This window comes from Streptomyces sp. NPDC002838, from assembly GCF_040295365.1.
GTDB lineage: Bacteria > Actinomycetota > Actinomycetes > Streptomycetales > Streptomycetaceae > Streptomyces.
Window position 1 is genome coordinate 170,718 of record NZ_JBEOVF010000012.1, and the last position, 51,626, is coordinate 222,343.

Consider the following 51,626-nt stretch of genomic DNA (forward strand, 5'->3'; position numbering starts at 1 on the left):
GGTGGGGCGTTCCATCCGTATTCTCTGATCATGGCCGCACCCATCGCATATTCACTCATCGCCACCGACCTGGACGGAAGTCTGCTCCGAGGCGACGACACGCTCTCCGACCGGTCGCTCGCCGCGCTCATGCGGGTGGCGGCGGCCGGTGCCCGGCACCTGGTGGTGACGGGCCGCCCGGCGCCCAGAGTGCGGCCGCTCCTCGACGACCTGGGCAGCGAGGGGCTCGCGGTGTGCGGGCAGGGCGCGCAGGTGTACGACGCCGGCGCGGACCGTCTGCTGTGGTCGGTCACCCTGGACCGGGAGTTGGCCGAGACCGCGCTCGGCAAGATCGAGGCCGAGGTGGGGCAGGTGTACGCGGCCGTCGACCAGGACGGCGTCGACGGCCTCACGCTCATCGAACCGGGCTATCTGATGCCCCACCCGACCCTGCCCGCAGTACGGGTCGGCCGGCGCGACGAGCTGTGGTCCGCGCCCATCAGCAAGGTGCTGCTGCGCCATCCCGACCTGTCCGACGACGAGTTGGCGGCGACGGCGCGCGGAGTGGTCGGTTCCCTCGCCACGGTCACCATGTCGGGCCCCGGAACCGTCGAACTCCAGCCATGCGGCATCACCAAGGCGACGGGGCTGGCCCTGGCCGCGGAACACCTCGGGCTGGGGCCACGGCAGACCATCGCCTTCGGGGACATGCCCAACGACATCCCCATGTTCGACTGGGCCGCCCACGGCGTGGCCATGGCCAACGCCCATCCCGAACTCAAGGCCGTGGCCGACGAGATCACGCTGTCGAACGAGGAGGACGGCATCGCGGTCGTCCTGGAGAGGCTCTTCCGCCGGTAGGCCGGCGGTGCTGTTCGGTCAGGTGAACAGCACCGCCGACCGGACGACGTCCTAGTACGCGCCGAAGACGTTGTCGATCGAGCCGTACCGCGCGGCCGCGTAGTTGCAGGCGGCGACGATGTTCGCGACCGGGTCGAACGGGTCGAAGGACGTGCCGGCCACGTGGTACGCGGCGAACGTCGGGTCGATCGTCTGGAGGAGCCCCTTGGAGGGGGTGCCCGCCGCGGCGTTGGAATCCCAGTTGTTGATGGCCAGAGGGTTGCCGGACGACTCGCGCATGATGTTGCGGTGAATGCTCTCGTACGAGCCGGGAATTCCCTTCTGCGCCATGATGTCCATCGCCTGGCGGATCCAGCCGTCGAGGTTGTTCGGGTACGTCTTGGCGGAGGCCTGAGTGGCACGGGTGACGGACTGGGCGGACTTCTTGGTGGGCGTGGAGGCCTTGTCGGCCTTCTTCGCCGTCCTGACCTTCAGCTCGAGGCCCTCGTGGATCAGCCTGGGGTTGTCGCCGACGGCCTTGCGGTTGTCCTTGTAGAGCTGTCGCCAGCCGCCGGGTGTGTCGTACTTGTCCGCGATGCCGTAGAGCGTGTCGCCCTTGACCGTGGTGTACGTGACGGACTTGACCTGCGCCGCGGCCTGCGCGGCGGCGGGGGCCTTGGCCGGCTGTGCGGCGCTCGCGGTGGTCGCGCCCAGGAGCGGGAGGGCGAGTGCGGCGGTCCCGGTCCCGGCGGCGACGACGCCTCGGGTGAGCGGGCTGGTTCGGGGGCGGCGGTGCTTACCTCGTGCGGCCATGGCGCTGTTCCTCTCCGGCGCCTACGAGGTGAGCTGTCGGGTTCGGGCGGGAGTTGCCCGGCCGCGCCGCCTTGCGGCGACACGACTTCACCCCTAGCCGTTCCGGTGCGACATGTGTCGTCCGGCCCGGCGACTTACCTGGGTCCCCCGCTCCTGCCGTGCGAGTGTCTTCGTCGATGAGTCTCGGTCCGGGCGGCGGCAGGATTCGGCGTCCGCCCGACAGGCCGGGAACGTATGCGAGAGCACACGCCCGGAACAAGTGGCGGACTCACGCACCGCCCCTCTTGACCTTGGAAGGAGGCGCAAGGGGTGCTTGATCCTTTGCTGCTGCCAAGCCTCAACTTGGGTGTGGTGCAAGGGGAAGCGCGGGTGCGACGAGGTGGGGGTGTCCGCGGGTGCGAGTGACCCAACTCACGGGCATCCACAAGAGTGGTAAATCGGGCAATGGGCCCAACTCATTGCCAACCGGCCGTCCGTGGGATCCGCTTCTCCCGGGCCCGGTGGAAGACCACCTCGCCGCCGTCGGTGCAGATCACCTCGTTGGAGGTGAGGAAGTCCGTCCCGTCACAGCTGATCGCGCCGTCGCGTCCCAGGCGCGCTCCGGCCGGTGTGGCCGGATCGACCGGTCCGAGCGGGTACGGGCGGACGCGCCACAGGAAGCCAGGGAGATCTCCGTGTCCGAATGCGGAGGAGTTGGAGGCCGGATGGCGTCGCGGATATGAAGCTGGTGGCGCAGGCAAAGCTCTGCCGACATCCGTGCAGGCGACGGCATTTGAGGCAACGCTGCGCGCCTGCAACGAGGCAGCGACTTGGGTCAGCCGGGTCGCCTTCGAAAAGGAGGTGAAGAAGAACTTCGCGCTGCGCAGGCTCACCTGCGACGAAGTGAAGGCGCGATGGGAGCTGGGGGCCCAGGCCGCCCAGCATGTGATCAAGAAGACATGCGACGCGTATGCCACTCTCAGGGCGAACCTGGGGGCCGGGAACCTCGGCAAGCCTGGATCCAAGCGATACCGCAGGGCGGCTGAGCAGCCCATTGCCTTCCGCCCAGAGGGTGCGCAGCCGTACGACGACCGGATGCTGTCCTGGCAAATCGCTGAGCGACGGGTCTCCATCTGGACCGTTTCCAGGCGGCTCAAGGATGTGGCGTTCGTTGCCTCTCCCGAGCGGCTGGCCACGCTGGCGCTGCACCGCAAGGGCGAGTCCGATCTCGTCTGCCGGGACGGTATGTGGTTCCTGCTGGCCACCTGTGAGGTACCCGAGGCCGAGCCGAAGGCGGACCCGGTGGACTTCCTCGGTATCGACCTCGGCATCGCGAACAGCGCCACCACGTCCGGTGGCGAGATCTTGGCCGGGCGGGCGCTCAATCGCACGCGCGTTCTAGAGCGGGAGCTTCGTGCCAAGCTGCAAGGCAAGAACACTCCGCATCGCGAAGCATGTGGGGCATCCGCGAGCGGGTACGGTTTCGCAAGCCCCAACGGGCCACCCACGCCGGCTGGTCGTTTGCCCAGCTGGGGGCGTTCATCGCGTACAAGGCCCGCCGGGCGGGGGTGCCGGTGGTGTACGTCGATCCGGCGTACACCTCGCGCACCTGCGCCGAGTGAGGGCACCTCGACCGGGCGAACCGGGTCTCGCAGGCCTGGTTCGCGTGCCGGAACTGCGGATTCGTTGATCACGCAGACCGATGGGGGCACCTCCCGATCGAGTGAAGTCGAGGGTGGGGGAGGCTCCCGCAACGTCCGCGCTCGTGCGTGGGAGTTGTGGTGACGCGGGGCCGGGTCAACGGCCCCTGTCGCTCCACGTGGCGGTGCCGTTGCAGCCCAGCCGCGACCCCGGCATGATCCGCCGGAGAGTGCCGTAGGCGACGGAGACGGAGGTGGCGATTCCGGCCGACATGCCCAAGCCGCCGTGGGCCGATGTGTCGGCGACGTAGAGGGCGAGGATGGCCTGCCATGCCGAGGAACGAGAAGCGTTCCCAGGCCTCGAGACCGGAGAGGGTGAGCAGGCCTTTTGGGCCGGCCGAAGAAGGCGTGGTCCTCGGGGGGCGGCGGGTGTGGCGTCGCGATCGATTCATGACACGCTCCGCTATTTCTGCATAAGTCAGTACATATCATTTGGTATCAAGTGATCAAAAATAAACCGGGAGTGATCCGATACCGCCCGAGCTGGACGGGCGGGCGCTATCGGTGATCGAAACTTGACCGGATACGCTGACTTGAGTGATGGCAGCGACCTATCGACAAACCGTGTAATCGCCAGTAGACACCAGCAGACAGGAGACCCCTCGTGACCGTCGTCGGGCCGTTCGGGCTGAGCGTGCGGGACCAGGCTCTGGAAGCCGATGTCCAGGCCGGGTTGGCGGCTGTCGAGGAGGGATTGCTCGAAGCCACCAAGAGTGAGGTCCCTTTCATCACGGAGGCCGCCCAGCATCTGGTGCGGGCGGGTGGAAAGCGGTTCCGGCCGCTGCTCGTGATGCTCTCTGCCCAGTTCGGGGATCCGTATGCGCCCGGGATCGTGCCGTCGGCGGTGGTGGTGGAGCTGACCCACCTGGCGACGCTGTATCACGACGACGTGATGGACGAGGCGGAGGTGCGGCGCGGGGTGTCCAGCGCGAACGCCCGCTGGGGCAACTCGGTCGCCGTCCTCACGGGTGACTTCCTGTTCGCCCGGGCCTCGTACATCCTGGCGGACCTGGGGCCGGAGGCGGTGCGGGTCCAGGCGGAGGCGTTCGAACGGCTGGTCACCGGTCAGATCCTGGAGACGGCGGGGCCGACGGACGGGCGCGACCCGGTCGAGCACTACCTGGATGTGCTGGGCGGCAAGACGGGGTCGCTGGTGGCGGTGTCGTGCCGGTTCGGGGCGATGATGTCCGGGGCCGACGAGACGGTCGTCGATGTTCTGACGCAGTACGGCGAGCGGCTCGGCGTCGCCTTCCAGCTGGCGGACGACGTGCTGGACATCGCCTCCGACTCCCACGAGTCCGGGAAGACACCGGGGACGGATCTGCGCGAGGGCATCCCGACCCTTCCCGTGCTGCGGCTGCGGGAGCGGGCGACGCGGCTGGGGCTGGCCGAGGACATCGCGCTGTGCGAGCTGCTGGACTCCGACCTGAGCGACGACGCACGGCATGCCGAGGCGTTGGCCGCGCTGCGGGCGCATCCCGCGCTGGAGCAGGCGCGGCGGGACACGGTGCGGTACGCGGAGGACGCGCGGGCGGCGTTGGCTCCGCTGCGGGAGTGCGGCGCGAAGGTGGCGCTGATGGAGCTGTGCGACGCGGTGGTGCATCGGGCGGGCTGACCCACCCGAGCACTCACGCGTGGCGCACACCACAGGCCTGGATTGAATTCAAGCCAAGATCATCTCGTATGCATGCCCAGAAGCTGACGCAGGGGCTGTCAGCTGTCCTACGGGAAGAAAACATCATCATGGGCATGAACGCGACGTTCTCGACACGCCGTAAGACCCTGATCATCGCCGCCGTCGTCCTGACCACCGTCGGCGGTGTCGCCGCCACCACGATTCCCGCCACCGCCGCCGAAGACACCGGCACCCTCCTCGCCACCAGCCTCCGGGGCGCCAACGAGGTGCCCGCCGGGGACCGGGACGGTGTCGCACTCCAGTTCGTGAAGGTCGACGGCGACAAGGTGTCCGTCGCCGTCAAGTGGCGCGGCACCGACAAGCCGACCGCCCTGCACATCCACCAGGGCGCCAAGGGCACCAACGGCGCCGTCAAGGTCGACTTCACCAAGCTGCTCGGCAGCAAGGGCAAGGGGCACAGCGTCACCGGGACCGTCACGGTCCAGGACGCGGCGCTGCTCAACGCGCTCAAGACCGACCCCAACTCCTTCTACGCCAACCTCCACACCGCCGAGTTCCCGGGCGGAGCCGTCCGCGGGCAGCTCCACAAGGTCACCGTCGCCTCCTTCGACTTCCGCGACGCGCTCGACAACTTCCAGGCCTCCGTCGTCAAGGGCAAGCAGATCTACGAGTGCAAGCCCGCCGAGGGCGGCGGCCACGCCTTCGCCCAGCGGGATGTGAGCGCCGTACTCGGCGGCCGTATCGCGCACTCCTTCGTCGAGCCCAACTCCGGTACCCCGCAGTGGATCGCCCGCGACGGCAGCGCGGTCACCGGGGCGGTCATCTCCAGGACCCCGAACGGGGACGGGAACATCCCCGAGCTGGACCTCAAGGCCACCCAGTCCGGCAAGCACCACGGCCTGCTCGCCGACACCGCGGAGATCCTGCGGCTGAACACCGTCGGCGGCGTCGCCCCGGCCGGCTCCTGCTCGCCCGGCACCGTCGTCGGCGTGCCCTACCAGGCGGACTACGTGTTCGTAGGCCGTTGAGCGACCCTGACAACAGGCGGCGCCCTCCCGAACCCCTACGGGTCGGGGGAGGCGCCGCCGCCCTGTGTCATACCGCAGGTGTACACGGAGTTGATCCCGGGGTCTGACGATTCCTCCCGGCGGATTTGGTCAGATGGACATCACGGAAAACACCACTCCTCACCGATTCGGGTGAGAATGGCGGCTACGGGGTGGACGCACGGGAGTTGACAGGCCGCCGCCGACGACGGAGGTAAGGCACACATGGCACCGTTCGAAACCGAAGACAGCACGACCGCCGCGGAGGAGGTCGACGACCGGTACACGGGTCGGCGCAAGGCCGCGCGGTACGTCGTCCCGGTCGCGGTGGTGGGGGTGGCCGCGGCGACCATCGGGCTCGTCCCCGCGCTCGCCGACTCCGGCGACCCGGATCTGCCGAAGATCAGCGCACAGGAACTCATCGAGAAGATCGCCGCGTCGGACGTACAGCAGCTGTCCGGCACGGTGAAGATCAGCACGGATCTGGGGCTGCCCGACCTCGGCGGACTGGCGAGCGGTTTCGCCTCCGGCGCCATGGAGTCGGGCAAGGGATCGGACGGCTCCTCCGCCGACCCGTCCTCGAAGCTCACCGAGCTCGCGTCCGGCACGCACACCGTGCGTGTCGCGGCCGACGGCCCCGACAAGCAGAAGCTCTCGCTGCTGGAGAACGCCTCCGAGTACAGCCTGATACACAACGGCAAGGACGTCTGGGGCTACGACAGCAAGTCGAACGAGGTCTACCACGCGACCTCGTCCGAGAGCGCCGGCAAGGAAGCGAAGGAGCGGGAAGACGTCCCGGCCACGCCCAAGGACATGGCCGAGGAGGCCCTGAAGGCCGTCGACGACACCACCTCCGTGACCGTCGACGGCACCGCGCAGGTCGCGGGCCGGGACGCCTACCGGCTCGTGATCAAGCCGAAGGACTCGGGCTCCACGGTCGGTCAGATCACCGTGGCCGTGGACTCCAAGACCGGAATGCCGCTGAAGTTCACGCTGACCCCGTCGAGCGGCGGCGCCGCCGTCGTGGACGCGGGCTTCACCCAGGTCAGCTTCGCCAAGCCGGCCGCCTCCACCTTCGACTTCACCCCGCCCAAGGGCGCGAAGATCACCGAGGGTGAGGACGTCGAACACGGCGAGCACGGCCAGACGCACGAGAAGTCCGAGGAGGACCTCGGCAAGGGCCTCGACGGCCTGAAGGTCATCGGCGAGGGCTGGAACTCCGTCGCCACCTTCGACACCGGCGGCCAGGGCATGCCCTCCGGCGCCGAGGTCGGCGGCGACATGGGCGGCTTCCTCGACTCGCTCGGCGACAAGGTGACCGGCAAGTTCGGCTCGGGCACGGTCTTCAAGACCCGTCTGATCAACGCCCTGATGACGGACGACGGCAAGGTCTACGTCGGCGCGGTCGACAAGGACGCCCTCGTGAAGGCGGCGAACGCGGGGCAGTAAGTACCGTACGCGCATACGGTGAATGCCGTACGCGTACGACGCATCGAGGAAGCCAGAGGAAGCCGATGGGCGAACCGTCCGCCACGGAGCCGGATCCGCCGGGCGCGGGAGGGGCCGACGACAGCGTCATCGGGACGGATGACGACAGCGTCATCGCCACCCGCGCGCTCACCAAGCGCTACCGCGGCGGGCAGCTCGCCGTCGACGGTCTCGACCTGACCGTCCCGGCGGGCAGCGTCTTCGGCTTCCTCGGTCCGAACGGCTCCGGCAAGACCACCACCATCCGCATGCTGATGGGCCTCATCGATCCCACCTCCGGCTCGGCCCGCGTGCTGGGCCGGCCCATGCCCCGCTCGGCGCGCGCCGTGCTGCCCCACGTGGGCGCGCTGATCGAGGGACCCGCCCTGTACGGCTTCCTCTCCGGCCGCGACAACCTGATCCGGTACGACGCCGCCGACCCGACCGCCGACCCGCGCACCCGGCGCACCCGCGTCGCGGCGGCGCTGGACCGGGTGGGCCTCGCGGCCGCCGCCGGCAAGAAGGCGAAGGCCTACTCGCTGGGCATGAAGCAGCGCCTGGGGTTGGCCGCCGCACTGCTCCAGCCGCGCAAGCTGCTCGTCCTCGACGAGCCGACCAACGGCCTCGACCCGCAGGGCATGCGCGAAATCCGCGCGCTCATCAGGGAGCTGGCCTCCGACGGCACCACCGTCTTCCTCTCCTCCCACCTCCTCGACGAGATCGAGCAGGTGTGCACGCACGCGGCCGTGATGGCCCAGGGCCGGCTGATCACGCAGGGTGCGGTGGCGGACCTGGCGGCGGGCGCCCGTGGCCGGCTCGTCGTGACGACCCCGGACGCGGCGGACGCGGCCCGGGTGCTGAAGGAGCAGGGGGCGTCGGACGTCGTGATCACCGAGGACCGGGTGAGTGCCGAACCTCCGGACCGCGATCTCGCCGACGTGAACGCCGCGTTGGTGACGGCGGGCGTCCGCGTCCGCGGCTTCGGGGTCGAACGGGCCTCCCTGGAGGACGCGTTCGTGGCGCTGACGGGGGAGGGCTTCGATGTCGCAGGCTAAGACGGCCGTACCGGACGAGAGGGCCGTACAGACTGAAACCGCCCGCGATCCACGGCTGGTGTGGACCCTCGGACTCCTCCGCAACGAACTGCTGACCACCTTCCGCCGCTGGCGCACCCTCGCGCTGCTGGGCGTGCTGGCCGCCGTACCGATCCTGGTCGGGATCGCCGTGAAGATCGAGACCAGCGACGGTTCCTCGCCCGGCGGCGGGGGCGGCGAGGGCCCGGCGTTCATCTCGCAGATCACCAACAACGGCCTGTTCCTGGTCTTCACCGCGCTCGCCGCGACGCTCCCCTTCTTCCTGCCGATGGCGATCGGCGTCATCGCGGGCGACGCGATCGCCGGCGAGGCGAACACGGGCACCCTGCGCTACCTCCTGGTCGCCCCCGCCGGCCGCAGCCGCCTGCTGCTCACCAAGTACGCGACCGTGCTGGCCTTCTGCCTGCTGGCCACCCTCGTGGTCGCGGTCTCCGCGCTGACGGTCGGCGCGCTGCTCTTCCCACTCGGCGACCTGACGACGATCTCCGGCACGCAGATCAGCTTCACCGAGGGCCTGGGCCGCGCCTTCCTGATCGCCCTGGTCGTCGCCGCGTCACTGATCGGCGTCGCGGCCCTCGGCCTGTTCGTCTCGACCCTGACCAACAGCGGTATCGCGGCGATGGCGACCACGGTCGGCCTGCTGATCACGATCCAGATCCTCGACCAGATTCCCCAGCTCCACGCGATCCAGCCGTACTTCTTCTCCCACTACTGGCTGTCCTTCGCCGACCTCATGCGCGAACCGGTGTACTGGGACGACCTGGTGAAGAACCTCGGCCTCCAGGCCCTGTACGCGGCGGTGTTCGGCTCGGCGGCCTGGGCACGCTTCACGGCGAAGGACGTCTCCTCCTGAGCCACGCTCACTCGGCCTCGTACGCGGTTCCGTCGATCGTCCGGAGCAGCAGGTCCTCCCGCCCGTGCGGCGCCACCAGCTGGAGCCCGACCGGGCAGCCGTCCGGCCCGAATCCCGCCGGGACGCTGATCGCCGGGTGCCCGCTCAGGTTGAAGGCCCAGGTCAGAGCCGTGGAGTAGCGGTCGCCCGGGCCCTCGTGGCCGTGCGGGACGTTGGGAGTCGTCGGCGTCAGGAGCAGCTGGGCGTCGGCGAAGAGGGCGGCCAGTCGCCGGTCGTTCGCGGCCCGGACGCGGTGGGCGGTCGTGAGATCCGCGCCGGGCGTGCGCAGAGCGAGCCAGGCGGGGGCCGGGTCTTCGAGCCGGAGGGCGGTGCGTGGCCGTACGAGCCGTACGACACCGGCGTCCGCGAGCCGCACGGCCGCCGCACGAGCGACCGCCACCACCTCCGGGTCGGGGTCGGCGAAGCCGAGGTCGGGGGACCAGAAGGCGGTCGGGGGCAGCGGGTCGCCGCCCCCCGCCGTGTCCCCGGAACCCGACGCGTGCGCCGACACCACCCGCCAATACGCCGCCGCGTCCGAGGCATGGCGGGTGAGGACACCGGAGGCCGTGAGGCCCGTACGGTCGGCTGTCGGCAGCCGTCCGTTCGTGACCTTCAGCCCGACCACACCGCACCACGCCGCCGGAATCCGCACCGACCCCGCCCCGTCGCTCCCGGTCGCGAGCGGCACCAGCCCCGCCGCCACGGCCGCCGCGGACCCGGCCGAGGAGCCGCCGGGCGTACGGTCTGCCCGCCACGGATTGACGGTACGGCCGTGCGCGCCGAGTCCCCAGGTCTGCCAGGGCGTTCCCGGCCCGGGGACGGACGTCGCGCCCACCGCCACACACCCGGCGGCCAGCAGCGGAGCCGTCGAACGCAGCCCGTGCCGCCCCTTCACCCCGATCGGAACCCCGGCCAGCGGGAGCGACTCGCCCGCGGTGATCCGCGCGTCCACGACAGCCGCCCGCCGCAGCGCCGCCTCGCCCCACACCTCGACGAACGCGCACAGGGTCGGCTCGGCCCGCTCGATCCGCTCCAGCGCCGCCGCGACCACGTCGACGGCACGCAGCGCGCGCGACCGTACGGCGGCGGCGGTCTCCTCGACGGAGAGGGCCGCGATGCCCGTGAGCCGCGTAGGACTTGGCCGGTCGCTCAGCGGGACCGTCCGGGTGATGCGGTGAGGCGGGCCAGCGCCTGCGTCTCGCGCGGCGGGGTCCCGCTCAGGTCGCCCAGCCGCCAGGCCTGCACCCAGGGCACGCGGTACACGTCGATCGCCGACTCGATCACCTTGATCTGCTGGGCGAGCGGACGCGGCAGCCGGCCGGGCGCGTCCGCGACCAGCACGACCGCGTCGAGATCGAGGCCGGGCGGAGTCTCGCCGTGCCGGAAGACCTCCAGCGCGTGCAGAGCGGCCCGCAGCCCGGTCGCGTGGGTACGGGCGATGAGCAGGACCGACCTCGGGGCGGCGGGGCCGGGCCAGTCGCGTCCGCAGTCGTGGCCGCCGTAGACCGTGGCGAGAGTGGAAGTGCCGGCGCCGCCGTGTGTGCCGACGAAGGAGTAGCGCCGGGGTGTGGCGGAGGCGTGGGCGGGCTCGGGCGGTACCGGCTCCGACACGGCCACCGGTCCGCGGATCCAGATCTCGGGTCCTCGGGTCACGTTCGTCCGCATGCCCGCGCTCCTTCCTGTCATGTGCCTCTGATGATCACGGAAGCCCGGACGGCCCGTGACGAGGGGTGAATTCCTGGCACAAGCCTGTGACGTCACAGTGACGTGAGAACCGTGGGCGAGCGGAGAGACTCGACAGTACGTGTGTACGTGTACGACCGGATGTCGACGCTGCGGGACGTGAGCCCGACGGCGGGAGGGAGCACCATGGATCCCGAACGCGTTGTCCGGCTACTCCCCGACGCATCCGAGTGAGGGAACCGATGTCTCGACTCAGCCGCGACAAGAAGCGGGACCACCAGCGCGCGGCCGCCCCCGCGATGGCGCCGATCGACGTTCTGGTGCCGGTGGCCGGTCCGGGGGTGGGCGGCGCGTCCGTCGGCGGTGTACCGGTCGTCGCCGCCCCCGGCGAGGAACTCCAGCAGACCGTCCTGAACCACCTGCACCACATCGCCCTCGCCACCGGCCACGCCGTCCACGCCACGATCCACGACGAGCGCATCGGCTGGGTGGTCCCCCTCCGGATCAACCCGGACGGCTCGAGCCACTTCACGGCGGATCCGGTAAGGATGGCTCCGCCGGGGGAGGCGGGGGAGGCCGCCGGGCGTGCTTCGGGGATGCCGGATGTGCAGGCACCGACACCGGCATCGTCCGCGCCGGAGGAGCCCTACTGGCCCGCGCCCCCCGATTCCCCCGACGCCGCATCCGTGGAACCGCCGGACGCACACGCACAGGCACAGGCCCCCGCCCGCGACCGGCCCACGCACCTTCTGCGGCCCGTGTCGGAACCCGTGCGGGACGCCGTCCCCACCTTCCCCCTGCGGGCCGTGTCCGAGTCCGGGCCGGGTGGCGACTCCGTGCCGTCGACCTTCGTCCTGCGGTCCTTGCCCGAGCCGTCTCAGGGACAGGCGCCCGGTACGGTCGCCGCTCCGACGGGGGAGTTCGGGCCGCCGCCGGTGATGGACGCGAAGCCCGAGCCCGCCGCCGTTGTGGAGGAGCTCGACCCCGACCCGAAGCCGACCCCTCCCCGGGGCTTCGACGCCGTCGCCGAAGCCGTACTCGGGGACGAACCGCCGGTGGACGGCACCGCGCTCCTCGCGGAGCCGATGACGCGGATCAACGAGGCCGTCCGGGCCGGGCGGACGGACACCGCGGCGGAGCTGGCGGAGCAGACCGTGACCGAGGCCTCGGTCACGCTGGGGCCGGAGCACCCCGAGGTGCTCCGGCTGCGCGAACTCACCGCCTACATCGCCTACTTGGCGGGCGACCCGGTTCGTGCCTTCCACCTCTCCCTCGACCTCGCCCGTGCCCGCCGCCGCGCCCGGGACGCGGAGGCGGCGTACGGCAACATCCAGAGCGCCGCTACCGCCTGGCGTGCCGTACGCGACCCCGCGCACGGCCTGGAACTCGGCCACGCCCTGATCGGCCTGTGGACCGAGCTCACGGGCGAGGACGGCCCGGCCGCCGACGACATCGAGGAACTGGAGTCGGCCCGCGCCCGCATGGACCGGCTCACCGAACGCGCCCGCACCAGCGGCTGACGGCTGTTACTCCGACAGCTCCCACACCGCGTGGGCGATCGCGTCACTGTTCCGGTCCAGCGCGGTGTCGTTGATGTTGGCGGTCGTGTCGCAGGACGAGTGGTAGCAGCGATCGAAGGCCTGCCCCGCCGTACCGCCCCACTTGGCCGCCTGCGCCGCGGACTTCGTACGGCTCGCCCCGGTGAACAGCCCGCCCACCGGCACGCCCGCGCTCTTGAAGGGCGCGTGGTCGGAGCGGCCGTCGCCCTCCGTCTCGATCTCCGTCGGGACGCCGAGGCCGGTGAAGTAGTCCTTGAAGGTCTTCTCGATGGCCGGGTCGTCGTCGTAGACGAAGTAGCCGGGGTTCGGTGAGCCGATCATGTCGAAGTTGAGATAGCCGGTGATCCGCGAACGGTTCGCTGAGGACAGGTTGTTGACGTAGTACCGGGAGCCCACCAGGCCCAGCTCCTCCGCGCCCCACCAGGCGAACCGCAGGTGCTTGGTGGGCTTCAGGTTCGCGCGCGCCACGGCCAGCGCGGTCTCCAGGACCGCCGCCGAGCCGGACCCGTTGTCGTTGATGCCGGCGCCGGAGGAGACGCTGTCGAGGTGGGAGCCCGCCATGACGACCTGGTTGGCGTCCCCGCCGGGCCAGTCGGCGATCAGGTTGTAGCCGGTGCGGCCGGAGGCCGTGAACTGCTGGACCGTGGTGGTGAATCCGGCGGCGTCCAGCTTGGCCTTCACATGGTCGAGCGAGGCCCGGTAACCGGCACGGCCGTGCGCGCGATTGCCGCCGTTGGCGGTGGCGATGGACTGCAACTGCGTCAGATGCGCCTTGACGTTGGCTACGGGGATGTCGGGCGCGGCAGCCACTGCGGGCTTCGACGCGGGGGCCACGGCGGGCTCGGCGGCCGGGGCCGCGCCGGCTATGGATCCGCCGGCCAGGAGCGAGACGGCCGCGACGACGGCGGTGGCCGTGGCGCGTCCGGGAACCGAGAGCTTCATGTGGGGGGCTCCGAATTCCTTGGGAATCCCTGAACCCACAGGGATTCCACAGCGAATGAGGTGCCCGATGGTGAAGCTGAGGCTGACGTTCCGTCAAGAGCGTAATCCGGTCAGCGCTGTTCGCATAGCGGAGCGCCCGGTGCTCAGTGCACGCAGAACTCGTTCCCCTCCGGATCCGTCATCACCACCCACTCGCCCCCGGCCTCCTTCACCTCCCGCAGCACGCTCGCACCGAGCTTCGACAGCCGCTCCACCTCCGCCGCGCGTCGCCCCTCGCCCGGATGCAGGTCGAGATGGAGCCGGTTCTTCACCGCCTTCGCCTCCGGTACGCGCTGGAACAGCAGCCGCCGCCCCAGCCCGGTCCCGCTCTCCTTGTCGTACGGGTCCTCCGGATGCCGTACGGCGACCAGGTCCCGCCAGGCGCGGCGGCCGTGCGACTCGACGGTGAGCTCGGCCGGTACCGCGCCGAAGCCCAGCAGTTTCTCGATGAGCGCGCTGTTGTCCTCGACCTCGTAATGCAGCGCGGCGGCCCAGAAGCCGGCCTGCGCGTGCGGGTCACCGGCGTCGATGACGAGCTTCCAGTGGACGGGAGTGGGTGCGGTCTCTGTCATGTAACCACTTATACTGGTTACGTGAGTGAGCATGCAATGGAATCGCCGGGACGTCAGCCCGGCCTCACCCTGACTTCGTACGGCGGCCATTCCTTCCGCTTCGACCCGGGCGCGCTCTGTCTGGAGCTGGTGACGACGGGCGGGCCGGGTGCCTTCGCGCGGTGGGAGGTACTGCACGAGCCCGCGGACCTGGTGGCCTGGGCCAATCGCAGCAGACTGCCGGACGGGCTTGGACTTGCCGTAACACAAGACGAGTTGGCGGAGGCGCGGGGACTGCGCAACGCCCTCTTGTTGCTCGCCGCGGACCGCGCCCACGGCCGCCCACTTCAGCCGGGCCACCTCGACATCGTCAACGCGGCCGCCGCCGAACCCCCGTTGGTCGCCCGCCTCACCCCCGACGGCACCCGCGCCTGGGCCCCGGGCGCCACGGGCACGCAACTGCTGTCGACGGTCGCCCGCGACGCGATCGACCTCTTCACCGGCCCGTACGCCGACCGCATCCGCGAGTGCGGTGGCCACAACTGCGCTCTGCTCTTCGTCGACACCTCCCGCCCGGGCCGCCGCCGCTGGTGCTCGATGGAGCACTGCGGGAACCGGGCGAAGGCGCGGGCCTTCCGGTCGCGGCAGGCCGCTGACGAACAGGCCACTTGAGAACAGGCCACTTGAGAACAGGCCGCTGAAGAACAGGTCACCGAAGAGCGCCGGCCTCCGCGCTCGCCTCCGCCTCCCGCGCGTCGTACGCCGACCGCGCCGCCGCGATCTCCTCCTGGTGCGCCTCGGTCCACGTCACCAGGGACCGGATCGTGGCGTGCAGGGTGCCGCCCAGCGGCGTCAGTTCGTACTCCACCCGCGGCGGCACCACCGGATGGACCGTCCGCTTCACCAGCCCGTCCCGCTCCAGCGAGCGCAGCGTCACGGTCAGCATCCGCTGGCTGATGCCGTCGATCTCGCGGCGCAGTTCCGTGAACCTCAGCCGCCGGTTCTCCAGCAGCGCGATGACGAGCAGCGACCACTTGTCGGCCACCCGGTCGAGGATCTGCCGCACCTGGCAGTCCTCCCGGCTGTCCCACTGGAAGGGGTCGGTGTCGCCGTAGTCCACGGTGCCGGTGCCCGCGCAGTTACTCGGTGACTTCAAAGTGCCTTCTTCCATAGTCTGTTGATGCTGCCGCAGGGTGGAGGCGGTTACAAGAGGGAACCGACCCTCAGTCCCGTAACCGCCCGATGTCTACATGTGGAGTGCTGCCATGGGCACGCGCGCTTGGGCGCTGTTACTCGTCCTCTGCGGAACGATCTTCCTGGAGGGCATCGACGTCGCGATGATGGCGGTCGCGATCCCGTCGATCAGGTCCGATCTCGGGCTGACGACCGGCACCGCGGCCTGGGTGATGAGCGCCTACGTCCTCGGTTACGCCGGCTTCACCCTGCTCGGCGGCCGGGCCGCGGACCTGCTCGGCCGCCGCCGGATGTTCCTGCTCTGGCTGACGGTGTTCCTGCTCTTCTCGGGGCTCGGCGGCTTCGCGACCGAGGGCTGGATGCTGGTCGTCGCCCGCTTCGTGACCGGGGTGTCCTCCGCGTTCATGACGCCGGCCGCGCTGTCCCTGATCACCACCTCGTACGAGGAGGGCCGGCAGCGTGAGAAGGCCCTGCTGGTGTTCGCCGGCACGGCGGCCGGCGGCTTCTCGCTCGGGCTCGTCGTCGGCGGCCTGCTCACCGAGCTCGGCTGGCGCTGGGTGTTCTTCGCGCCGGTACTGATGGCGGGCGCGCTGCTCCTGGCGGCCGTACGGCTGATTCCGCGACAGCAGGGGGTACCGGACCCTGCCCACCGCACGTTCGACCTCCCCGGCGCGCTCACCGCCGCCGGCGCCATGCTGCTGGCCGCCTACGCCGTCGTACGCCTGGAACACGGGCTGGACGGGTGGCGGTTGACCGCCGTGGCGGCCCTCACGGCGCTGCTGCTGGCCGCCGTCTTCGTCGCCGTCGAGCGGCGCACGGCCGCCCCGCTGGTCCGGCTCGGCATCCTGCGCAAGGGCCCGGTCGTGCGCGCCGATCTGGGGGCGCTGCTGTTCGTCGGGGCCTTCATGGGGTTCCAGTTCGTGGTGACCCTGTACCTGCAGGAGCTGCGCGGCTGGTCGTCCCTTCAGACGGCGATCGCCCTGGTGATCATGGGCTGTGACGTGGTGCTGGCCCCGACCCTCACCCCGAAGCTGGTCACCCGCTACGGCAACACCCGCGTGATCGTCGGCGGCTTCGCGCTGGCGGTCGTCGCGTACGGGCTGTTCCTGCCGGTCGGCATGGACTGGCCGTACCTGGCGATGCTCCCGACGCTGTTCATCTCGGGCACGGCCTTCGCGCTGGCGTACGGCCCGTTGACGATCGCCGCGACGGACGGGGTGGAGGAGTCCGAGCAGGGGCTGGCGAGCGGGCTGCTGACCACGGCCACGCAGTTCGGCTCGGCGATCGGGATCTCGGCGGTGACGGCCGTCTACGGCTTGGCAGCCGCGGGGTCGGAACCGGACGCGAGGCTCTCCGCCTTCCGTGCGGCGCTCACCGTGCCCGTCGTCATGGTGGTGCTGGGCCTGTTGATCTCGGCCCTGAGCGTGCGGGCGGCCCGGCGTGCGGTGCGCAGCGCGTCCCAGGTGAGCAGGGTCAGCGCCAGCCAGACCAACGCGAACCCGGCCCAGCGCTCGGGCGGCATGGCCTCGTCGAAGTAGAAGATGCCGAGCAGGAACTGGAACACCGGGGCCAGGTACTGCAGCAGCCCCAGCGTGGACAGGGGCACGCGGATCGCGGCCGCGCCGAAGCAGACGAGGGGCAGCGCGGTGACGATGCCGGTCGCGGCGAGCAGGGCCGCGTGCCCCGGGCCGTCGGTGGTGAAGGTGGACTCGCCCTGCGCGCTCAGCCACAGCAGATAGCCGAGCGCGGGCAGGAACTGGATCGCGGTCTCGGCGGTCAGCGACTCGACGCCGCCCAGGTTGACCTTCTTCTTCACCAGCCCGTAGGTGGCGAAGGAGAAGGCGAGGGTGAGGGAGATCCACGGCGGGCGGCCGTAGCCGATGGTGAGGACGACGACGGCGGCGAAGCCGACGCCGACCGCCGTCCACTGCGCGGGCCGCAGCCGCTCCTTCAGGAGCAGGACGCCTATCGCGATGGTGACCAGGGGGTTGATGAAGTAGCCGAGCGAGGCCTCGACGACGTGGCCGGTGTTCACGGACCAGATGTACAGGCCCCAGTTCACGGTGATGACGGCCGCGGCCACGGCGACGAGGCCGAGCTTGCGCGGCTGCCGCAGCAGCTCGCCGGCCCATGCCCAGCGCCGGATGACGACGAGCGCGACGGCGACGAAGACGAGGGACCAGACCATCCGGTGGGCGAGGATCTCGGCCGCTCCGGCGGGCTTCAGCAGGGGCCAGAAGAGAGGGACCAGGCCCCACATCCCGTACGCCGCGAAGCCGTTCAGCAGACCTATGTGCCGCTCGCCCTTCGACGTCCCGGTCACGGGCCCCTCCTTCTCACGTCGAGCTCGCCTGCAAGAAGGTAACGCCGAGCGCCCCCGCCTGTCATGTCCGTATCGACATACGGTCATGACAGGCGGGGGTGGTGCGTCCGAGGCCCTGAGGGGGGAGTGCGGCCCCGGGCGCGGGTCCGGCTGTTCGTGCCCGTCGCGCGCGGGCGTTTCCGCCCTTGAGCGCGGGGGTCTCAGTTCTTGAGCGCGGCCGCTATCGCGTCGGCGAGCGGGGTGGTCGGGCGGCCGGTCAGGCGGGACAGGTCGCCGGTGGAGACGACCAGCTCGCCCTTCTCGACGGAGGCGTCCACGCCCGCGATGATCGCGGCGAGCGGCTCGGGCAGGCCGGCGCCGGCCAGGATGCCGGTGAAGGCCTCGACGGAGACCGGGTTGTAGGCGATCTCCTTCCCGGTCTGCTTGCTCAGCTCGGCCGCGTACTCGGCGAAGCTCCAGGCCTCGTCGCCGCCCAGCTCGTACGTCTTGTTCTCGTGCCCCTCGCCGGTCAGTACGGCGACGGCGGCCGCGGCGTAGTCGGCGCGCGAGGCGGAGGAGACCCGGCCCTCGCCCGCGGCCTGGGTGACGGCGTTGTACTGCAGCACCGGGGCCAGGTTCTCGGTGTAGTTCTCGTGGTACCAGCCGTTGCGCAGCAACACGTACGGCAGGCCCGAGGCGAGCAGTGCCTCCTCGGTGCCCCGGTGGTCGTCGGCCAGCGCGGCGGTCAGGCTGCCGGGGGCGCTGGTGTAGGCGAGGAGCGCCACGTCGGCCGCCTTGGCGGCGTTGATGACGATCTTGTGCTGGCCGACGCGGTCGTTGCCGACCTCGCTGCCGGAGATGAGCAGCACCTTGTCGCCGGCCGAGAACAGGCCGTCGAAGGAGGCGGGGGCGTTGTAGTCGGCGAGGGCGATCTTCACGCCGCGGTCCGCGAGGTCGGCGGCCTTCTCCGCGTTGCGGACGACCGCGGTGATCTGGTCGGCCGGAACCTTCTCCAGCAACTGCTCCACGACGTGACGGCCGAGCTGGCCGGTGGCTCCGGTGACGACGATGCTCATGATCAGAACTCCTAGTGGGGTGCGTCTGACCACTAACCGTAGGGGATGCGCTAACTCTACGAAAGTACCCACTTTGAGGTAAGGTACTGGTATGGCAGTAAGTGACTGGGTCAGTGACAGCGAAGAGATGTGCCCGCACCGCTTGGTTCTGGAGCACGTCACCAGCCGCTGGGGCGTCCTCGTGCAGATCCAGCTCCTGGAGCGTCCGCACCGCTTCAGCGAGCTGCGCCGGGCGATCGGCAGGGTCAGCGAGAAGATGCTCACACAGACGCTCCAGACCCTGGAGCGGGACGGTCTGGTCCACCGCGACGCCAAGCCCGTGATCCCGCCGCGCGTGGACTACTCCCTCACCGAGCTGGGGCGCGAGTCCGCCGAGCAGGTGCGCGCGCTGGCGATGTGGACGCAGAAGCGGATGGACGACGTGGAGAGCGCGCGCCGGGCATACGACGAGGCCCGGGCGTCGCAGGCCCGGGCCTCGTAATCACCGGAGCTTTGTCAGCCCACGACCGTCCAGGTGTCGCCGCCCGCCAGCAGCGCCGCCAGGTCACCCTTGCCGTTCTGCTCGATGGCCGTGTCGAGCTGGTCGGCCATCTGGGTGTCGTAGACAGGGCGCTCCACGGACCGCAGGACACCGATCGGGGTGTGGTGCAGCGTGTCCGGGTCGGCCAGCCGGGAGAGGGCGAAGGCGGTGGTCGGGGATGTCGCGTGGGCGTCGTGGACCAGGATCCGGTCCTCGTTCTCCGGGGTCACCGTGACGACTGCCAGGTCGCCGGTCTGCTGGTCCCGTACGACACCGCGCGTGCCGTCCGCCCCGAAGCGGATCGGCTTCCCGTGCTCCAGCCGGATCACCGCCTCCTCGGCCTGCTGCTTGTCCTTGAGGGCCTCGAAGGCGCCGTCGTTGAAGATGTTGCAGTTCTGGTAGATCTCGATCAGGGCGGTGCCGGGGTGCGCGACGGCCTGCCGCAGTACCTCGGTGAGGTGCTTGCGGTCGGAGTCGATGGTCCGTGCCACGAACGACGCCTCCGCGCCGATCGCCAGCGACACCGGGTTGAAGGGCGCGTCCAGCGAGCCCATCGGCGTCGACTTGGTGATCTTGCCGACCTCGGAGGTCGGGGAGTACTGGCCCTTCGTGAGGCCGTAGATCCGGTTGTTGAACAGCAGGATCTTCAGGTTCACATTGCGCCGCAGGGCATGGATGAGGTGGTTGCCGCCGATGGAGAGGGCGTCGCCGTCACCCGTCACCACCCACACGCTCAGATCCCGTCTGCTGGAGGCCAGGCCGGTCGCGATCGCGGGCGCACGGCCGTGGATGGAGTGCATGCCGTACGTGTTCATGTAGTACGGAAAGCGGGAGGAGCAGCCGATGCCGGAGACGAAGACGATGTTCTCCTTGGCCAGGCCGAGCTCGGGCATGAAGCCCTGGACCGCGGCGAGGATCGCGTAGTCACCGCAGCCGGGGCACCAGCGCACTTCCTGGTCGGACTTGAAGTCCTTCATGGACTGCCTGGCCTCGGCCTTGGGAACGAGCGAAAGCGCCTCGATCGTGCCCGTGCCTTCCGTGGACGTCTCAGCCATCGATGGCCTCCTTCAGAGCCGTGGCGAGCTGCTGGGCCTTGAACGGCATTCCGTTGACCTGGTTGTACGAGTGGGCGTCCACCAAGTACTTCGCTCTGACGAGCGTGGCGAGCTGACCGAGGTTCATCTCGGGGATCACCACTTTGTCGTAACGCTCCAGGACCGCGCCGAGATTCCGCGGGAAGGGGTTGAGGTGGCGCAGATGGGCCTGCGCGATGGACTCGCCGGCCGTGCGCAGCCGCCGTACCGCCGCCGTGATGGGTCCGTAGGTCGAGCCCCAGCCCAAGACCAGGGTCCGCGCCTCGTGCGGGTCGTCGACCTCCACGTCGGGGACGTCGATGCCGTCGATCTTGGCCTGGCGGGTACGGACCATGAAGTCGTGGTTGGCGGGGTCGTAGGAGATGTTGCCGGTGCCGTCCTGCTTCTCGATGCCGCCGATGCGGTGCTCCAGGCCCGGCGTGCCCGGGACAGCCCAGGGACGGGCGAGGGTCTGCGGGTCGCGCTTGTACGGCCAGAAGACTGCCGTGCCGTCGTCCAAGGTGTGGTTGGGCCCCTGGGCGAACTGGATGGTGAGGTCCGGCAGCTCGTCCAGCTCCGGGATGCGCCACGGCTCCGAGCCGTTGGCAAGGTATCCGTCGCTCAGCAGCATCACCGGCGTGCGGTAGGTCAGGGCGATGCGGACGGCCTCCAGAGCGGCGTCGAAGCAGTCGGCCGGAGTGCGGGGGGCCACGATGGGGACCGGCGCCTCGCCATTGCGGCCGAACATCGCCTGAAGCAGGTCCGCCTGCTCGGTCTTGGTCGGCAGGCCGGTGGACGGACCGCCGCGCTGGATGTCGATCACCAGCAGCGGCAGCTCCAGCGACACGGCGAGACCGATCGTCTCGCTCTTGAGCGCCACGCCGGGGCCACTCGTCGTGGTCACGGCGAGGGAACCACCGAAGGCCGCGCCCAGCGCGGCGCCGATGCCGGCGATCTCGTCCTCGGCCTGGAAGGTCCGCACGCCGAAGTTCTTGTGCTTGCTCAGCTCGTGCAGGATGTCCGAGGCCGGGGTGATCGGGTACGAGCCGAGGAACAGCGGCAGGTCCGCCTGACGGGAGGCGGCCACCAGGCCGTACGACAGGGCCAGGTTCCCGGAGATGTTTCTGTACGTGCCGACCGGGAACGCCTTCGCGGCCGGCGCCACCTCGTAGGAGACCGCGAAGTCCTCGGTGGTCTCGCCGAAGTTCCAGCCCGCGCGGAAGGCGGCGATATTGGCCGCCGCGATGTCGGGCTTCTTCGCGAACTTCGACGTCAGGAACTTCTCCGTGCCCTCCGTGGGCCGGTGGTACATCCATGACAGAAGGCCGAGCGCGAACATGTTCTTGCTGCGCTCGGCCTCTTTACGGGTGAGGTCGAATTCCTTGAGGGCCTCGACGGTCAGGGTGGTCAGCGGGACCGGGTGGAGGTGGTAACCGTCGAGGGAGCCGTCTTCCAGCGGTGAGGTGTCGTACCCCACTTTCTGCATCGCCCGCTTGGTGAACTCGTCCGTGTTGACGATGATCTCCGCGCCGCGTGGCAGGTCGGCGACGTTGGCCTTGAGCGCCGCCGGGTTCATCGCGACCAGGACGTTGGGCGCGTCGCCGGGGGTGAGGATGTCGTGGTCGGCGAAGTGCAGCTGGAAGGAGGAGACGCCCGGCAGGGTGCCGGCGGGGGCACGGATCTCGGCCGGGAAGTTCGGCAACGTCGACAGGTCGTTCCCGAAGGACGCCGTCTCCGAGGTGAAGCGGTCACCGGTGAGCTGCATACCGTCACCCGAGTCACCCGCGAAACGAATGATTACCCGGTCGAGGCGACGGACGTCCTTCGCCCCTGCCGCTTTGCGCTGCTCTCCCACGACGGTTCCGTCGGCCTGCTCCGCTGGGCTACTGACCTGGCTGGTCACTGAACTGGACCTCCCTCGAGGCGGCTGTCTGGGAGCGGCCTTACCGCGGCCCCTCCCAGGATCAACCCTACGACCGTAAGGGCCGCCTTCCCGTGGCCATTCGCATGATGGACACGGTTTTGAGAAGCCTCGACGCCCTGACTTGTCACGATTTACTCGCCCCCCGGCGCTTCCCTTGAAGACGCTCCCCTTGCTTCCGCGGTTCTTGCCCTGTGCGACTCTCTCCTCTCCGACTTATCTGACAGATTGTCAGATGATCAAGAGTTCAGATAGGTGAGGACGGCTAGGACGCGCCGGTGGTCTCCGTCGCTCGGGGACAGCCCGAGCTTGAGGAAGATGTTGCTGACGTGCTTCTCGACGGCGCCGTCACTGACCACCAGTTGCCGCGCGATCGCGGAATTGGTCCGCCCTTCGGCCATCAGCCCAAGAACCTCGCGCTCCCTGGGGGTGAGTCCCGCGAGCACGTCCTGCTTGCGGCTGCGCCCCAGCAACTGCGCGACGACCTCCGGGTCGAGGGCCGTACCCCCCTCGGCCACCCGCACCACCGCGTCCACGAACTCACGGACCTCGGCCACCCGGTCCTTGAGCAGATAGCCGACTCCGTGACTGGAACCGGCCAGCAGCTCGGTGGCATACCGCTCCTCCACGTACTGCGACAGCACGAGCACACCCAGCCCCGGATGCGCCTTACGCAGCTGTACGGCCGCCCGGACCCCCTCGTCGGTGTGCGTCGGCGGCATCCGCACGTCCGCGACGACGACATCGGGCAGCTCCCCCTGCGCGTCCAGCTCGGTGATGGTCTTGATCAACGCCTCCCCGTCACCGACCCCGGCGACGACCTCGTGCCCACGGTCGGTCAGCAGCCGGGTCAGGCCCTCCCTCAGCAGCACCGAATCCTCGGCGATGACCACCCGCACCTTGTCCTCCACGATCTATGGCCCCCCACAACCCCGACTCCACGCCCACCCGGACGACAGGTCCAGCATCCCAGCATTGGGGCACGGGCGCGGGTGGCGGCGGGAATCGGCGGGAAGTCGAGGGGGTGGGGTGGGGGGTTGGCGGGGTGGGTGTTTGTGGGGATGGGGTGCTTGGGGGATCCGGTTGTTTGATGGGTCTTGTTTGATGGGTCTTGTTTGATGGGTGGGGGAGGCTTGCCAGGGGGAGCGGTACCTCTCGGCCGACCGAATCGGCCGGGGGTGTGGTCCACCTCTCGAGGTACCGAGTCGGGCGGTGGGTGGGCATAGACCGGGGGTCCAGAGGGCGGAGCCCCCTGGCGGGGTCGAAGGGGCAGCGCCCCTGGTGATGGGACGGGTAGGGGCGGCGGGGGCGGGAAACCGCTCAGCCCAGCCCCCCTCGGCCCACCCCCCGATCCCCCCGCCACGGCAACTCCGCAGTCACCCGAGTAGGCCCACCCACCGGCGAATCCACCACCAGAATCCCGTCCACCGCGTCCAGCCGCTCCGCCAGCCCCGCCAACCCGGACCCCGCGGAGACATCCGCGCCCCCCACCCCGTCGTCCACGACCTGAAGCATCAGCCGGTCGTCCACCCGCCACACGTCCACCGCCGCCCGCGTCGCCCGCGCGTGCTTACTGATGTTCTGCAGCAGCTCCGACACCGTGAAGTACGCGATCCCCTCGATCGCCGGCACCGGCCGCGCCGACAGGTCCACGTCCACCTGCACCGGCACCGTGCACCGCGACGCCACCGCCGACAGAGCCGCATCCAGCCCCCGGTCCGTCAGTACCGCCGGATGTATCCCGCGCGCCAGATCCCGCAGCTCCTGCAACGCCGTCTTCACCTCGCCGTGCGCCTCGTCCACCATCCGCGCGGCCGCCCGCGGATCCTCCGTCAGCTTCTCCTTCGCCAGCCCCAGGTCCATGGCCAGCGCCACGAGCCGCGCCTGCGCCCCGTCGTGCAGATCCCGCTCGATCCGCCGCAGGTCGGCCGCCGCGGTGTCGACGACGACCCCCCGGTCCGACTCGAGCTCCACCACCCGCGCCGACAGCCGCGACGGCCCGAGCAGCCCGTGCACCATCAGCCGGTCCACCATCGTCAGCGCCCGCACGATCCACGGCGTGGCCAGCGTGAACAGCACCCCCACCAGCGCCGTCACGGTGATCTCGAAGGGGTTGTCGAGGTAGATGTGGTGGCCCTCGTCGCCGTACAGCTGGATCCCGTCCTGCCCGCCGTACATCGGGAAGAGCCAGAACCACAGCGGATACGTCATCAGCGTCCACCCGAACGCCCAGAAGTTCACGGCGACGGCGAAGGAGAACACCGACCACGGCAGATACAGCAGCGCGTACAGCAGCGACCGCCACGACGTGCCGCTCTTGAGGACGGCCCCCATCCAGGCCATGGCGCCCTGCTTCTTCATCCGCAGCGGCTCCGGGGCGCCCACCTCCAGCCCCAGCAGCCCGCGTGCCCGGGCCCGCTCCAGCGCCCCGAAGCCCCGGCAGCCCGCCAGCCCCGCCGCCAGCACCGGAATCCCGAGGAACGTCACGAGCAGACCCGCGCCGAGCGAGACCATCGTGACGGCGTACGTGAACAGCAGGACGCTGATCGGCAGCCCCAGCAGCACATACGCCAGCTCGCGCCAGCTACGCGCCTCGAACGGCGCCCGCAGCCCAGCCGGCAGACGATGCCACCGCCCGTCGTCACCCGCGCCCGCCTCGCGGGAACCCGGGCCGCCGTAGGACCCCAGGTCCCGCCCGTACTCCGTTTCGTACGCCGTTTCGTACTCCGTGGCCATCGCCGTCGTCCTTCTCCTCGTCCTACGGCTGTGCTGTGCCCTGCGGCTGTGCTCGCCCTGCGACTGCGCTGTGTGCCGTACGGCTGTGCGGCGCGCCGCGACCGTGCTTGCCGTGTGCCGCGCCGTACGGCTGTGCTGTCGTACCTCCACCCTGCTCGGTCGCAGGTCCGCGGACCATGGAGTCCGTCGGCGTCTTGGACGGGGGGTTTTCCCTACCTCTTGCCCGGCTCGTCGGTCCGGTCCCGCCACGGCAGCTCCGCCGTGACCACGGTCGGGCCGCCCGGCGGCGAGTCGATGACGAACAGGCCGTCGACGGCGCCCAGCCGGTCGGCGAGGCCCCGCATGCCCGTACCGGCGTCCAGACGCGCGCCACCGCGGCCGTCGTCCCGCACCTGGATGAGCAGCCGGTCGTCCGACCGCCACACGTCGACCGCCGCCGACCTCGCCCCGCTGTGCTTGCTGACGTTCTGCAGCAGCTCGGAGACGGTGAAGTAGGCGATGCCCTCGATGGCCGCCACCGGTCTGGAGTCCAGGTCGGCCGTCACCTTCACCGGCACCGTGCAGCGCGAGGCGACCGAGGAGAGGGCGGCGTCCAGGCCGCGGTCGGTGAGGACCGCGGGATGGATGCCCCGGGCGAGGTCACGCAGCTCCTGGAGCGCGAGCTTCACCTCGCCGTGCGCTTCCTCGACCATGGCCGCCGCGACCTTCTCGTCGACCTGGCCCTCCAGCAGCTTCTCCTTGGCCAGGCCCAGCCCCATGGCCAGGTTGACCAGCCGGGCCTGCGCGCCGTCGTGCAGATCGCGCTCGATCCGCCGCAGGTCGGCGGCGGCCGTGTCGACCACCACCCCCCGGTCCGACTCCAGCTCGGCGATGCGCCGCTCCAACTCGTCGGAGGGCGACAACAGCCCGCGCACCATCGCCCGGTCGGCGTTGGTCAGGCCCCGCGCTATGAACGGCAGCACCGGCCACAGCACGAACAACGAGGTCAGCGTGATGGCGAACGTGAGGACGCCCCACGGCAGCCGGATGAACTCGTACAGCATCGTGCGCCAGCCCACCGGGTCCTTCAGGCCCATCCACAGCTGTGGGAAGAACCCGCCCCTGCCGCGCAGCGGCAGCGGACTCGGCTCGTCCACCCGCACCCCCAGCAGTTTTCTGGCTCGCGCCCGCTCCAGCTTCCCCAGCTGTCGTGCGCCCACCAGCCCCGCCGCGAGCAGCGGGAACCCGATCACCGTCACGGTCAGGAGGGCGCCGGTGAACAGCACCGTCACGACGTAGGTGAATCCGAGCAGCGACACCGGAAGGTTCGCCAGAAGGTGCGCGATCTCCTTCCAGGTGTGCCGGTCGTAGGCGAAACGGGCCGGTGGCAGGCGGTCGCTGTCCGCTCTGCCGGTATCTCCGGCGCGGCCCGTGGGCACGAGGCGTTCGGTCATACGGCTTAGCGTGCCGCGCGGTGCGCCGCCGCGCCATGAGGTCGACCGCCAGGATCCACTGGGGAAAACCCCACCCTCACAACCTGCGGTCCACCTCAAGGCGTGACGGGCTGCTTACCGTTTCTTTAGCAGGGCCTAGACTCCCGTGCGTAACAGATCGTCGTACGACACCGTTCGCGAGACTCACGAGTTCATGGGGCTCGCGAGTTCATGAGGCTCGCGGATTCGCGAGTTCACGAGGCCGAGGTCAGGGAGCGAGGGACGGACGTGCGGGAACCGACCGTCGTCGATTCGACCGTCGTCAAGTCGACCGTTGTCGATTCGACCGTCGTTGCGGCGGACTATTTTCAGTCGTATTCGGTCGTCGGGCTGCTCGCCGTCGTCGGCGTCCTGTTCGTCGCCGTCGCCTTCGGGGCCGGACGCCTGCTGCGGCCCGTGGTCCCCACCCCCGAGAAGCTTCTGACGTACGAGTGCGGTGTCGACCCCGTCGGCGAGGGCTGGGCGCACACCCAGGTCCGCTACTACGTCTACGCGTTCCTGTACGTGATCTTCGCCGTCGACTCGATCTTCCTGTTCCCCTGGGCGACGGTCTTCGCCGCCCCCGGCTACGGCGCGACCACCCTCGTGGAGATGTTCATCTTCCTCGGCTTCCTGGCCGTAGGATTGCTGTACGCGTACAAGAAGGGCGTCCTGGCATGGACGTGACTCCCGATGCTGTGATCCGCGACCCCGCGAACCACGAGCCCGCGACGCATGAGCCTGTGTACCTGCCGGAGCCGAAGCGGCTGGGCGCGCTCGCCCGCCTCGCCCCCGAGCCGATGAAGGTCGTCCTGAACTGGGGCCGCCGCTACTCACTCTGGGTCTTCAACTTCGGCCTCGCCTGCTGCGCGATCGAGTTCATCGCCGCGTCGATGGCCCGGCACGACTTCATCCGCCTCGGCGTCATCCCGTTCGCGCCCGGGCCGCGCCAGGCCGACCTGATGGTGGTCTCCGGCACGGTCACGGACAAGATGGCGCCGGCCGTGAAGCGCCTGTACGAGCAGATGCCCGAGCCGAAGTACGTGATCTCGTTCGGGGCCTGCTCCAACTGCGGCGGCCCCTACTGGGACTCGTACTCCGTGACCAAGGGCGTCGACCAGATCATCCCGGTGGACGTGTACGTCCCCGGCTGCCCGCCGCGGCCCGAGGCACTGCTCCAGGGAATCCTGAAACTCCAGGAGAAGATCGCGCGGGAGTCGCTGGGGGAGCGGTACGGATCCGTCGCCCGGCCGTCGGCCGCCGCGCTGCAGAGCGGCTTGGTGCAGCCACCGACCGCCGGCGCGGGGGAGGACCGATGACCGGCGTCGGCTGGCTGCCCGCCCCCGCCGAAGACCTGTTCGGCACGGAGGCCACGGCCGAGGAGTCGTACGAGGTCCTGACGGTGGACGTGCCGCCGGACTCCTGGATCGCGGCGCTGGAGACCGCCCGCGACCGGCTGGGCTGTACGTACTTCGACTGGCTGAGCGCGGTCGACGAACCGGGCACGGGCTTCCGCGTCACCGCACACGTCGCTGCGCTTTCCCCGGTACGCCGCCTGCTCCTTCGTACGACGGTCCCGCACGAGGCCCCGGCCCTGCCCAGCGCGGTCGGCGTGTTCGCGGGCGCTGCCTGGCACGAACGCGAGACCCACGAAATGTTCGGCGTCGTCTTCGAGGGCCACCCGGCCCTGGAGCACCTCCTCCTGCCGGAGGGCTTCGAAGGCCACCCTCTCCGCAAGGACTTCGTCCTCGCGGCCCGCGTCGCCAAGGCCTGGCCCGGCGCCAAGGAACCGGGCGAATCCGAACACGGCGGCCCCAAGCGCCGCCAGATGCTCCCCCCAGGCGTCCCCGACCCGAACGAGTGGGGCCCGCTGAAGGGCCAGCTCCCCCCGGCCCCTGCCCGCCCGGCCCGCGGCACGGCCCGAGCGGCAGGCGAACGCCCGGCCCGCGCCGCGGGCGAACGTCCAGTACGCCGCACCCGTACGGCTTCCGAGGGCTCGGCGAGCCAGCCACCGGCGTCCCCGACCGCTGACACCCCGGCTGCCGCACCGCGCCGCGCGCGCACCGCGGCGGAGGGCACGGCGAGCCAGGCGGAGACGTCACGGGCCCCCGGCACCCCGGCGGGCCCGCGCCGCGCGCGTACCACGGCGGAGGGCTCGGCGAGCCAGGCGGAGACGTCACAGGCCCCCGGCACCCCGGCGGGCCCGCGCCGCACGCGTACCGCGGCGGAGGGCTCGGCGAGCCAGGGGGCGGGGTCTGAGACTTTGGCCGGTACGTCGGGCGGGGCGGGCGACGGCCCGCGCAGCCCGGACGCCCCGTGGCACCATGCCCGCCCGGCCTTCGACGAGTCCGAAGCCGAGCAGCGTCCGACAGCCGAGTCGGCACCCGAGGCTGGGTCGGCGTCCGAGGCCGAGCACGCGCCCGAGGCCGAGCCCGCACCCGAGGCCGAGCCCGCACCCGAAGCCGGGCCGGCGTCCGAGGCCGAGCCGGCAGCTGAAGCCGAAGCCGAGCAGCGTCCGACAGCCGAGTCGGCACCCGAGGCTGGGTCGGCGTCCGAGGCCAAGCCCGCACCCGAGGCCAAGCCCGCACCCGAGGCCGGGCCGGCGTCCGAGGCCGAGCCGGCAGCTGAAGCCGAAGCCGAGCAGCCCCCCGCCCCCACCCCGACCTCGACCCCGAACCCCGAAAACCCCGCAGGAGGCCCGCAGTGAACGACGCGCTCGACGTCGCCCTGCGACTCCTGATCGTCTTCGTCGTCTTCCTCACCTTCCCCCTGATCGTCGGCCAGACCGAGCACAAGGTCATGGCCCACATGCAGGGCCGCCTCGGCCCGATGTACGCCGGCGGCTTCCACGGCTGGGCCCAACTCATCGCCGACGGCGTGAAGTTCGCGCAGAAGGAGGACGTCGTCCCGGCCGGCGCGGACCGCCGTATCTTCCAGCTCGCCCCCGCCGTGGCCCTCCTCCCGTACCTCCTGGTCCTCCTGGCCATCCCCATCGGCCCCGGCGAGGGCGCCGTCGGCGTGGTCATCGACGCGGGCGTCTTCTTCGTCCTGGCCGTCATGGGGGTAGGCATCCTCGGCTCCCTCATGGCCGGCTGGGCCTCCGCCAACAAGTACTCCCTCCTCGGTGGCCTGCGCACCGCCGCCCAACTCCTCGCCTACGAACTCCCCATGCTCCTCACCGCCGCCTCGGTGGCGATGGCGGCCGGAACCGTGTCGATCCCCGGCATCCTGGACGCCTTCCAGTGGTGGTGGCTGCCCTGGCAGATCGTCGGCGCGATCGTCTTCTTCGTGGCGGGCCTGGCCGAGCTCCAGCGGCCCCCCTTCGACATGCCCGTCGCCGACTCGGAGATCATCTTCGGCGCCTACACCGAGTACACCGGCCTCCGTTTCGCTCTGTTCCTCCTCGCCGAGTACGCCGGGATCATCATCCTGTGCGGCCTGACCACCGTCCTCTTCCTGGGCGGCTGGCACGGCCCCTGGGGCGCCGACGGCCTCGGCTGGGTCTGGACCCTGCTGAAGGCGGCTGTCCTGGCCTTCATCGTGATCTGGCTCCGCGTCACCTACCCCCGCTTGCGCGAGGACCAGCTCCAGAAGCTCGCCTGGACCCTCCTCGTCCCCCTTTCCCTCGCCCAGATCGCCCTCACCGGCATCGTCAAGGTGGTGATCCAGTAACCATGGCCCCCATCCCCGGCTCCGGCCTCGCCAAGGGCCTGGCCGTCACCCTGCGCACGATGACGAAGAAGACCGTCACCGACCAGTACCCGGACGCCCAGCCCGACCTCCCGCCCCGCACCCGCGGCGTGATCGGCCTCTTCGAGGAGAACTGCACGGTCTGCATGCTGTGCGCCCGTGAGTGCCCGGACTGGTGCATCTACATCGACTCCCACAAGGAGACGGTCCCGGCGGCGACCCCCGGCGGCCGCGAACGCAGCCGCAACGTCCTCGACCGCTTCGCCATCGACTTCGCCCTGTGCATGTACTGCGGTATCTGCATCGAGGTCTGTCCTTTCGACGCCCTGTTCTGGTCCCCGGAGTTCGAGTACGCCGAGACCGACATCCGCGACCTCACCCACGAACGCGACAAGCTCCGCGAGTGGATGTGGACGGTCCCGGCCCCGCCGGCCCTCGACCCCGGCGCTGAGGAACCGAAGGAGATCGCCGCAGCCCGCAAGACCGCCGAGAAGCTGGCGGCCGCACGGGCCGAACCGAACGAACCCCAGGGAGGAGAGTCGTGACCCTCGCTCAGGCACAGCACGGCTTCCTCTCCCCGACCGGCGTCGAGATCGCCTTCCTCCTCGTCGGCCTGGTCACCTTCGGCGCCGCGATCGTCACCGTCACCACCAAGCAGCTGGTGCACGCCGCCCTGTGGCTGGTGGTGACCCTCGGCGGCCTCGCCGTCGAGTACCTCCTGCTCACCGCCGAGTTCATCGCCTGGGTCCAGGTCCTCATCTACGTCGGTTCCGTCGTCGTCCTCCTCCTGTTCGGTCTGATGCTCACCAAGGCCCCCATCGGCCGCTCCCCGGACGCCGACTCCGGCAACCGCTGGGCCGCCCTCACCGTGGCCGTCGCCGCCGCGGCCGCCCTGGTCTGGGTCGTCGTCGACGCCTTCCGCACCACCTGGATCGACCTGGACGGTCCGGCCGCCGGCTCCACCGAGGCCACCGGAGCCAGCCTCTTCCAGAACTGGGTCCTCCCCTTCGAGGCCCTCTCCGTCCTCCTCCTCGCCGCCCTCGTCGGCGCGATCGTGCTGTCCCGCAAGGCGAAGGCCGACAAGCCGGGCCAGGCCGACAAGGGTGGTGTCCGCTGATGCACCTCGCCTATCCCGCCGTACTCTCCGCCCTCCTCTTCTGCACGGGCCTGTACGGCGTCCTCGCCCGCCGCAACGCGATCCTGGTCCTGATGTCGGTCGAGCTGATGCTCAACGCCGTCAACCTCAACCTCGTCGCCTTCGACGTCTGGCTCAGCAAGACCGCCGAGGAGACCCTGCACTCAGGCCAGGCGCTCACGCTGTTCACCATCGCCATCGCCGCCGCCGAGATCGGCATCGGCCTGGCGATCGTCCTCGCCGTCCACCGCAACCGTGGCACCGCGGACATCGACAAACTCCGCGACACCGCCGAGGGCCACGAGAGCCACCCGGCCGACGGCTCCGACCGCGACGCCCTCACGGCCGAGCAGGCCGATCAGGCCGGGAAGGCTGAGGCCACCGCGTGACCACGACCACCCTCGCCGTCCTCGTCCCCCTCCTTCCGTTCCTGGGCGCTGCCGCAGGTCTGCTCCTGGGCCGCACGGCCCCCGGCTTCGTCCGCCCGCTCGCCGTCCTGCCGACGCTCGCCTCCCTCGTGCTCGCCGCGCTGGTCGCCGTGCGCCAGGGCGGCGACCAGGCGGTGAACGCCGCCACCGAGCTCACGCCCACCGGCTCGATCCCGATCGAACTCGCCCTGCACATCGACGGCTTCGCCGCCCTCACCGCCGTCCTGGTCGGTGTCGTCGCCACCTGCGTGCAGATCTACTCCACGGGCTACCTGCGCGACGACCCGCGCTACCCCTCGTACGCCGCCCTCGTCTCCCTCTTCACCTCCGCGATGCTCCTCGTCGTCTACTCCGGCGACCTGATGGTGCTGCTGGTCGGCTGGGAAATCATGGGCATCTGCTCCTACTTCCTGGTCGGCCATTACTGGGAGACCCCGGAGGCCCGCGCCGCCTCCCTCAAGGCCTTCCTGGTGACCAAGCTCGGTGACGTCCCCTTCCTGATCGGCCTGTTCGCGCTGGCCACCGACGCCGGGTCCTTCCGCATCACGAAGGTTCTCGGTGCCGTCGCGAGCGGCGGACTCGACCACCCGACACTGATCGCCCTGCTGCTCCTGGCCGGCGTGGCGGGCAAGTCGGCGCAGTTCCCGCTGCACACCTGGCTTCCCGACGCGATGGCGGGCCCCACCCCCGTCTCCGCGCTGATCCACGCCGCGACGATGGTCGCCGCCGGTGTCTACTTCATCGCCCGTCTCCTCCCGGTCTTCGAGGCCTCCCAGGCCGCGATGATCGTCCTCGCCGTCATGGCCGCCGTCACGATGGCCGGCTCGGCGCTCGCCGCGCTCGCCCAGGACGACATCAAGCGCGTCCTCGCCTACTCGACGATCGGCCAGCTCGGCTACATGACCGGTGCCCTCGCCGTCGGCGACCGAGGTGCCGCCGTCTTCCACCTCCTCTCGCACGGCGCCTTCAAGGCCCTGCTGTTCCTCGCCGCGGGCGTGATCATCCACGCCTCCGGCACCAACTCGCTGGCCGCCATGTCCCGCATGAAGGACCTGCGCCGCCGTGTCCCCGACGCCTACTGGACGATGACCGTGGCGCTCCTCGCGCTCGCCGCGATCCCGCCCTTCAGCGGCTTCTTCTCCAAGGAGTCCGTCCTCGGCGCCGCCGAGCACGTCGCCACCGGCCACACCGAGCACGCTCCCGGCGCCGCGGGCTGGACGGTCCTCGTCGCCGGCCTCCTCACCGCCCTGCTCACCGCCGCTTACGCGACGCGCCTGTGGCTCCTGGCCTTCCGCGGCCGGGGTGCCGAGGCCCCGGACCACGGCAGGCAGCCGCGGACGATGACCCTCGTGCTGTGGGTGCTCGCCGTCCCCTCCCTGGCCGTCGGCGGGCTCGCCTACCGTGTGCTGCCCGACTGGTTCGACGGCCGTGACCTGACCCCGACTTTCGCCACTTCCGTCCTCGGCACGGGCGTGGCGCTGGTCGGCGGCATCGTCACCTACGCGGCCTGGCGCCACACCACCGCGCTCGCGGCCCGCGTCCCGCTGGGTGCGGTCGCGGCCCACCCCGAGGGGGACGCCGGTCAGGTGGAGGCCGAGGCGATCGCCAGCCACGCACCCGCCTACGGAGGCGTCGCCTACGCACCCGACCCCGCCGACCCAGGCAGGCTTCTGCTCGGCCCGCTGCACCGTCACGCGGCCGTCGGCTTCCACCTCGACGCCGTGTACGCGGCCCTCTTCGTCCGCCCGGTCCAGGCCGGAGCCACCCTCGTCCGGTTCCTCGACCGCGAGGTCGTCGAGACCTACGTACGCGGCGCGGGCGCCCTCCCCCGGCTGCTCGGTGCCGCCGTACGAGGCGCCCAGACCGGCAATCTGCAGACCTATGTGAGCGCGCTGCTCGCCGGCACCGTCGTCCTGGTGGTCGCCGCCGTCCTCGTCGCCACGGGAGCGTGAGCAGGCGTGATCGATATCAACGAGTCCGTGATGCAGTTCCTTCTGGCATTCGTCGTCGTCGGCCCGCTCCTCGGCGCCGCCGCCGCTCTCCTGCCGGCCCCGCCCGGACTGAAGGGGAAGTCGCCCGAGCAGGCCGTGCTGCGGCACGGCGTCACGGTCACCGGCGCGATTCTCATCGCCGCGATCGTCCTCGCGCTCGGCTTCGACCACGACCACCCGTCGAAGATGCAGGCCACGACCGACATCAGCTGGATCCCCGCACTCGACGTGCGGATCCACCTCGGCATCGACGGCATCTCCCTCCCCCTTCTGGTCCTGACCGCGCTGCTGACCTTCCTCTGCGCGCTCTACTCGTACTTCAAAATGCCCGCGGGCCCGACCCCGAAGGCCTTCGTCGCCCTGCTCCTCGTCCTCGAGTCCGGCACCCTCACGACCTTCGCCGTCCTCGACCTGCTTCTGTTCTTCCTCGCCTTCGAGATGGTCCTCATCCCGATGTACTTCCTCATCGCCCGCTGGGGCGGTGAGCAACGGACCCAGGCAGCTTGGCGGTTCATCCTCTACACGCTGCTCGGCTCCGTGGTCATGCTGCTCGGCCTGCTCCTGATCGGAATCAAGGCGGGCACATTCGACATGGTGGCACTCGCCACTGACAACGGCCGGTCGCTGACCACATCCGTGCAGGTCATCGCCGTTTTGGCGATCGGAATCGGGCTCGCGGTCAAGACGCCGATGTGGCCGTTGCACAGCTGGCTGCCCGACGCCCACACCGCCGCGCCGACCGTCGGCTCGGTCCTGCTGGCCGGCGTACTACTGAAGATGGGTACGTACGGTTTCGTCCGGATTCTGCTGCCGGTCGCGCCCGACGGCTTCCGGACCTTCGCGCCCTACCTCGCCGCCTTCGCCGTCGTCGGGATCATCTACGGATCCCTGGCCTGCCTGGCCCTCGCCAAGCAGGGCGCGAAGGGCGATCTCAAGCGCCTCATCGCCTACTCCTCCGTCGGCCACATGGGCTTCGTCCTGCTCGGCATCGCGACCATGACCCCGACCGGCGTGAACGGCGCCCTGTTCGCCAACATCGCCCACGGCCTCATCACCGGCCTCCTGTTCTTCCTGGTCGGCGCGCTGAAGGACCGTACGGGCAGCACCGATCTCGACACCCTCGCCCAGGAGACCGGCGCCGCGCTCTACGGCAAGGCCCCACGCCTCGGCGGCCTGCTCGCCTTCGGCGCGGTCGCCTCGCTCGGACTGCCCGGCCTCGCCGGATTCTGGGGCGAGATGCTGGCGTTGTTCGGCGCGTTCAGGCCCGCCGACGACCTCAGCCGCCCCGCCTTCCTCACGTTCATGGCGATCGCCGCGTTCGGCACCCTGCTGACGGCCGCGTACATGCTCATCGTGGTCCGCCGCGTCTGCATGGGCGCCGTACCGGACAAGGGTCCGAAGCTCGCCGACGTCCACACGTACGAGTTCGCGGCCTGGACCCCGCTCGTCGTCCTCACCGTCGCCGCCGGCCTCTGGCCGAAGGCCCTCCTCGGCCTGACCGACCCGGCCGTGCAGCAGCTCCTCGCAGGAGGCACCCGATGAGCTCCCTGGCCCAGCCGCTGGCCGCGAACCTCGTCCAGTCCGTCGACTGGCTCGCCATCGCGCCGCCCACCATCGCGGCGGTCGTCGGACTCGTCGTCCTCGTAGCCGACCTGTTCGTCGGCGAGAACAGGAAGGCGCTGCTGGGCTGGCTCTCCGTCGCGGGCCTGGCCGCCTCCACACTCATGCTGCTGCCCCTCCTGGACGGCGACCGCAGCACCTTCTGTCTGACCGGCGCCCCCGATGTGTGCAGCTACACCGCCGACCGCTTCACCCTCGTCCTCCAACTCCTGGTCCTCGGCGGGGCCCTCCTCGCGGCCCTCCTGTCGGTCACCGCCCTGAAGGACGCCAACAAGGGAATCCCCGAAGGGGAGTTCTGGTTCCTGCTGCTCTCCTCCGCGGCCGGCGCCGCCCTCCTGCCCGCCTCCCGCGACCTCGCGACCCTGATCGTCGCCCTGGAAGTGGCCTCCCTGCCCGCCTTCGCACTCGTCGGCCTGAGGCACGGCGACCGCAAGTCCTCCGAAGCCGCCCTGAAGTTCTTCCTGTCCTCGGTCACCGCGACCGCGGTCAGCCTCATGGGCATCAGCTTCGTGTACGCCTCCACCGGTACCCTCTACCTCACCCAGGTCGCCGACCGGATCCAGAACGTCGACGGCCAGCTCCACACCCTCGCCCAGACCGGTGTGGTCCTCACCCTTGTGGGATTCGCCTTCAAGACGGCCGCCGTCCCCTTCCACTTCTGGGTCCCGGACACCTACGTAGGGGCGCCCCTCCCGATCGCCGCCTACCTGTCGGTCGTCGGCAAGGCGGTCGGCTTCTCCGGCCTGATCCTCGTCACGGCCGTCGCCCTCCCCTCGTACGCCGACGTCTGGGGCCCGGCCCTCGCCGCGCTGGCCGCCCTCACCATGACCGTCGGCAACGTCGGCGCCCTGCGCCAGCAGGCCACGCGCGCGTACAGTGCCGTACGGCTGCTCGCCTGGTCGTCCGTCGGGCAGGCCGGCTATCTCCTCGTCCCGATCGCCGCCGCCGCGTACTCCGACGACGCCGAGCGGTCCATCGGCTCCACGGTCGCCTACGCCCTCATGTACGCCGCCGTGAACCTCGGCGCCTTCGCGGTGGCCGCACTGGTGGGCCGTACGAAGTCCCTCAACCGGGTCTCCGACTACCGCGGCCTGTACGCGTCGAACCCCCTCGCAGCTCTCCTCCTGGGCTTCTTCCTGCTGTGCCTGGCCGGACTGCCCCCCGGCATCATCGGCCTCTTCGCCAAGGTCACCGTCTTCTCCGCGGCCGTCGACGCGGGCCTCGGCTGGCTCGCCGTGGTCATGGCCGTCAACGTCGTGATCGCGCTGTTCTACTACCTCCAGTGGACGACCCTGCTGTTCCGCGCCCCCGAGGGCGCGCCCGTGAGGCACCTCGTCCCCGCCCCCGTGACCGCCACGATGGCCCTGACCGGCGTCGTCGGCATCGCCCTGTCCGGAGCACCCCAGCTGATCCTGCGCTTCACCGACACCGGGCTCTTCTGAGCGGCGTACCGCCACTGTCACTCGTACGGCCCACGCCCGGCACCGCACGCACAAGGGAACTAGTGGCCCTCGCCTGGCGTTGACCAGTACGGGAGGGTCCACTGGACGTGACACCACGGCCCCAGTGGCATCGGAGATCAGCAAGCAAAGGGTTCCCCTGCTGCACGACTTGGAGGGCGTACCGTGCACCGCCGGCACAACGGGCTCAGGACCGCAGTACTCCTCGGGGGACTGTCCGCACTCATCATCGTCATCGGCAGCTTCTTCGGCCGTATGGGGCTCGTCGTCGCGGTCCTGATCGCCCTGGGCACGAACGCGTACGCGTACTGGAACAGCGACAAGCTGGCTCTACGCGCGATGCGCGCACGCCCGGTCAGCGAGTTCGAGGCCCCGGCCCTCTACCGCATGGTCCGCGAGCTCTCCACCCAGGCCCGCCAGCCCATGCCGCGCCTGTACATCTCCCCGACCGAAGCGCCCAACGCCTTCGCGACCGGCCGCAACCCGCGCAACGCCGCCGTGTGCTGCACCGACGGCATCCTGCGCCTCCTGAACGAGCGCGAACTGCGCGGCGTCATCGGCCACGAGCTCAGCCACGTCTACAACCGCGACATCCTGATCTCCTCTGTCGCCGGCGCCCTCGCCTCCGTGATCATGTTCCTGGTCAACTTCGCCTGGCTGATCCCGATCGGCCGCTCGGACGACGATGACGGCCCCGGCCTTCTCGGCATGCTGCTGATCATGATCCTGGGCCCACTCGCGGCCACCCTCATCCAACTGGCCATCAGCCGCTCCAGGGAATACGAGGCCGACGCGTCCGGATCCCAGCTCACCGGCGACCCCCTCGCCCTCGCCAGCGCGCTGCGCAAGCTCGAACTCGGCACCAAGCAGCTTCCCTTGCCACCGGAGCCCCGCATCGAGACCGCGAGCCACATGATGATCGCGAACCCCTTCCGCCCTGGCCAGGGACTCTCCAAGATGTTCTCGACACACCCGCCGATGGCGGAGCGCATCGCCCGGCTCGAGAAGATGGCAGGTCCCCCACAGTGAAAACCATCCTGAACGTCATATGGCTCGTCCTGAGCGGCTTCTGGCTGTTCCTCGGTTACCTGGCCGCGGGCGTGCTGCTCTGCATCACCATTATCGGCATCCCGTTCGGCATCGCGGCCTTCCGTATCGGCGTCTACGCCCTGTGGCCCTTCGGGTACACGACGGTCGAGCGCCGAGACGCCGGCGCGCCCTCCTGCGTCGGCAACGTCCTGTGGCTGGTCCTCGCCGGCTGGTGGCTGGCCCTCGCTCACATCGTCACCGGCATCGCCCTGTGCATCACGATCATCGGCATCCCGTTCGGCATCGCCAACTTCAAGCTGATCCCGGTATCGCTGCTCCCGCTGGGGCGGGACATCGTGCGCACGGACCAGCCGTTCGCGGCTCGCTGACAGGCAGGCCAGGGGGTGGGGACGCCGAAGTACGTCCTGCTGTCGTACGACAGAGAAGCCGAATTCGAGGGCCAGGAGGACTGCGAGGAGACGTGGGCGCTGTGTCAGGACGCCACCGACCTGTTCGCCGACCCTCCGCCTCCCGTCCGTGGGACATACGAACTGCTGGGCTGCGCTCCCGAGGGCGAGATGCGGACGGCCCTCACCCGCGCGCGTGCCGACGGTTCGGCACCACTCGGCTCCCTCACCCTGGAGATCCTCACCAAGTCCGGTACGACGGTGGGGGAGTGGCACCTGGAGGACGTACGCATCCTCGGTGACCGCCCCTGCGCCCGTGACCTGACGCTGCGAGACGTCACGGTCGAGGCGCGAGAACCCGACCACAACCCGTACGACTATCCGCAGTGCCCGCCGCTGTCCCCGGGCTACCGCCTGTCGGGCGCGGGGGGCGAACCGTGCGGCACCTGCCGCGACCTGGCTCGGGTGCGAGAGGCCGGGGACGAGCCGCTGGAGCCCCCACTGCGACTGCTGGGCTGCTCGCCGCGAGGAGCCCTGCGCGCGGCGCTGGACGCCGGCCAGGAGGACCTCGGTCATACGAAGGTCCTGCGCATCGACTCGTCCGGCCTGCCGGTGCAGGCCGCCGCCGAGGGCGAACTGCGGGCATGGATCCCGTCCGCCCACGGTCCGGGCCTGGTCGACCTCACTCTCGACCTGTGGTCGGACCGGCCCCCTCTCGCGGCCTGTGAGGTGTGGGAGCTGTGGGCGGACGGGCGGCCTGCGGAGCCCAACCGGTGGGCGAGGTGCGGTCCGGAAGGTCGTGAGTTCTGGCTGCGCACGGCCTTGGCCAACCACGTGTACGGATCACCGGACAAAGTCTCCGGCAGCACGTATCACCTCGACGGCCGTCACATCACCGACAACCCCGGCTTCTTCTGCGCCCTGGGCGAGGCGGTGAACGGACCCGGCGGGTACTTCGGCTGGGGCCTCGACGCCCTGAACGACTGCCTCGGAGGCCGCTGGGGCGCCGCCCCGCCCTTCACTCTCGTATGGCATGACGCCCACGTCGCCCGCAGCTGCCTCGGCGTCACCCCGCACGTCGACTACCGCCCGTCGACCTTCGACGAACTGCTCACCTTCCTGACGGGGAGAGGCGTCGAGGTCCGCCTCGCCTGACCGCAGGTTTTCCACAGGTCGGCGGTTGTCCACGGCACGGGCCGATTGTCAGTGGCGCCGCGCATGATGGACACGTGACTCAGAGCGAGAAACAGATGACAGAAGGTGATGACCGTATGTGCCACGACACGCTCCCGCCCCCACCCCGACTACTACCGCACCGCCGCCCGCCGCCGCACGCCATACGCGATCGCACCGACGGCGAGCACACCCGCCCCCACGACCACCGAGACCGTCGGCAGCGCGAACGCCAGCACCACGCACCCGAGCAGCCCCACCGCCGGCACCACCCGCGCCGCCGGAGCCGAACCGAGCGTCCAGGCCGACGCGTTGGCCACCGCGTAGTACGCCAGCACACCGAAGGAGGAGAACCCGATCGCGCCCCGTACGTCCACCGTGGCGGCCAGGACGGCGACCACCACGCCCACGGCCAGCTCGGCCCGGTGCGGCACCTGGAAGCGCGGATGTACGGCGGCCAGCGCGCCGGGCAGATGCCGGTCCCGGGCCATGGCCAGCGTCGTCCGCGAGACACCCAGGATCAGGGCGAGCAGCGACCCCAGCGCGGCCACCGCGGCTCCCACCCGCACGACCGGCACGAGCCCCGGCACCCCGGCCGCGCGCACCGCATCGGCCAGCGGCGCGTCCGCCTGCCCGAGACCGCCCGCCCCCAGTACAGAAAGGACAGCCACCGCCACACACACGTACACCGCCAGCGTGATGCCCAGAGCCAGCGGGATCGCACGGGGAATGGTGCGCGCCGGATCCCGTACCTCCTCGCCGAGGGTCGCGATCCGCGCGTACCCGGCGAACGCGAAGAACAGCAGGCCGGCCGCCTGAAGCACCCCGCCCGCGCCGTCCGACGCCCCGATGTCCAGCCGCCCGGCATCGGACGCGTCGGATCCCAGAGACACGACCACCACGGAAGCGAGGACCGCCAGGACCACCGCCACGATCGCCCGGGTCAGCCAGGCCGACTTCTGGACGCCGCCGTAGTTCACCGCGGTCAGCGCCACCACGGCCGCGACCGCCACGGCGTGCGCCTGCCCCGGCCAGACGTATGCCCCCACAGTGAGCGCCATCGCCGCGCAGGAGGCCGTCTTCCCGACCACGAACGACCAGCCCGCGAGATAGCCCCAGAACGCACCGAGCCGCTCGCGCCCGTACACATACGTGCCACCGGACGCCGGATACAGGGCCGCCAGGCGAGCCGACGACGTGGCGTTGCAGTAGGCGACGACGGCGGCGACCGCGAGCCCGAGCAGCAGCCCGGACCCGGCCACATGCGCCGCCGGTCCCAGGGCGGCGAAGATCCCGGCACCGATCATCGAGCCCAGCCCGATGACCACCGCGTCCCCGACGCCCAGGGTGCGCCGCAGCTCGGCGTCAGAACGTGTCATGCGCCGCACCCTACTGATCGCTGCAACCGCCGGGTGCAGCGGTGACGTCCTCTTCATCAACACGGCACGAACACTTGCGCGGCAGGCAGTACGCGCGCGTGGCTGATGCGGCACCCGCATGCGTCACGAGCACCGCGCACGACCCGCGAGGAGCGCCCGCGCGACGAAGATCACAGCGGCGGGACAGTGCGGGCTCAGCACGAAAGGGCAGGTTCACGGCATGGGCATCATCGGTTGGATCATTCTGGGGCTGTTGGCCGGAGCCATCGCCAAGTTCCTGCTGCCGGGCCGTGACCCGGGCGGCTTCATCGGCACGACCCTCATCGGTGTCGCGGGCGCGTTCATCGGCGGCTGGATATCGGCCCGCTGGCTGGACCACCCGATCACCAAGGACTTCTACGACGGCGCCACCTGGGCGGCGGCGATCGGCGGCTCGCTCGTCCTCCTGATCGCCTACCGCCTCCTGTTCGGCAACTCGCGCGACTGAGCCCATCCCCGGACCCCGGCCGGCAGACGAGAAGGGTGGGCACCGCCGGGTGCCCACCCTTCCTCGTATGCGCGATGCGCCGCTATGTACTCGGACTACCGGTAGCTCACGGACTACCGGTAGTTCACGAACTGGATCGCGAAGTCGAAGTCCTTGCCCTTCAGCAGGGAGATGACGGCCTGCAGGTCGTCGCGGCTCTTCGAGCTGACCCGCAGCTCGTCCCCCTGCACCTGGGCCTTCACGCCCTTCGGGCCCTCGTCGCGGATGATCTTCGCCACCTTCTTCGCGTTGTCCTGGGAGATGCCCTCCTGGATCGAGGCGAAGATCTTGTAGTCCTTGCCGGAGAGCTGGGGCTCGCCCGCGTCCAGCGCCTTCAGCGAGATCCCGCGCTTGATCAGCTTGGACTGGAAGACGTCGAGGACAGCCTTCACCCGGTCCTCGGAGTTCGCCTCCATCAGGATCTGGTCACCGGACCACGAGATCGAGGCACCCACGCCCTTGAAGTCGTAGCGCTGCGAGACCTCCTTGGCGGCCTGGTTGAGGGCGTTGTCGACCTCCTGCCGCTCGACCTTCGAGACGATGTCGAAACTGGAGTCGGCCATGTCCTGTGGCTCCTTGTATCGGGTGCGTTTCGGGTGCGTACGGGTGCGTATCGGCGTACGTGGGGGTGGCCGCCGAGCCCGGCGTCGTCCCGGGCCGCATCCGGACAAGCCTAGCCATCCCCCGGCCTCCGGGCGCAGATCAATCGGGTGGCGAAGCACCCCTCCGTATCGGGTATTGTTTACGTCGTTGCCACGGAGCACCGCCGAAAAGCGGTTCGAAGGGCAGCGACCCCGGCGGTGTGCCCGAGCGGCCAAAGGGAGCAGACTGTAAATCTGCCGGCTCAGCCTTCCCAGGTTCGAATCCTGGCGCCGCCACACTGGGGAAGACCCCCTCTGATCAGGTTTTTTCGCCTGGTCAGAGGGGGTTTTTCGTTGTCCCTCGGTGCTCGATTAACGGTGGACGGGGCGTGGACGTGTCTCACCTCGTACCGCCCGTATCCCACAGTTGATCAGTGCGTCTCCCCCAGGCGTCCCCCGGGGGTGAGCATGATCACTCAGGCTCGTTCCACTCCCGCAGGGCCGCATCGATCCGGCTGTTTGCCTGCTCCCGCGTCTGGTCGAGCACCTTGGCGTACACCTTGTGCAGCACGGCGATGCTGTGGCCGGCGCGGCGGGCGCACTCCATCGCATCCACCCCGGAACTGAGCCAGAACGAGACGCCGGCGTGCCGAAGGTCGTAGGGGCGGCGGGCCAGCAGCGAGGCCGTTTCCGCCTTGCTCAGCACATCCTTCCGGGCCTTGGCCCACACCTCCCCGTAGCCGGTCTCCTGTAGCAGGCCATCGCGGTTCGTCCGGAAGAGCCGCCCATCGGGTGCTGCGCCGTACGTGGCGATGTGCTGCCGCAGCAGACGAACGAAGTGCGGCGGGATCGGGACCGGACGAGAGTCCTTCTTGGCGCGGGCCTTGAGGTGGCGCATCTCATGCGCCGATCCGTCGTCGGTCCAGCTCCGTCCGGCCCGGACAACTCCTTGCCGCAGGGTGAGCATCCCCCACCCCGTCTCTGGAAGGTGGCACTGGCTCACGCGCAGTCCGGCGGCCTCGGCGGGACGCATGGCCGCGTAGTACAGGCACCCGAAGAACGCTTCCAGGTGCCGCCCACGCGGGCCCTGCTCACGCACCCCTGCCAGCAGCGCGCGGACCTGGCGAGGGTTGGCGACGCTCTCAGGGTCCACCGCTTCCACCGACTTCGGGGCGGTCCACTTCACGGCCGTGATCGGGTTGACCGGCATGGTGAAGTACTGCTCTTCCACGGCGAGTCCGAGAACGTCACTCAGGCAGGCCCGCTTGCGCTTCGCGGTGCGCGGAGATGCCTCTTTCCCGTCCAACCGTAGGGACAGCGCGTCCAGTGCCAGGCGCACGGTCGCCGGATCCTCCAGCGCGGAGACCGGCATGGAGTGCTTAGAGATCCAGGCGAGAGCGCGGGCCACGTCGTCCGGAGGTGTCTCGTCCCAGCGGTTCCGGTTGTAGGCCCACCCGTACAGCGCACGCCGCAGCAGCGCGGTGTCGGGCATCCCCGTCTTCGACTTCACGAGGGCGGGAGTGATGGTCGCCAGAGCATCGGCGTAGTTTTTCCGCGACTTCGCTGGGGCCAGCGTCCACTTGCGGGCGACGTACGCGCGGCTGTGCTCGTACCACGTGATGGACCCCTGCTTGGCACGCAACTCGGAGACGGGCAGGCCCGTTTCCTCGTCGAACTGGTCACCACGCCGCACGGCGGACATGAGTTCCGAGCGGCGTCCCTCGGCCTGGACCTTGAGTGTGTAGCTCTTGGAGTGCTTGCGTTCTCCGACCAGCCAGCGCAGGCGGTAGGGCTTCGGGCGATCCTTGCGGACCTCGATGGAGTAGAGGCGAACGTCGTAGGTCAGTGCCATATGAACTCCAGAGGGGCCCGCCGGAAGCGGGCCCCTCGTGTCTCGGGTGTGCGGGAGGTGGTCAGGCGGCAGCGTCTTCCATGGACGACCACCACGCGTCCAGGTCGGCGCGGCGGCAGCGAAGCTGACCGTTGGGGAGCTTGATGAGCTTGGGAGCCTTGCCGCGGGCGCGCATGCGGTAGAAGGCGGCGCGGCTCATCTCGATCTCTTCGAGGACTTCGGGGAGCTTGAGCATCTTGGGGCGGGCCAAGGCAGAGACTCCTTCGGAGAGTTCAGCGGGCAAGGGGGAGGTGAAGCAGGGCCGCGTCTGTCCGAGGTGCGGATTTCTGCGTCACCCGCGTCATCTGCGTCATTCACGCTTCTGACCTGCGGCTTCGAGGTGACGCAGGCCCCGAAGGGTGCGTCATCGGTGACACAGGCCTTCGTCATCGGGTGACGCAGGTGACGCAGGTGACGCGGGGTGACGCAGAAATGGGCCGTCTGCGTCACCCCTCTTTCAGCAGGTCACAGCCCGTTTACGGGGTGTTGGTGACGCAGGTGACGCAGCGTCTCTCTACTTCGGACGGGAGAGGGGTGGTGTCTGTTGTGGTGCGCGGCTCAGAGCGTGAAGAACGGGCCGCTTCGCGGCGCGACCATCGCGGGGCGGCGTTGCCGTCGAACAGCAAGAGGAGCACGCGGCGGCGGGTGCTCCTCTTGCTTGTGCGGTCGTGGTGCCGCGGTCAGAAGGCCGCTTCCTGGTCGTGCGGGGGCGGTGCGGCGGACGGCCGCGCGATCTCGATGCAGCGGGACGTTTTGGTGCGTCCCCAGTCGATGAGGACGCCCCGGGCGGCGAGGGTGGGTTGAAGGCGCTTGAGGCGGTCTGAGAGCACCTTGCCGGTGGTCGGCCACCCTTTAGGCAGGGGACGGAAGTCGTCGCCCGTATAGAGGCCCGTGAGGCAGTGAAGCCACTCGGCCGACGTCATCCGCTGCTCGGTGCCCGGGTCGATGCCCGCGGCGTGCTTGAGTACGGTCTGTGCGAGCAAGTCGCCTTCAATGACGTCGTCGTTGAGGTCGTCCAGGCTGGCCCGGTAGGCGGCGAGAGCTCCCAGACCGGTGGCAGCGTCGAGCTGCGCACACAGGTGCGCGAAGTCGGCCATGCGCAGGTCCGTCGGGATGTCCGCCTCGGCCGCGCGCACCTGCACGGTGAGGTCCAGGAGCGAGCCGAGGATGACGGGCAGCACCTCTGCGAAGTCGGACCACAGTTCGGCCTCAGTGCGCCGGACGCGGGGGCGTTCCAGCCGCAGGGGCAGCAGCCGTTCGGCGAGGTCGGGCCGGATGACTTCGACGTCGATGCCGGTCAGGAGCAGGGGGCGGCGGTAGCCGATGCGGAAGACGTCGCCGTCGGTGAACAGGGCGCGCTTGACGTTCTCGGCGCCGGTGACGATGCAGCACATCGCGTCGGACAGTTCCGGGGTCATGTGGGAGAGGTTGTCCAGGGCGGTGACCCAACCGGCCGCCACCGCCGTGATCAGGTTCTCCTCATCCTTCGGGGCCCGGCGCAGGTCTCCGGTCATGCCCTCGATGATCCGCACGAGCATCCGGCCACCGGTGGACTTTCCTGCCCCCTGCGGACCGGTGAGGAACGGCGCGGGAACGGGCACAGTCGGCCCGAGGCAGCCGATGAGCCAGGCGATGGCCAGGCACTCGGTTTCCGCTGTGGCGAAGTTGCACAGCCGCATCAGTAGATCGATTCCTTTGCCGTCGGTGTCCTTGACCGGCAGGGGCAGTTCCCCGGTGAGCTGGGTGCGCCGCCAGCTCACCTCACGCGGGTCGGGAGTGCGGATGTCCCAGCCGGTGGGGTGAATGCGCACGGACTGTCCGTCGCTGCGCCCGAGGTCGAGCCACGTGGCCCCGTCGAATCCGGGGGCCACGCGGATGTGCACGGGCTGCACTTCCTCGGTCAGCGCGAGTGCCTCGATCAAGTCCAGGGCCTCTTTCATGGCGGTGCCGTTGAACACGCCGATGCCGTCCTTGAACAGTCCGACCATGAGTTCCTGCCGGTGGCTGCCCGTCGTGCCCTGCGAGCGGATGGGGCGGGCCACGGGGTGGCCGTTGCGCTGCGCGTACACGGTCCCGTCAGCGGTGCGGAAGTACCGGAAGTGCGATTGCGCGTAGTCGGTGATGACTTCGCGGGCGGGGTTCTTGTCGTCGTCGGACATGGTCACAGTCCCAATGTGGTGCGGGCGTTGGTCCACGCGTCGGTGCAGTGCCGCAGGGTTTCGCCCTTGGCCTGCGCGGCGGTGAACAGCCGCTTGATGTGGGCGTCGGTGAGGCAACCGCACCGGCCGTGCGTGGACAGCACGGCCAGGAACGCCCCGTAGACCGTGGCGTGAATCGCGGTGCGGGCCTGCGTGATGCGTTGCTCCGCCATTGAGATGCCGCGTTCCAGGAAGACTGACGTGCGGTGCGGGCAGTGCCCGCCGCCGGACCCTGCCGGCAGGGAGACGGAACGAGGTGCCGGCCGGACGGCGGGCGGTTCCTTCACGGCCAGCGCGCGCACGGCGTCGGGCAGGGCGGCCACCGTGCCGGCGCCCGGTCCGAGGTACCGGGCGTAGGCCATGGTCGACTTGATGTCGACACCGGGCCGGACCGCGTTGTGCGACGTCATGGCGCCTCGGTAGATCCAGTGCTCACCGCGCGTCGTCGGCACGGTTCGGGTGGCGGGCAGGGTCTCGCGGGCCCATGCGACGGCCGCAGCGTCGTCGAGGTCCACGACGGTCAGCCCGGCGGCGCCGGGGTGGTAGGCGACGCAGACGGCCCGCCGCCATGCGGCCGTCCAGGCCGGGGAGGTGAGCATGGCCGGGTCGGTGGTGGCGGCGGCCCACGCGTGGCAGACGCCGGGGCAGCGGCAGGGGCCCGCGCTTTTCATGTTCGGCCGGCCGCCGCACGCATTGCCGGTGCAGTCGGGGCAGTTGCCGAACGGTGTCTTGCCCGCGCGCAGGGGCAGCACCGGTACGCCGGAAGCGGCTAGCGTCAGCGCGGTCCGCAGGGGTTCGGGCAGTGCACTCGTGCTGCCGTGCTCTCGCCGGATCAGGGTCGGTTGCGTCATGCTGGGTGACCTCCGCAGGTCTGTTGAGGACTGGAGACCAGGGCGGCCCCGGACTTTGGCGAGACGGGGGCCGCCCTTGGCGTAGCTAGCCGTGGAAGTGGTTGCGCTTGAACGTGGCCTTGCGGATGTTGACCGTGGTCCCGCCCTGGCGGCTGCCCTCGCTGAACACCTGCACGGCCACCCAGCCGCCGAAGATGACGGCGGCGAGGGTGATGAGCTGGGTGATGAGCGCGGTCAGGGCGGTGATGAACGTGGTGAGCAGCAGCAGTCCGCCGCAGACGGCGAGGAATCCGACACTGCCGAGGGCGACGTTCACGGCCGCGCGGGAGACGGGCGGCTTGGCGACGACCGATTCGGGCTGGGCGGGGTTGATGGCGTAGCCGGTGACCACGCGGCCGTCGGGCAGGACCACGCTCGCCACCGCCGGAACGGTGCCCGGGTGCACCGGCACGACCGGCGCCGACACGGTGACGGCGGGCGGAAGCGGGGTGGGCTGGTGTACTTCCACGGCCCGCTGTATGGGCACGTGCGGGGGGTTGTCGGGGTACATGTGGAATCCCTTCCGGTACCGGTTCAGGGAGGTAAAGGCACCCCCCTTGGGGGTGTCGTGTGGAGGGGTGTTCGGGGGTGTGACCTGCGTGCCTCCCTGACTCTCTGAACGATCATTTGTGCAGGTCAGGGCGAGGGAGGCGGGTTAGGGAGGTGTTCAGGGAGTTCTCCCTGCCTCCCTGACCCGTCGACGGTGCGCTCCCTGTCATCCGTCGGCGGAAACGGAACCCTCGTTGTCGCGGTCGGCGAGCGCGCGGGCGACGCGGTCGCGGGAGACGACCATCACGCCGTCGGACTTGTAGGGCTCGGCGCCGGCGTCGTCCAGGACGCGCTTTGAGGGACACCGACCGCCCGGAGTCGGCCCTGTACCTCTACAAGCTGATCGTCGCTCGTGAAGCATCCGGGCGACACCTCGGCACACGGGTGATTGACTGGATGTGCCGCCTCGCAGCGCTGGAGGGGCGCACCTGGGTGCGCATCGACACGTGGCGCACCAACACGGAGTTGCACGCCTACTACGAGCGTTTGGGCTTCAGCCATGTTCGTACTGAGGCGCCGGCACATCGACGCTCGGGGTGGCTTGCGCAACGGCCGGTGGGCCAGCAAGTGATGCCGGACGATCCCTTGCTTGTCTCCCCCGGCACGCTCTCCGAGGTGCCTGCCCAGAGGCGCTAACCCGCTGTTCGTCAGCGAGAGTTCCTGTCCGGAGAAGGGTCCGACTTCATGAGTCGGACCCTTCGCGCGTTCCTGCCCAGGACGTGCTGAGTGGGATCGGGATGTTCGCGGAGGGGCCGCCCTGTCCGGGCGAGTGGGGGACGGAAGCGCTTTACGGCGCTGGCTGCCGGTCTGTCCTTCCTAGGGATGGACGTACGAGCAAGTCCTGAGCGACGCTCACCCCGACGCCCTGACCGCCTGCAACAACCTCGTCAGCGCCTACTACGCGGCGAGGGAGCTAGGGCACACCGCGCACCGATGGTTCCTGATCTGGTCCCGGTCCGGGGGCGGCTCCACGAGGCGACCTTGCAATGACCTTGGCTGGAGGTCAAGCGTCAGGGACCTGGGGTCGTTCCACTCGGACCTGCCGCAGCCAGCGCTCGTTGTGCGCAATTGTCCAGGCCTGCAGCGCCGTGCTTGCGCTGTGGCGGTCGCCAGTCTCGCGGAAGAGGGTGACGGCCTGGGCATGGGCCTCGATCGCCTCGTCGAACCGACGCACATGCCACAGAGCGCTGCCGAGATTGCCCACTGCTTGGCCTTCGCGGTGCCGGTCGCCGGTCTCGCGGAAGAGGGTGACGGCCTGGGCATGGGCCTCGATCGCCTCGTCGAACTGGAGCACTGCGGCCAAGGCGATGCCGAGATTGCCCACTGCTTGGCCTTCGCGGTGCCGGTCGCCGGTCTCGCGGAAGAGGGTGGCGGCCTGGGCATGGGCCTCGATCGCCTCGTCGAACCGGCCCACCCGGCGCAGGGTGAGGCCGAGGTGGTTTAGCACCGTGCCTTCGCGGTGCCGGTCGCCGGTCTCGCGGAAGAGGGTGGCGGCCTGGGCATGGGCCTCGATCGCCTCGTCGAACCGGCCCACTTGGTGCAGGGCGAGGCTGAGGTTGCCCAGCACCGTGCCTTCGCGGTGCCGGTCGCCGAATGCCCGGGCGATAGTGGCGGCCTGGGCATGGGCCTCGATCGCCTCGTCGAACCGACGCACGTCGCCCAAGCCGACACCAAGGTTGCCCACTGCTTGGCCTTCGCGCTGGCGGTCGCCGGTCTCGCGGAAGAGGGTGGCGGCTCGGGCATGAGCCTCGATCGCCTCGTCGAATCGACGCACCTGCCAGAGAGCGTTGCCGAGATTGTCCAGCACTTGGCCTTCGCTGTGGCGGTCACCGAGCTCGCGGAAGACGTTCAGCGCGGTACTGCTGACGGTGATCAGATCGTCGAAAGAGCGGCGGTAGTCGAGGTATCGGGCCAGGTCGAAGGCGAGCGCAGTACTGGTTTCTGGGTAGCCGAGAGGGGCAGCGGTGGTGGCAGTGGCGATCAGGTTGAGGCGCTCGTCATCCAGCCATGCCAGAGCGCTGTTGCGGTCGGAGAAGAGGGCCGAGGTGGCTTCGGGCCGGAATGTCAGGTGGGTGTCGGCGGCCCGTGTCGTGGCCTGGTAGTGGGTGAAAAGGCGAGCTCGGGCGGTCTTGCGCTGATCGGTGTCGTCGTGGATCCGTCCTTGTTCGTCGGCGTAGAGGCGGACCAAGTCATGCAGTCGCCAGCGGCCCCAGGTGTGTCCGGGCTCGATCAGGTGGGCACGGGCCAGGTCCTGCAGCGCATGGTTGACGTGCCGCTGCTCGAAGTCAGCCAGATGGACCGCGGATTCGGTGGACAAGTCCGGACCTGGGTTGAGTGACAGCAGCCTGAACAGCCGGGCATGCTGGTCGTCGAGATGCTGGTAGGACAGGTCAAAGGCGGCGCGTACCGCGCGGTCCTCGCGACACAGCTCGTCCAGCCGGGAGTGCTCGGCTTCCAAGTCTTGGGCCAGGGAGGCTAGGGGACGAATCGGGGTATCGGCGAGCAGAGCGGCGGCGATACGCAGGGCCAGCGGCAGACCCGCGCACAGCCGGGCGACCGTGGCGGCTGCTTCGGGATCGTCCTGCACGCGGCTATCGGCGGGGCCGCGGGCGTGCCGCAGGGACCGGTGGAGCAGCTCGATCGAGGCGGACTCATTAAGGACGTCGAGGTCGTGCAGGCGGGCGTCGACATCGAGGGTGTGCCGGGAGGTGAGCAGGGCCGCGGTGACCCCGTCCGTGGGCAACAGCGGGCGAGCTTGCTCGGCAGTGGAGGCATTGTCGATGACAACCAGGATCCGCCGGCTCTGCTCGGCGAAGGCGGCCAGCACGCTGCGGTACAGACGCGTACGGTCCTGCAGGCTGACGGGGATGTGCTCGCCGGGCATACCAAGGGCGCGCAACAGACCGTCCAAAGCCCGGTCGGGAAGCAGACGGCGTTTGGTGTCGTAGCCGAACAGGTCGACGAATAGCACCCCGCCCGGAAACCAGCCCGGCTTCCTCAGGGCCCGAGCAGCGCTCTGCACGACCAGCTCGGTCTTGCCGACCCCGGCCAGCCCTGCCACCGCTGCCACCGACACCGCCCGTTTTGGTGCCGCACCGTCGGGCGCCAGGCCTTGGAGTAGCTGTTCCATGTCGGTGTCGCGGCCGGTAAACGTGGGTGAGGCGGCGGGCAGGCCGGACAGCGCCGGGGTGATCTCCGGTGGCAATACCACGGTTATGTCGCGGCCCTGGATCACCGCGTGGAAGAACACGCCCCCGCTGATTCGGTTCGACACCGACCGGCCCGAGCCCTCCTCGCCTTTGGCATCCGTCTCAGCCATACCAGTCAGCCTTGTGGCGGCGTATCGGTGCCGGGCGTAGCCGGGGGCGGGGCGGTGAAGGAGATGCCGGAAAAGTCCCGACCCAGCAACGTTGGCCCGGAGAAGGTGCCGCCGCTGATCTCGTTGTGTGCGTCACCGTCTCCGGTGCGCACCAGCTTCGCATGCTCGTGCCACCGTTGCAGACCGGCATGGAAGTCCGCATCCACCGCGGCCCGAGCCGACAGGGCAGCGCTCAGAGCCTGCCCGCGTGCGGAGTCTGTCGGGGCCTCTTCTAGCCTGACCAGCTCCGCCTCCCCGGAACTGACCGCAGGAGCCCCGACGGGTGTGTCCTGGCCGCGCCGAAACGGGCGCTGCACCAGGGAGCTCAGTCCCATCCAGGCGTTTCGGCCGGCCTCACCACCGACGCCGCCTGCCAGCGCTGCCAGTAGTGCCACTGAAATCGGATCCACCGAGACCACCCTCCGCACTTACTCATGTACCAAGAGTGGACACGCTACGGGCAGTCGCGGTTCCCGCGGGGGCTAATGGTTCTGCTGACATCCAACGCTCAGGGCGATAGGTGATCGGACCCCTTACAGCGGTGCTCATTGACCCGCCGTGCTCGACTGCCCCCAGGTGTCCCCCGACAGCGGGCGAACTGCGAGAAGGCGCAGGTCAACGTCGGTGAACTGAGCCCGCTGTAAATCTGCCGGCTCAGCCTTCCCAGGTTCGAATCCTGGCGCCGTCACTCTGTGGAATACCCCCTCTGATCTGCGGAAACGCAGAACGGAGGCTTAGATTCAACCGGTCGGAGCAACAGTGCTGGTTGAGGACGGTTTGCGTGGCGAGACTGGGTCGGCCTGGGATGTCGGACGAGACGAAGGCCGA

General features: G+C 70.0%; 47 protein-coding genes, 1 tRNA gene, 3 pseudogenes and 1 riboswitch. Of the genes and pseudogenes, 27 read left to right on the forward strand and 24 right to left on the reverse strand.

Translation table 11 applies throughout. The features are described from left to right. The first annotated feature begins 30 nt into the window (after window positions 1-30). The gene (locus ABT063_RS18375; RefSeq protein ID WP_351058387.1) at window positions 31-840 is read left to right on the forward strand and encodes an HAD family hydrolase; all 810 of its coding nucleotides are present in this window, start codon (window positions 31-33) and stop codon (window positions 838-840) included. A 51-nt stretch (window positions 841-891) separates the two neighbouring features. On the opposite strand, the gene ABT063_RS18380 is transcribed toward ABT063_RS18375, so the two are convergent. Further along, entirely contained in the window at window positions 892-1,632 is a 741-nt protein-coding gene (locus tag ABT063_RS18380) for a transglycosylase SLT domain-containing protein (RefSeq protein ID WP_351058388.1), read from the reverse strand. 5 nt (window positions 1,633-1,637) lie between these two features. Next, window positions 1,638-1,818: riboswitch (cyclic di-AMP (ydaO/yuaA leader) on the reverse strand. Between the two features lie 269 nt (window positions 1,819-2,087). Beyond that, window positions 2,088-2,278 (reverse strand): annotated as a pseudogene (locus tag ABT063_RS18385) (hypothetical protein); the annotation flags it as partial. 787 nt (window positions 2,279-3,065) lie between these two features. Between ABT063_RS18385 and ABT063_RS18390 the strand changes: the two are divergent. Then, window positions 3,066-3,233, forward strand: coding sequence for a zinc ribbon domain-containing protein (locus ABT063_RS18390; protein ID WP_351058389.1), 168 nt, complete (start codon window positions 3,066-3,068; stop codon window positions 3,231-3,233). Between the two features lie 244 nt (window positions 3,234-3,477). On the opposite strand, the pseudogene ABT063_RS18395 reads toward ABT063_RS18390, so the two are convergent. Then, window positions 3,478-3,743: pseudogene (locus ABT063_RS18395) on the reverse strand (peptide MFS transporter); the annotation flags it as partial. A gap of 172 nt (window positions 3,744-3,915) precedes the next feature. Here ABT063_RS18395 and ABT063_RS18400 point away from each other — a divergent pair. From ABT063_RS18400 to ABT063_RS18420, 5 genes are all read left to right on the forward strand, one after another. Continuing rightward, on the forward strand, window positions 3,916-4,926 hold the full coding sequence (locus ABT063_RS18400; RefSeq protein ID WP_351058390.1) for a polyprenyl synthetase family protein: 1,011 nt from the start codon (window positions 3,916-3,918) through the stop codon (window positions 4,924-4,926). A 134-nt stretch (window positions 4,927-5,060) separates the two neighbouring features. Continuing rightward, window positions 5,061-5,975, forward strand: a complete 915-nt coding sequence (locus ABT063_RS18405; RefSeq protein ID WP_351058391.1) for a CHRD domain-containing protein — start codon at window positions 5,061-5,063, stop codon at window positions 5,973-5,975. Between the two features lie 243 nt (window positions 5,976-6,218). Continuing rightward, complete coding sequence (locus tag ABT063_RS18410; protein WP_351058392.1) at window positions 6,219-7,442, forward strand: LolA family protein; 1,224 nt, start codon at window positions 6,219-6,221, stop codon at window positions 7,440-7,442. Window positions 7,443-7,507: 65 nt separating this feature from the next. Beyond that, the gene (locus ABT063_RS18415) at window positions 7,508-8,515 is read left to right on the forward strand and encodes an ABC transporter ATP-binding protein (RefSeq protein ID WP_351058393.1); all 1,008 of its coding nucleotides are present in this window, start codon (window positions 7,508-7,510) and stop codon (window positions 8,513-8,515) included. Further along, window positions 8,502-9,407, forward strand: coding sequence for an ABC transporter permease (locus ABT063_RS18420; protein ID WP_351058394.1), 906 nt, complete (start codon window positions 8,502-8,504; stop codon window positions 9,405-9,407). The genes ABT063_RS18415 and ABT063_RS18420 overlap by 14 nt, the downstream gene beginning before the upstream one ends. Before the next feature lie 7 nt (window positions 9,408-9,414). Here ABT063_RS18420 and ABT063_RS18425 read toward each other — a convergent pair whose 3' ends face one another. Continuing rightward, the gene (locus ABT063_RS18425) at window positions 9,415-10,497 is read right to left on the reverse strand and encodes an amidase family protein (RefSeq protein WP_351058395.1); all 1,083 of its coding nucleotides are present in this window, start codon (window positions 10,495-10,497) and stop codon (window positions 9,415-9,417) included. Between the two features lie 98 nt (window positions 10,498-10,595). After that, window positions 10,596-11,111 (reverse strand): DUF6668 family protein, encoded by a 516-nt coding sequence (locus ABT063_RS18430; RefSeq protein WP_351058396.1) that lies wholly within the window; start codon window positions 11,109-11,111, stop codon window positions 10,596-10,598. A gap of 260 nt (window positions 11,112-11,371) precedes the next feature. Between ABT063_RS18430 and ABT063_RS18435 the strand changes: the two genes are divergently transcribed. After that, window positions 11,372-12,649, forward strand: coding sequence for a tetratricopeptide repeat protein (locus ABT063_RS18435; RefSeq protein ID WP_351058397.1), 1,278 nt, complete (start codon window positions 11,372-11,374; stop codon window positions 12,647-12,649). 6 nt (window positions 12,650-12,655) lie between these two features. On the opposite strand, the gene ABT063_RS18440 is transcribed toward ABT063_RS18435, so the two are convergent. Both ABT063_RS18440 and ABT063_RS18445 read right to left on the reverse strand, forming a co-directional pair. Continuing rightward, a complete protein-coding gene (locus ABT063_RS18440; protein WP_351058398.1) occupies window positions 12,656-13,630 on the reverse strand; it encodes a M28 family metallopeptidase in 975 nt (324 codons plus the stop codon). A gap of 143 nt (window positions 13,631-13,773) precedes the next feature. Next, entirely contained in the window at window positions 13,774-14,241 is a 468-nt protein-coding gene (locus tag ABT063_RS18445; protein WP_351058399.1) for a VOC family protein, read from the reverse strand. Window positions 14,242-14,277: 36 nt separating this feature from the next. On the opposite strand from ABT063_RS18445, the gene ABT063_RS18450 reads away from it, so the two are divergent. Continuing rightward, on the forward strand, window positions 14,278-14,892 hold the full coding sequence (locus tag ABT063_RS18450) for a CGNR zinc finger domain-containing protein (protein ID WP_351058440.1): 615 nt from the start codon (window positions 14,278-14,280) through the stop codon (window positions 14,890-14,892). Between the two features lie 37 nt (window positions 14,893-14,929). Here the strand turns inward: ABT063_RS18450 and ABT063_RS18455 are convergent, their stop codons facing one another. Then, on the reverse strand, window positions 14,930-15,391 hold the full coding sequence (locus ABT063_RS18455) for a winged helix-turn-helix transcriptional regulator (protein ID WP_351058400.1): 462 nt from the start codon (window positions 15,389-15,391) through the stop codon (window positions 14,930-14,932). 169 nt (window positions 15,392-15,560) lie between these two features. On the opposite strand from ABT063_RS18455, the pseudogene ABT063_RS18460 reads away from it, so the two are divergent. Beyond that, window positions 15,561-16,643 (forward strand): annotated as a pseudogene (locus ABT063_RS18460) (MFS transporter); the annotation flags it as partial. An 80-nt stretch (window positions 16,644-16,723) separates the two neighbouring features. Here ABT063_RS18460 and rarD read toward each other — a convergent pair. After that, a complete protein-coding gene (gene rarD / locus ABT063_RS18465; RefSeq protein WP_502990841.1) occupies window positions 16,724-17,674 on the reverse strand; it encodes an EamA family transporter RarD in 951 nt (316 codons plus the stop codon). Window positions 17,675-17,937: 263 nt separating this feature from the next. Beyond that, complete coding sequence (locus ABT063_RS18470; RefSeq protein ID WP_351058402.1) at window positions 17,938-18,792, reverse strand: SDR family oxidoreductase; 855 nt, start codon at window positions 18,790-18,792, stop codon at window positions 17,938-17,940. 91 nt (window positions 18,793-18,883) lie between these two features. On the opposite strand from ABT063_RS18470, the gene ABT063_RS18475 reads away from it, so the two are divergent. Continuing rightward, window positions 18,884-19,273 carry a winged helix-turn-helix transcriptional regulator gene (locus ABT063_RS18475; RefSeq protein WP_351058403.1) on the forward strand — a complete coding sequence of 130 codons (390 nt, stop codon included), beginning with the start codon at window positions 18,884-18,886 and terminating at the stop codon, window positions 19,271-19,273. A gap of 14 nt (window positions 19,274-19,287) precedes the next feature. Here ABT063_RS18475 and ABT063_RS18480 read toward each other — a convergent pair whose 3' ends face one another. From ABT063_RS18480 to ABT063_RS18500, 5 genes are all read right to left on the reverse strand, one after another. After that, a complete protein-coding gene (locus tag ABT063_RS18480; RefSeq protein WP_351058404.1) occupies window positions 19,288-20,367 on the reverse strand; it encodes a 2-oxoacid:ferredoxin oxidoreductase subunit beta in 1,080 nt (359 codons plus the stop codon). After that, entirely contained in the window at window positions 20,360-22,288 is a 1,929-nt protein-coding gene (locus ABT063_RS18485; protein WP_351058405.1) for a 2-oxoacid:acceptor oxidoreductase subunit alpha, read from the reverse strand. The genes ABT063_RS18480 and ABT063_RS18485 overlap by 8 nt, the downstream gene beginning before the upstream one ends. 257 nt (window positions 22,289-22,545) lie before the next feature. After that, a complete protein-coding gene (locus ABT063_RS18490) occupies window positions 22,546-23,205 on the reverse strand; it encodes a response regulator transcription factor (RefSeq protein WP_301184517.1) in 660 nt (219 codons plus the stop codon). 421 nt (window positions 23,206-23,626) lie between these two features. Beyond that, entirely contained in the window at window positions 23,627-25,042 is a 1,416-nt protein-coding gene (locus tag ABT063_RS18495) for a sensor histidine kinase (protein ID WP_351058406.1), read from the reverse strand. Between the two features lie 212 nt (window positions 25,043-25,254). Further along, a complete protein-coding gene (locus tag ABT063_RS18500; RefSeq protein ID WP_351058407.1) occupies window positions 25,255-26,475 on the reverse strand; it encodes a sensor histidine kinase in 1,221 nt (406 codons plus the stop codon). Window positions 26,476-26,742: 267 nt separating this feature from the next. Here ABT063_RS18500 and ABT063_RS18505 point away from each other — a divergent pair, with 267 nt between their 5' ends. The 13 genes from ABT063_RS18505 (at window position 26,743) to ABT063_RS18565 (ending at window position 39,408) form a co-directional block, all read left to right on the forward strand. Further along, window positions 26,743-27,180, forward strand: a complete 438-nt coding sequence (locus ABT063_RS18505; RefSeq protein WP_351058408.1) for an NADH-quinone oxidoreductase subunit A — start codon at window positions 26,743-26,745, stop codon at window positions 27,178-27,180. Continuing rightward, the gene (locus tag ABT063_RS18510) at window positions 27,171-27,812 is read left to right on the forward strand and encodes an NADH-quinone oxidoreductase subunit B (RefSeq protein ID WP_351058409.1); all 642 of its coding nucleotides are present in this window, start codon (window positions 27,171-27,173) and stop codon (window positions 27,810-27,812) included. The genes ABT063_RS18505 and ABT063_RS18510 overlap by 10 nt, the downstream gene beginning before the upstream one ends. Further along, window positions 27,809-29,200, forward strand: coding sequence for an NADH-quinone oxidoreductase subunit C (locus tag ABT063_RS18515; protein ID WP_351058410.1), 1,392 nt, complete (start codon window positions 27,809-27,811; stop codon window positions 29,198-29,200). The genes ABT063_RS18510 and ABT063_RS18515 overlap by 4 nt, the downstream gene beginning before the upstream one ends. Then, on the forward strand, window positions 29,197-30,165 hold the full coding sequence (locus ABT063_RS18520) for a complex I subunit 1/NuoH family protein (RefSeq protein ID WP_351058411.1): 969 nt from the start codon (window positions 29,197-29,199) through the stop codon (window positions 30,163-30,165). The genes ABT063_RS18515 and ABT063_RS18520 overlap by 4 nt, the downstream gene beginning before the upstream one ends. 2 nt (window positions 30,166-30,167) lie before the next feature. Next, window positions 30,168-30,728: a NuoI/complex I 23 kDa subunit family protein gene (locus ABT063_RS18525; RefSeq protein WP_351058412.1), complete on the forward strand. Its 561-nt coding sequence runs from the start codon at window positions 30,168-30,170 to the stop codon at window positions 30,726-30,728. Then, complete coding sequence (locus tag ABT063_RS18530) at window positions 30,725-31,300, forward strand: NADH-quinone oxidoreductase subunit J family protein (protein ID WP_351058413.1); 576 nt, start codon at window positions 30,725-30,727, stop codon at window positions 31,298-31,300. Before ABT063_RS18525 ends, ABT063_RS18530 begins: the two co-directional genes overlap by 4 nt. After that, window positions 31,300-31,707: an NADH-quinone oxidoreductase subunit NuoK gene (nuoK, locus tag ABT063_RS18535; RefSeq protein WP_351058414.1), complete on the forward strand. Its 408-nt coding sequence runs from the start codon at window positions 31,300-31,302 to the stop codon at window positions 31,705-31,707. The genes ABT063_RS18530 and nuoK overlap by 1 nt, the downstream gene beginning before the upstream one ends. Further along, a complete protein-coding gene (locus ABT063_RS18540) occupies window positions 31,704-33,698 on the forward strand; it encodes an NADH-quinone oxidoreductase subunit 5 family protein (RefSeq protein WP_351058415.1) in 1,995 nt (664 codons plus the stop codon). The genes nuoK and ABT063_RS18540 overlap by 4 nt, the downstream gene beginning before the upstream one ends. Window positions 33,699-33,704: 6 nt before the next feature. Further along, window positions 33,705-35,279 carry an NADH-quinone oxidoreductase subunit M gene (locus tag ABT063_RS18545; protein WP_351058416.1) on the forward strand — a complete coding sequence of 525 codons (1,575 nt, stop codon included), beginning with the start codon at window positions 33,705-33,707 and terminating at the stop codon, window positions 35,277-35,279. Further along, a complete protein-coding gene (locus tag ABT063_RS18550; protein ID WP_351058417.1) occupies window positions 35,276-36,799 on the forward strand; it encodes an NADH-quinone oxidoreductase subunit N in 1,524 nt (507 codons plus the stop codon). The genes ABT063_RS18545 and ABT063_RS18550 overlap by 4 nt, the downstream gene beginning before the upstream one ends. A gap of 183 nt (window positions 36,800-36,982) precedes the next feature. Beyond that, on the forward strand, window positions 36,983-37,846 hold the full coding sequence (gene htpX / locus ABT063_RS18555; protein WP_351058418.1) for a zinc metalloprotease HtpX: 864 nt from the start codon (window positions 36,983-36,985) through the stop codon (window positions 37,844-37,846). Next, on the forward strand, window positions 37,843-38,235 hold the full coding sequence (locus ABT063_RS18560) for a YccF domain-containing protein (RefSeq protein WP_351058419.1): 393 nt from the start codon (window positions 37,843-37,845) through the stop codon (window positions 38,233-38,235). The genes htpX and ABT063_RS18560 overlap by 4 nt, the downstream gene beginning before the upstream one ends. A gap of 15 nt (window positions 38,236-38,250) precedes the next feature. After that, the gene (locus ABT063_RS18565) at window positions 38,251-39,408 is read left to right on the forward strand and encodes a barstar family protein (RefSeq protein WP_351058420.1); all 1,158 of its coding nucleotides are present in this window, start codon (window positions 38,251-38,253) and stop codon (window positions 39,406-39,408) included. A 152-nt stretch (window positions 39,409-39,560) separates the two neighbouring features. Here the strand turns inward: ABT063_RS18565 and ABT063_RS18570 are convergent, their stop codons facing one another. Beyond that, window positions 39,561-40,805 carry an APC family permease gene (locus tag ABT063_RS18570; RefSeq protein WP_351058421.1) on the reverse strand — a complete coding sequence of 415 codons (1,245 nt, stop codon included), beginning with the start codon at window positions 40,803-40,805 and terminating at the stop codon, window positions 39,561-39,563. A 220-nt stretch (window positions 40,806-41,025) separates the two neighbouring features. Here ABT063_RS18570 and ABT063_RS18575 point away from each other — a divergent pair, with 220 nt between their 5' ends. Continuing rightward, window positions 41,026-41,292 carry a GlsB/YeaQ/YmgE family stress response membrane protein gene (locus ABT063_RS18575; RefSeq protein WP_351058422.1) on the forward strand — a complete coding sequence of 89 codons (267 nt, stop codon included), beginning with the start codon at window positions 41,026-41,028 and terminating at the stop codon, window positions 41,290-41,292. Between the two features lie 113 nt (window positions 41,293-41,405). Here the strand turns inward: ABT063_RS18575 and ABT063_RS18580 are convergent, their stop codons facing one another. Next, a complete protein-coding gene (locus ABT063_RS18580) occupies window positions 41,406-41,894 on the reverse strand; it encodes a YajQ family cyclic di-GMP-binding protein (RefSeq protein ID WP_095748141.1) in 489 nt (162 codons plus the stop codon). Between the two features lie 233 nt (window positions 41,895-42,127). Between ABT063_RS18580 and ABT063_RS18585 the strand changes: the two genes are divergently transcribed. Next, window positions 42,128-42,209, forward strand: a tRNA-Tyr gene (locus ABT063_RS18585). Between the two features lie 175 nt (window positions 42,210-42,384). On the opposite strand, the gene ABT063_RS18590 is transcribed toward ABT063_RS18585, so the two are convergent. From ABT063_RS18590 to ABT063_RS18610, 5 genes are all read right to left on the reverse strand, one after another. Then, window positions 42,385-43,764, reverse strand: coding sequence for a tyrosine-type recombinase/integrase (locus tag ABT063_RS18590; RefSeq protein WP_351058423.1), 1,380 nt, complete (start codon window positions 43,762-43,764; stop codon window positions 42,385-42,387). 61 nt (window positions 43,765-43,825) lie between these two features. Further along, window positions 43,826-44,014 (reverse strand): helix-turn-helix transcriptional regulator, encoded by a 189-nt coding sequence (locus tag ABT063_RS18595; protein WP_142160637.1) that lies wholly within the window; start codon window positions 44,012-44,014, stop codon window positions 43,826-43,828. A gap of 469 nt (window positions 44,015-44,483) precedes the next feature. After that, window positions 44,484-45,962: an AICE element replication initiation protein gene (locus ABT063_RS18600; RefSeq protein WP_351058441.1), complete on the reverse strand. Its 1,479-nt coding sequence runs from the start codon at window positions 45,960-45,962 to the stop codon at window positions 44,484-44,486. 2 nt (window positions 45,963-45,964) lie between these two features. Beyond that, window positions 45,965-46,852, reverse strand: coding sequence for a bifunctional DNA primase/polymerase (locus tag ABT063_RS18605; RefSeq protein WP_351058424.1), 888 nt, complete (start codon window positions 46,850-46,852; stop codon window positions 45,965-45,967). An 85-nt stretch (window positions 46,853-46,937) separates the two neighbouring features. Continuing rightward, on the reverse strand, window positions 46,938-47,402 hold the full coding sequence (locus tag ABT063_RS18610; RefSeq protein ID WP_351058425.1) for a hypothetical protein: 465 nt from the start codon (window positions 47,400-47,402) through the stop codon (window positions 46,938-46,940). Window positions 47,403-47,734: 332 nt separating this feature from the next. Here ABT063_RS18610 and ABT063_RS18615 point away from each other — a divergent pair, with 332 nt between their 5' ends. Further along, entirely contained in the window at window positions 47,735-48,076 is a 342-nt protein-coding gene (locus ABT063_RS18615) for a GNAT family N-acetyltransferase (RefSeq protein WP_351058426.1), read from the forward strand. Between the two features lie 367 nt (window positions 48,077-48,443). Here ABT063_RS18615 and ABT063_RS18620 read toward each other — a convergent pair whose 3' ends face one another. Both ABT063_RS18620 and ABT063_RS18625 read right to left on the reverse strand, forming a co-directional pair. Beyond that, window positions 48,444-50,759 carry a tetratricopeptide repeat protein gene (locus ABT063_RS18620; protein WP_351058427.1) on the reverse strand — a complete coding sequence of 772 codons (2,316 nt, stop codon included), beginning with the start codon at window positions 50,757-50,759 and terminating at the stop codon, window positions 48,444-48,446. 5 nt (window positions 50,760-50,764) lie between these two features. After that, complete coding sequence (locus ABT063_RS18625) at window positions 50,765-51,208, reverse strand: hypothetical protein (protein ID WP_351058429.1); 444 nt, start codon at window positions 51,206-51,208, stop codon at window positions 50,765-50,767. Window positions 51,209-51,626: the final 418 nt, after the last annotated feature.

Bases quoted from the DNA above. Each gene is read 5' to 3' on its own strand.
- ABT063_RS18600 (WP_351058441.1), bottom strand. From the start codon at position 45,962: ATGTCCGACGACGACAAGAACCCCGCCCGCGAAGTCATCACCGACTAC.
- ABT063_RS18515 (WP_351058410.1), top strand. From the start codon at position 27,809: ATGACCGGCGTCGGCTGGCTGCCCGCCCCCGCCGAAGACCTGTTCGGC.
- ABT063_RS18495 (WP_351058406.1), bottom strand. From the start codon at position 25,042: ATGGCCACGGAGTACGAAACGGCGTACGAAACGGAGTACGGGCGGGAC.
- ABT063_RS18575 (WP_351058422.1), top strand. From the start codon at position 41,026: ATGGGCATCATCGGTTGGATCATTCTGGGGCTGTTGGCCGGAGCCATC.
- ABT063_RS18510 (WP_351058409.1), top strand. From the start codon at position 27,171: ATGGACGTGACTCCCGATGCTGTGATCCGCGACCCCGCGAACCACGAG.
- ABT063_RS18415 (WP_351058393.1), top strand. From the start codon at position 7,508: ATGGGCGAACCGTCCGCCACGGAGCCGGATCCGCCGGGCGCGGGAGGG.
- ABT063_RS18620 (WP_351058427.1), bottom strand. From the start codon at position 50,759: ATGGCTGAGACGGATGCCAAAGGCGAGGAGGGCTCGGGCCGGTCGGTG.
- ABT063_RS18500 (WP_351058407.1), bottom strand. From the start codon at position 26,475: ATGACCGAACGCCTCGTGCCCACGGGCCGCGCCGGAGATACCGGCAGA.
- ABT063_RS18440 (WP_351058398.1), bottom strand. From the start codon at position 13,630: ATGAAGCTCTCGGTTCCCGGACGCGCCACGGCCACCGCCGTCGTCGCG.
- ABT063_RS18580 (WP_095748141.1), bottom strand. From the start codon at position 41,894: ATGGCCGACTCCAGTTTCGACATCGTCTCGAAGGTCGAGCGGCAGGAG.
- ABT063_RS18605 (WP_351058424.1), bottom strand. From the start codon at position 46,852: ATGACGCAACCGACCCTGATCCGGCGAGAGCACGGCAGCACGAGTGCA.
- ABT063_RS18455 (WP_351058400.1), bottom strand. From the start codon at position 15,391: ATGGAAGAAGGCACTTTGAAGTCACCGAGTAACTGCGCGGGCACCGGC.
- ABT063_RS18570 (WP_351058421.1), bottom strand. From the start codon at position 40,805: ATGACACGTTCTGACGCCGAGCTGCGGCGCACCCTGGGCGTCGGGGAC.
- ABT063_RS18475 (WP_351058403.1), top strand. From the start codon at position 18,884: ATGGCAGTAAGTGACTGGGTCAGTGACAGCGAAGAGATGTGCCCGCAC.
- ABT063_RS18550 (WP_351058417.1), top strand. From the start codon at position 35,276: ATGAGCTCCCTGGCCCAGCCGCTGGCCGCGAACCTCGTCCAGTCCGTC.
- ABT063_RS18590 (WP_351058423.1), bottom strand. From the start codon at position 43,764: ATGGCACTGACCTACGACGTTCGCCTCTACTCCATCGAGGTCCGCAAG.
- ABT063_RS18375 (WP_351058387.1), top strand. From the start codon at position 31: ATGGCCGCACCCATCGCATATTCACTCATCGCCACCGACCTGGACGGA.
- nuoK (WP_351058414.1), top strand. From the start codon at position 31,300: ATGCACCTCGCCTATCCCGCCGTACTCTCCGCCCTCCTCTTCTGCACG.
- ABT063_RS18480 (WP_351058404.1), bottom strand. From the start codon at position 20,367: ATGGCTGAGACGTCCACGGAAGGCACGGGCACGATCGAGGCGCTTTCG.
- ABT063_RS18470 (WP_351058402.1), bottom strand. From the start codon at position 18,792: ATGAGCATCGTCGTCACCGGAGCCACCGGCCAGCTCGGCCGTCACGTC.
- ABT063_RS18405 (WP_351058391.1), top strand. From the start codon at position 5,061: ATGAACGCGACGTTCTCGACACGCCGTAAGACCCTGATCATCGCCGCC.
- ABT063_RS18610 (WP_351058425.1), bottom strand. From the start codon at position 47,402: ATGTACCCCGACAACCCCCCGCACGTGCCCATACAGCGGGCCGTGGAA.
- ABT063_RS18435 (WP_351058397.1), top strand. From the start codon at position 11,372: ATGTCTCGACTCAGCCGCGACAAGAAGCGGGACCACCAGCGCGCGGCC.
- ABT063_RS18445 (WP_351058399.1), bottom strand. From the start codon at position 14,241: ATGACAGAGACCGCACCCACTCCCGTCCACTGGAAGCTCGTCATCGAC.
- ABT063_RS18525 (WP_351058412.1), top strand. From the start codon at position 30,168: ATGGCCCCCATCCCCGGCTCCGGCCTCGCCAAGGGCCTGGCCGTCACC.
- ABT063_RS18420 (WP_351058394.1), top strand. From the start codon at position 8,502: ATGTCGCAGGCTAAGACGGCCGTACCGGACGAGAGGGCCGTACAGACT.
- ABT063_RS18410 (WP_351058392.1), top strand. From the start codon at position 6,219: ATGGCACCGTTCGAAACCGAAGACAGCACGACCGCCGCGGAGGAGGTC.
- rarD (WP_502990841.1), bottom strand. From the start codon at position 17,674: ATGTGGGGCCTGGTCCCTCTCTTCTGGCCCCTGCTGAAGCCCGCCGGA.
- ABT063_RS18430 (WP_351058396.1), bottom strand. From the start codon at position 11,111: ATGCGGACGAACGTGACCCGAGGACCCGAGATCTGGATCCGCGGACCG.
- ABT063_RS18450 (WP_351058440.1), top strand. From the start codon at position 14,278: ATGGAATCGCCGGGACGTCAGCCCGGCCTCACCCTGACTTCGTACGGC.
- ABT063_RS18380 (WP_351058388.1), bottom strand. From the start codon at position 1,632: ATGGCCGCACGAGGTAAGCACCGCCGCCCCCGAACCAGCCCGCTCACC.
- ABT063_RS18390 (WP_351058389.1), top strand. From the start codon at position 3,066: ATGTGGGGCATCCGCGAGCGGGTACGGTTTCGCAAGCCCCAACGGGCC.